This is a genomic window from Shewanella sp. 10N.261.52.F9, from assembly GCF_041471165.1.
Taxonomy (GTDB): Bacteria; Pseudomonadota; Gammaproteobacteria; order Enterobacterales; family Shewanellaceae; genus Shewanella; species Shewanella marinintestina.
On sequence record NZ_JBFRNX010000023.1, the window covers coordinates 165657 to 223327 of the forward strand.

The 57671-nt window shown below is 41.2% G+C and carries 47 protein-coding genes (2 of these 47 cut by a window edge); 23 read left to right on the plus strand and 24 right to left on the minus strand.

The genetic code is table 11. From position 1 onward, the window contains the following. The 3 genes from AB4298_RS15155 to AB4298_RS15165 all read left to right on the plus strand — a co-directional run. A protein-coding gene (locus tag AB4298_RS15155) for a GNAT family N-acetyltransferase (protein WP_371987369.1) crosses the window boundary here: on the plus strand, nucleotides 1-152 show its 3' portion. It extends 274 nt beyond the left edge of the window; 152 of the gene's 426 nt are visible here — the last part of the coding sequence; its start codon lies beyond the left edge, outside the window; it ends in the stop codon at nucleotides 150-152. Nucleotides 153-461: 309 nt separating this feature from the next. Next, nucleotides 462-1841 (plus strand): DEAD/DEAH box helicase, encoded by a 1380-nt coding sequence (locus AB4298_RS15160; RefSeq protein ID WP_371987370.1) that lies wholly within the window; start codon nucleotides 462-464, stop codon nucleotides 1839-1841. Nucleotides 1842-2182: 341 nt separating this feature from the next. Next, a complete protein-coding gene (locus AB4298_RS15165; RefSeq protein WP_371987372.1) occupies nucleotides 2183-3346 on the plus strand; it encodes a tetratricopeptide repeat protein in 1164 nt (387 codons plus the stop codon). A 94-nt stretch (nucleotides 3347-3440) separates the two neighbouring features. Here AB4298_RS15165 and AB4298_RS15170 read toward each other — a convergent pair whose 3' ends face one another. Next, a complete protein-coding gene (locus AB4298_RS15170) occupies nucleotides 3441-4763 on the minus strand; it encodes a M20 metallopeptidase family protein (RefSeq protein ID WP_371987374.1) in 1323 nt (440 codons plus the stop codon). A gap of 376 nt (nucleotides 4764-5139) precedes the next feature. Between AB4298_RS15170 and AB4298_RS15175 the strand changes: the two genes are divergently transcribed. Together AB4298_RS15175 and AB4298_RS15180 are read left to right on the plus strand one after the other, a co-directional pair. Further along, nucleotides 5140-7425 (plus strand): TonB-dependent hemoglobin/transferrin/lactoferrin family receptor, encoded by a 2286-nt coding sequence (locus tag AB4298_RS15175; RefSeq protein ID WP_371987375.1) that lies wholly within the window; start codon nucleotides 5140-5142, stop codon nucleotides 7423-7425. A gap of 257 nt (nucleotides 7426-7682) precedes the next feature. Further along, a complete protein-coding gene (locus AB4298_RS15180) occupies nucleotides 7683-8522 on the plus strand; it encodes a sulfotransferase domain-containing protein (protein ID WP_248998555.1) in 840 nt (279 codons plus the stop codon). Between the two features lie 95 nt (nucleotides 8523-8617). Here the strand turns inward: AB4298_RS15180 and AB4298_RS15185 are convergent, their stop codons facing one another. The 4 genes from AB4298_RS15185 to AB4298_RS15200 form a co-directional block, all read right to left on the minus strand. Continuing rightward, nucleotides 8618-11053 carry a TonB-dependent receptor gene (locus AB4298_RS15185; protein ID WP_371987376.1) on the minus strand — a complete coding sequence of 812 codons (2436 nt, stop codon included), beginning with the start codon at nucleotides 11051-11053 and terminating at the stop codon, nucleotides 8618-8620. A 213-nt stretch (nucleotides 11054-11266) separates the two neighbouring features. Beyond that, complete coding sequence (locus tag AB4298_RS15190) at nucleotides 11267-11734, minus strand: hypothetical protein (protein WP_028768025.1); 468 nt, start codon at nucleotides 11732-11734, stop codon at nucleotides 11267-11269. Nucleotides 11735-11812: 78 nt separating this feature from the next. Further along, the gene (locus AB4298_RS15195) at nucleotides 11813-12655 is read right to left on the minus strand and encodes a choice-of-anchor H family protein (RefSeq protein ID WP_371987377.1); all 843 of its coding nucleotides are present in this window, start codon (nucleotides 12653-12655) and stop codon (nucleotides 11813-11815) included. A gap of 550 nt (nucleotides 12656-13205) precedes the next feature. Next, entirely contained in the window at nucleotides 13206-14684 is a 1479-nt protein-coding gene (locus AB4298_RS15200) for a hypothetical protein (RefSeq protein ID WP_371987378.1), read from the minus strand. A 515-nt stretch (nucleotides 14685-15199) separates the two neighbouring features. Here AB4298_RS15200 and AB4298_RS15205 point away from each other — a divergent pair. The 4 genes from AB4298_RS15205 (at nucleotide 15200) to AB4298_RS15220 (ending at nucleotide 19194) form a co-directional block, all read left to right on the plus strand. Then, on the plus strand, nucleotides 15200-15520 hold the full coding sequence (locus AB4298_RS15205) for a PepSY domain-containing protein (RefSeq protein ID WP_371987380.1): 321 nt from the start codon (nucleotides 15200-15202) through the stop codon (nucleotides 15518-15520). Between the two features lie 57 nt (nucleotides 15521-15577). Further along, nucleotides 15578-16264, plus strand: coding sequence for a response regulator transcription factor (locus AB4298_RS15210; protein ID WP_371987382.1), 687 nt, complete (start codon nucleotides 15578-15580; stop codon nucleotides 16262-16264). A 3-nt stretch (nucleotides 16265-16267) separates the two neighbouring features. Continuing rightward, nucleotides 16268-17797: an ATP-binding protein gene (locus tag AB4298_RS15215; RefSeq protein ID WP_371987384.1), complete on the plus strand. Its 1530-nt coding sequence runs from the start codon at nucleotides 16268-16270 to the stop codon at nucleotides 17795-17797. 107 nt (nucleotides 17798-17904) lie between these two features. Continuing rightward, nucleotides 17905-19194 (plus strand): DUF3300 domain-containing protein, encoded by a 1290-nt coding sequence (locus AB4298_RS15220; RefSeq protein ID WP_371987385.1) that lies wholly within the window; start codon nucleotides 17905-17907, stop codon nucleotides 19192-19194. 151 nt (nucleotides 19195-19345) lie between these two features. On the opposite strand, the gene AB4298_RS15225 is transcribed toward AB4298_RS15220, so the two are convergent. After that, nucleotides 19346-20713, minus strand: a complete 1368-nt coding sequence (locus tag AB4298_RS15225) for a leucine-rich repeat-containing protein kinase family protein (RefSeq protein WP_371987386.1) — start codon at nucleotides 20711-20713, stop codon at nucleotides 19346-19348. Between the two features lie 195 nt (nucleotides 20714-20908). Between AB4298_RS15225 and AB4298_RS15230 the strand changes: the two genes are divergently transcribed. Then, nucleotides 20909-22228 (plus strand): ABC1 kinase family protein, encoded by a 1320-nt coding sequence (locus AB4298_RS15230; protein ID WP_248998566.1) that lies wholly within the window; start codon nucleotides 20909-20911, stop codon nucleotides 22226-22228. 139 nt (nucleotides 22229-22367) lie between these two features. Here AB4298_RS15230 and AB4298_RS15235 read toward each other — a convergent pair whose 3' ends face one another. Both AB4298_RS15235 and rsmS read right to left on the minus strand, forming a co-directional pair. Then, nucleotides 22368-23111: a DUF599 domain-containing protein gene (locus tag AB4298_RS15235; RefSeq protein ID WP_248998567.1), complete on the minus strand. Its 744-nt coding sequence runs from the start codon at nucleotides 23109-23111 to the stop codon at nucleotides 22368-22370. A 115-nt stretch (nucleotides 23112-23226) separates the two neighbouring features. Beyond that, nucleotides 23227-23385 (minus strand): pleiotropic regulatory protein RsmS, encoded by a 159-nt coding sequence (rsmS, locus tag AB4298_RS15240; RefSeq protein WP_248998568.1) that lies wholly within the window; start codon nucleotides 23383-23385, stop codon nucleotides 23227-23229. 238 nt (nucleotides 23386-23623) lie between these two features. Between rsmS and AB4298_RS15245 the strand changes: the two genes are divergently transcribed. Further along, nucleotides 23624-23851 (plus strand): hypothetical protein, encoded by a 228-nt coding sequence (locus tag AB4298_RS15245; protein ID WP_248998569.1) that lies wholly within the window; start codon nucleotides 23624-23626, stop codon nucleotides 23849-23851. A 91-nt stretch (nucleotides 23852-23942) separates the two neighbouring features. Here AB4298_RS15245 and AB4298_RS15250 read toward each other — a convergent pair whose 3' ends face one another. Continuing rightward, nucleotides 23943-24680, minus strand: a complete 738-nt coding sequence (locus AB4298_RS15250; RefSeq protein ID WP_371987388.1) for a hypothetical protein — start codon at nucleotides 24678-24680, stop codon at nucleotides 23943-23945. A gap of 155 nt (nucleotides 24681-24835) precedes the next feature. Further along, complete coding sequence (locus AB4298_RS15255) at nucleotides 24836-25621, minus strand: ABC transporter permease (protein ID WP_248998571.1); 786 nt, start codon at nucleotides 25619-25621, stop codon at nucleotides 24836-24838. 303 nt (nucleotides 25622-25924) lie between these two features. Between AB4298_RS15255 and pepT the strand changes: the two genes are divergently transcribed. From pepT to AB4298_RS15275, 4 genes are all read left to right on the plus strand, one after another. Further along, the gene (gene pepT, locus AB4298_RS15260; RefSeq protein ID WP_371987389.1) at nucleotides 25925-27148 is read left to right on the plus strand and encodes a peptidase T; all 1224 of its coding nucleotides are present in this window, start codon (nucleotides 25925-25927) and stop codon (nucleotides 27146-27148) included. A gap of 164 nt (nucleotides 27149-27312) precedes the next feature. Next, nucleotides 27313-28005 (plus strand): Rossmann-fold NAD(P)-binding domain-containing protein, encoded by a 693-nt coding sequence (locus AB4298_RS15265; protein WP_371987390.1) that lies wholly within the window; start codon nucleotides 27313-27315, stop codon nucleotides 28003-28005. Nucleotides 28006-28146: 141 nt separating this feature from the next. Beyond that, nucleotides 28147-28920 (plus strand): tRNA (adenine(22)-N(1))-methyltransferase, encoded by a 774-nt coding sequence (locus tag AB4298_RS15270; RefSeq protein WP_371987391.1) that lies wholly within the window; start codon nucleotides 28147-28149, stop codon nucleotides 28918-28920. Between the two features lie 98 nt (nucleotides 28921-29018). Then, nucleotides 29019-29549: an NUDIX hydrolase gene (locus AB4298_RS15275; protein ID WP_371987392.1), complete on the plus strand. Its 531-nt coding sequence runs from the start codon at nucleotides 29019-29021 to the stop codon at nucleotides 29547-29549. 94 nt (nucleotides 29550-29643) lie between these two features. Here the strand turns inward: AB4298_RS15275 and AB4298_RS15280 are convergent, their stop codons facing one another. The 3 genes from AB4298_RS15280 to gltS all read right to left on the minus strand — a co-directional run bounded on the left by AB4298_RS15280 (nucleotide 29644) and on the right by gltS (nucleotide 31924). Further along, the gene (locus tag AB4298_RS15280; RefSeq protein ID WP_371987393.1) at nucleotides 29644-30006 is read right to left on the minus strand and encodes a DUF6768 family protein; all 363 of its coding nucleotides are present in this window, start codon (nucleotides 30004-30006) and stop codon (nucleotides 29644-29646) included. Between the two features lie 8 nt (nucleotides 30007-30014). Further along, nucleotides 30015-30500: an RNA polymerase sigma factor gene (locus tag AB4298_RS15285; protein ID WP_371987394.1), complete on the minus strand. Its 486-nt coding sequence runs from the start codon at nucleotides 30498-30500 to the stop codon at nucleotides 30015-30017. Between the two features lie 194 nt (nucleotides 30501-30694). Beyond that, on the minus strand, nucleotides 30695-31924 hold the full coding sequence (gltS, locus tag AB4298_RS15290; protein WP_248998578.1) for a sodium/glutamate symporter: 1230 nt from the start codon (nucleotides 31922-31924) through the stop codon (nucleotides 30695-30697). Between the two features lie 680 nt (nucleotides 31925-32604). On the opposite strand from gltS, the gene AB4298_RS15295 reads away from it, so the two are divergent. Next, complete coding sequence (locus tag AB4298_RS15295) at nucleotides 32605-34560, plus strand: beta strand repeat-containing protein (RefSeq protein WP_371987395.1); 1956 nt, start codon at nucleotides 32605-32607, stop codon at nucleotides 34558-34560. A gap of 75 nt (nucleotides 34561-34635) precedes the next feature. Here the strand turns inward: AB4298_RS15295 and AB4298_RS15300 are convergent, their stop codons facing one another. The 4 genes from AB4298_RS15300 to gad form a co-directional block, all read right to left on the minus strand. After that, a complete protein-coding gene (locus AB4298_RS15300) occupies nucleotides 34636-35550 on the minus strand; it encodes a pseudouridine-5'-phosphate glycosidase (protein WP_012156171.1) in 915 nt (304 codons plus the stop codon). Then, nucleotides 35544-36635 (minus strand): PfkB family carbohydrate kinase, encoded by a 1092-nt coding sequence (locus AB4298_RS15305; RefSeq protein WP_371987396.1) that lies wholly within the window; start codon nucleotides 36633-36635, stop codon nucleotides 35544-35546. Before AB4298_RS15305 ends, AB4298_RS15300 begins: the two co-directional genes overlap by 7 nt. A gap of 345 nt (nucleotides 36636-36980) precedes the next feature. Beyond that, the gene (locus AB4298_RS15310; RefSeq protein WP_371987397.1) at nucleotides 36981-38726 is read right to left on the minus strand and encodes an aspartate:alanine exchanger family transporter; all 1746 of its coding nucleotides are present in this window, start codon (nucleotides 38724-38726) and stop codon (nucleotides 36981-36983) included. A 54-nt stretch (nucleotides 38727-38780) separates the two neighbouring features. Beyond that, on the minus strand, nucleotides 38781-40175 hold the full coding sequence (gad, locus tag AB4298_RS15315; protein WP_371987398.1) for a glutamate decarboxylase: 1395 nt from the start codon (nucleotides 40173-40175) through the stop codon (nucleotides 38781-38783). 382 nt (nucleotides 40176-40557) lie between these two features. Between gad and AB4298_RS15320 the strand changes: the two genes are divergently transcribed. Then, a complete protein-coding gene (locus AB4298_RS15320) occupies nucleotides 40558-40866 on the plus strand; it encodes a putative quinol monooxygenase (RefSeq protein WP_371987399.1) in 309 nt (102 codons plus the stop codon). A 111-nt stretch (nucleotides 40867-40977) separates the two neighbouring features. Here the strand turns inward: AB4298_RS15320 and AB4298_RS15325 are convergent, their stop codons facing one another. Further along, a complete protein-coding gene (locus AB4298_RS15325) occupies nucleotides 40978-41184 on the minus strand; it encodes an AbrB/MazE/SpoVT family DNA-binding domain-containing protein (RefSeq protein ID WP_248998583.1) in 207 nt (68 codons plus the stop codon). 470 nt (nucleotides 41185-41654) lie between these two features. Between AB4298_RS15325 and AB4298_RS15330 the strand changes: the two genes are divergently transcribed. Continuing rightward, nucleotides 41655-43739 carry a putative Ig domain-containing protein gene (locus AB4298_RS15330; protein ID WP_371987400.1) on the plus strand — a complete coding sequence of 695 codons (2085 nt, stop codon included), beginning with the start codon at nucleotides 41655-41657 and terminating at the stop codon, nucleotides 43737-43739. Between the two features lie 85 nt (nucleotides 43740-43824). Here the strand turns inward: AB4298_RS15330 and AB4298_RS15335 are convergent, their stop codons facing one another. Continuing rightward, nucleotides 43825-44277: a YaiI/YqxD family protein gene (locus AB4298_RS15335; protein WP_248998585.1), complete on the minus strand. Its 453-nt coding sequence runs from the start codon at nucleotides 44275-44277 to the stop codon at nucleotides 43825-43827. Between the two features lie 171 nt (nucleotides 44278-44448). Here AB4298_RS15335 and AB4298_RS15340 point away from each other — a divergent pair, with 171 nt between their 5' ends. From AB4298_RS15340 to AB4298_RS15350, 3 genes are all read left to right on the plus strand, one after another. Then, nucleotides 44449-45126, plus strand: a complete 678-nt coding sequence (locus tag AB4298_RS15340) for a DUF2461 domain-containing protein (protein ID WP_371987401.1) — start codon at nucleotides 44449-44451, stop codon at nucleotides 45124-45126. A 278-nt stretch (nucleotides 45127-45404) separates the two neighbouring features. Beyond that, complete coding sequence (locus tag AB4298_RS15345) at nucleotides 45405-46751, plus strand: RsmB/NOP family class I SAM-dependent RNA methyltransferase (RefSeq protein ID WP_371987403.1); 1347 nt, start codon at nucleotides 45405-45407, stop codon at nucleotides 46749-46751. 229 nt (nucleotides 46752-46980) lie between these two features. Next, a complete protein-coding gene (locus AB4298_RS15350; RefSeq protein ID WP_248998588.1) occupies nucleotides 46981-47157 on the plus strand; it encodes a hypothetical protein in 177 nt (58 codons plus the stop codon). A gap of 62 nt (nucleotides 47158-47219) precedes the next feature. Here the strand turns inward: AB4298_RS15350 and AB4298_RS15355 are convergent, their stop codons facing one another. Continuing rightward, nucleotides 47220-48902 (minus strand): 7TM diverse intracellular signaling domain-containing protein, encoded by a 1683-nt coding sequence (locus tag AB4298_RS15355; protein ID WP_371987404.1) that lies wholly within the window; start codon nucleotides 48900-48902, stop codon nucleotides 47220-47222. Nucleotides 48903-49268: 366 nt separating this feature from the next. Then, nucleotides 49269-49808 carry a YfaZ family outer membrane protein gene (locus tag AB4298_RS15360; RefSeq protein WP_248998590.1) on the minus strand — a complete coding sequence of 180 codons (540 nt, stop codon included), beginning with the start codon at nucleotides 49806-49808 and terminating at the stop codon, nucleotides 49269-49271. Nucleotides 49809-50171: 363 nt separating this feature from the next. On the opposite strand from AB4298_RS15360, the gene AB4298_RS15365 reads away from it, so the two are divergent. Further along, nucleotides 50172-50654: a glutathione peroxidase gene (locus tag AB4298_RS15365; RefSeq protein WP_248998591.1), complete on the plus strand. Its 483-nt coding sequence runs from the start codon at nucleotides 50172-50174 to the stop codon at nucleotides 50652-50654. Between the two features lie 2568 nt (nucleotides 50655-53222). Here AB4298_RS15365 and AB4298_RS15370 read toward each other — a convergent pair. Then, nucleotides 53223-55007, minus strand: coding sequence for a M1 family metallopeptidase (locus AB4298_RS15370; protein ID WP_371987405.1), 1785 nt, complete (start codon nucleotides 55005-55007; stop codon nucleotides 53223-53225). Nucleotides 55008-55149: 142 nt separating this feature from the next. Here AB4298_RS15370 and AB4298_RS15375 point away from each other — a divergent pair, with 142 nt between their 5' ends. Further along, nucleotides 55150-56034, plus strand: a complete 885-nt coding sequence (locus tag AB4298_RS15375) for a collagenase (RefSeq protein WP_371987406.1) — start codon at nucleotides 55150-55152, stop codon at nucleotides 56032-56034. Nucleotides 56035-56107: 73 nt separating this feature from the next. Here AB4298_RS15375 and AB4298_RS15380 read toward each other — a convergent pair whose 3' ends face one another. Both AB4298_RS15380 and phoR read right to left on the minus strand, forming a co-directional pair. Further along, a complete protein-coding gene (locus AB4298_RS15380) occupies nucleotides 56108-57079 on the minus strand; it encodes a PstS family phosphate ABC transporter substrate-binding protein (protein ID WP_371987407.1) in 972 nt (323 codons plus the stop codon). Between the two features lie 194 nt (nucleotides 57080-57273). Further along, on the minus strand, nucleotides 57274-57671 hold the 3' end of the coding sequence (phoR, locus tag AB4298_RS15385; RefSeq protein ID WP_248998595.1) for a phosphate regulon sensor histidine kinase PhoR. The gene runs 913 nt beyond the window's last position; 398 of the gene's 1311 nt are visible here — the last part of the coding sequence; its start codon lies beyond the right edge, outside the window; it ends in the stop codon at nucleotides 57274-57276.

A 57671-nucleotide genomic window follows, 5' to 3' on the forward strand; every position in this document is an offset into this window, starting at 1 on the left:
TTGCCAAACAACAAGGCTTTAGTTATATGCGTACAGAAACTCTTAGCTTTCAAGCAAAACCATTTTATGAGAAACGTGGATACACAGTTTTTGGCGAATTGCCAAATTATCCCAAAGGTCATGTAACATACTGTTTAGTAAAAGAGTTATAACAAACTGTGCAAGTAGGACAAAATACCATCGGCATGAGATAAAAATTACATAAATACGATCTTTTTACAGCGCTTTTGTCCCCAAACGATTCAGCATCATAAATTTATAACTGTCAATACAGCCCGTTATCAAGTCGCGAAAAGATGCCAAACTATGTTTGCTGCGATAGCAAGCAACATCATTAAAGCGCGATTGGCGACATGCTGTTATAATGGCAAACAGCAACACAGTTATTAGCGTCTATCTGCGCCAACCTGCGCCAAACCGATAACTGCAATAGATAAATCAGACACCTAATCGAGACTCGCATGCCGTTTTCTAAGCTTGGACTAAGCACTCCTATTGTTAACGCCGTAACAGAGCAAGGCTACACTAGCCCGACTCCTATTCAGGCAAAAACAATCCCTGTTATTTTAAGTCAGCGTAACCTGATTGCCGCTGCGCAAACAGGTACAGGTAAGACAGCAAGCTTTGTGCTGCCAATCTTAGAGATGCTGAGTCAGAGTGAAACCCAACGTAAAAAGCGTATTCGCGCGTTAATTTTAACGCCGACTCGCGAGCTTGCCGTGCAAGTTGAAGATAACATTAGCCACTATGGTAAGCATTTAAGCCTGACCTCAATGGCTATGTATGGCGGGGTGGACTCAAAGCCACAGCGCGAGCGTTTGATTGAAGGTGTGGATATTCTGGTTGCCACACCTGGTCGTTTACTCGATATGTATACTCAGCGTGCGATTCATTTCGATGAGCTAGAAATTCTAGTGCTTGATGAAGCCGATAGAATGCTGGATATGGGCTTTATTGAAGACATCAATAAAATCATTGAAAAACTGCCTGTTGATAGACAAAGCTTATTGTTCTCCGCAACGCTTTCACGCCAAGTAAAAGAGCTAGCAAGAGCCACTATCACTCGCCCAATCGAAATCTCAGTGACCCATAACACTGACAATAAACCTAAGATTGAGCAATGGTTAGTCACCGTTGATAAAGATAAGAAATCAACACTACTGAGCCATTTAATTCAAGAGAATAACTGGCAACAGGCGCTTATTTTCATCGAAACCAAACAAGGTGCGGCCAAGCTGGTTAGTCAGCTTGAAAAACGCGGCATTACCGCAGAATGTATTCATGGCGGTCGCAGCCAAGAAATTCGTGAACAAATTCTTGCGGACTTTAAGTCAGGCAAAATCGGCCTACTTATCGCCACAGGCATTGCGGCGCGCGGCTTAGATATTGATGAATTACCATTGGTAATTAACTACGATTTACCCTACCCAGCCGATGAATATATTCACCGTATCGGCCGTACTGGTCGTGCTGGCGCTAACGGTGAAGCAGTTGCACTTGTTTCAAAAGATGACTTTAAAAACCTATGTATGATTGAGAGCCGTTTAGGCCATTTAATTGAGCGTAGAGAAATTGAAGGCTTTGCACCACGTAAAGAAGTGCCTATTTCAATTTTAAACTATAAGCCTAAAAACAAACCTGCTCCAAGTGGTGATAAAAAGCCACGCACTGACCGAGCAAAACCTGCACGCGATAGTAAGCCTAAGCAGCGCAGTAATGACTTCAGCAATAATAAAGCGGTGATAAAACCTGACAATAAAACCGAGTCTCGTTCTGATGCCAGCAATCCGTCATTACCGCAAGATCCGTGGGCTTTTTCAAAGTCGAAGTTAAACAAATAGAACGATATACTGTCCGTTTGGAATAGCAATTAAGCCAAACGGACAATTTAGTCAGTCTAGCTCCTGCCTTGTTAATTCGTAATATACTCTGCGTCTAAATTTGCTTAACCGCCAAAGCGACTAAACCGCAGCTCTTTTATTAGTTAAATCTAGCTGACTTAACACTCCCTTTTATTGCTCTTCAATATTCAACCGTCTAACTAAAACTTTTGCGAGTCAGCCGCTTATGTTGCTGCAACAAAAAACTCACAAACTAGAGCAAACTGTATGGTTTCAGATAATTAAGCCCTACCTTATTTATTTGAGTTAGTTATACTGGGCTTAATTAAATAAGGATATTTATGCTGACATTCATCGAGAAACTAGCCAAGAAACCACAACAACTCATCTTGATTATTATTTTGATTGCTGCTGGAGTGGCCGTAGTGCTGTTTAATCAATCTTCATCTAAACAAACCAAACTCTCTGATGGAGCTATTATTGTACTGCCGATTCAGCAGACAATTGAAAGCAAACAGCTAAATTGGCAAGCTTATACTCGTATGGAACAAGTCATCAATCAGCTAGGCACCTCAGCCAACTATCCGGTACTACTTGCAGAAGATGTCATAACGGAGCTTTCTCAATCCTCTAGCTTTATTGATGATAAACAAACAATCGATCTGAATCGTTTATTTGTTATATCTGGCGCATCACTCCTTGTAGAAGCGTCTATTTCAACGACCCCTAGCTTACAGTTAAACTATCGATTAATTACTCACAAAAAAACAAATGAAGGTGTATTAAAGGGTGATTCTATCGAAGTACTACAAAGCCAGCTTGTAAGCCAAATTAAACAATTTTCCGGTGGTCACTTCAGAAAAACAACCAATAGAAATTGGTTTACAGCTACGCTTGTTCAAGCGCTAAAAGAGATTCAAAATAACCAGAAAGCTAAAGCTGTGGCTAGCTTACAACAAGTATTGAATGATGATACTGGCAACTTAATAGCAAGCCGTTTAATGGCAAAAATAGAATTTGAAAACAAACAGCTTAAACAAGCAGCAAATAGAATTGAGCAAACTATAACGCAAGCCGATACCGATAATGTTCGTCAGATAGCCAGACTAAAATTTATTGATGCTCAAATAAAACTCGATGACAAAGAACTCGAACTCTCGCTAAGCTTATTGTCCCAAGCGAGAACATTAGCGGCTAAAAGCCAAGATTGGCTGTACTTAGGTTATATCTCAAACTGGGCTGGCTATATTTATCAACGTCTTAATCATTATGATAAGGCTCGCAACCAATATCAACTCGCTTTTGATTACCTAAAAAAATCGGGATCACCAGCAGGCCAAGTCGTAGCTTTAAATAATCTGGCGGAGCTAGAATTATTGGAATACAACTATCGATTAGCTTATGACGCAGTTAATCAGTCTGTTGCTATCGTAAATCAAAGAGAACTGACTCAGCTTCAACAAGAAACCTTTGCCCTGTTGTCCAAAATTGAAAATAAACGTTAATAGCGATCCGCTGCTAGCTAGGTTTGTTAGCGAATGCTCAGCAAAATCTGCTTTCATTGCAGAGCATTAGCGTTAATAGTAAAAGCAAAGTCCATTATTGATTAAATAGATCCAATGCCGCTTTACTCATTGCACGTACTCCAGTATTTAGCGTTTTAGGATAATCAGGCGCAAATTGGCTTGAATGCAGTGACGGTAACGACTTACCTGTTGTTATGCTTTTCTCATAAGCCTCTGGCTCAACAGCACCGAGCCAAAATAACGTAATTGGCCTTTTATCTGAGGTTAAACCATAGAGCCCAAAATCTTCTCCGGCCATTACCGGTTCAGCTGCAACTACATTATCTATACCTAACTCAGTCTCTATACTGGCTCTTACCTTAGCGGCTAACTCAGGATTATTATATGTTGAGGGAATACGCTCATCTTCATGAACATAAACCTCTGGATACAACGACTCGTCAAGCCCAGCACTCATGGCAATACCAGCAGTTAAACGCTTCAGCGCTTCGATTTGCTGTAAACGAACCTCTGGATTGTAAGACCGCAACGTTAGCTGCAATTTGACTTCATTAGAGATAATATTGTGCTTGGAACCGCCATGGATTGAGCCAACCGTAATAACATTCGGCTCTAGCGGTGAAAGCTCTCGACTTGCAATAGTCTGCAACGCAAGCACGATTCTCGATGCGAGTACCACTGGGTCTTTAGTTAAATGTGGATAAGCACCATGTCCACCTAAACCTTTGACCGTAATATCAACTGAGTCGACATTGGCTAATGCATAGCCTGAAGTCACGCCGACTTTACCTGCTGGAAGCGAAGCACTCACATGTAAACCCAATATATAATCAGGTGTGGCAAAGTCTTTAAAAAGTCCCTGTTTAAGCATAGCTTTAGCTCCACCGCCCACCTCTTCAGCTGGCTGCGCCACCATCATTAACGTACCTTGCCATTTGTGTATATTGGCAACCAGTTGTTCAGCACTACCCACAAGACTAGTCATATGAATATCATGACCACAACCATGCATTACCCCAACCTCTTGGTTACTCGTATTTAAGGTTTTAACCTTTGATGCATAAGACTTACCGGTTGCTTCAGTAATAGGTAGTGCATCCATATCTGCACGGATCATTACCGTCGGCCCTTCACCATTTTTTAGTACGCCAACAACTCCATAACCGCCAATATTAGATGTCACCTCAAAGCCAAGCGCTTTTAACTCGTTAGCAATTCGCTCACTACTCGCCTTTTCTTGATATGACAACTCAGGGTTTTGATGCAAATGTAAATATAAGGCTTCTAGTTTGGCCATCGCCTTAGCACTTGGCTGCGCTAACTCTGTCGCTAAAACGCTGCCACTTAATGAGCAGCTCAATAATAATGCCAGTGAAGGAATAACAGCAGTTCTCATATTTATGCCTCTTTTGTAATATTTTTGTTCAACTAAAAATCGGTAAGATATTGATCCCCAAGCTAACACAGTTACTTAACATGTAAACCAGCCATAGCTAATAAACCTAACATCTACATGCAAGTTCACGCCTGTACAGCCAATGTAACCTTTGAATACATTTGTCAAAAAACACAAACCTTCAAGTTACTAAAAAGATAACAAAAACTCTCTTTCTAAATGGAAATGTGATCTGCTTTCAATATTTGTTTTTTTCTATTGTAAAGCCCATAAATAGGCTGTGTCTCAGCGAGACCCTACCTCAATAAGGGTATAAGATAGCGCGCGTTTAAAAGAAGAGAATAATTCTCATTTTGTTAAAAAGTTAAGGTGCGTAATGAACAAGCTTAAAGTTAGTGTGATCGCTATAGCGGTCAGCACAGTACTCAATGCCCAGGCTCAAGAGGCCTCAATCGACTCTCAATCCCCACCAGCACCCATTGCTAAAATGCAGGAAGTGATTGTTATTTCAGGTTCACGTATGGAACAAGAAATTGAACAAGTCGCGGGCTCGATCATGGTGATTGATGAAGATGCTATTGAAAAAAGCATGAGTAATGACTTTGGCAGCTTATTCAGAAACGAGTCTGCAATTGCCGTTAAAGGTGGCGCAGGTAAACCGACATCGGTCACGATTCGTGGTATCGGTGGTAACCGCGTCATGATGGTTAAAGATGGCGTTCGCGTTAACAACCAATATGCATCTCCACTTGGCCCAGGCGCTGAAGGCACAGGCCGGGGCTTAACTGAAGTACAAAGCTTAAAGCAGGTTGAAGTAGTTAAAGCGGCTGCATCAACCATGTATGGCTCAGATGCATTAGGTGGCGTTGTGGTTATGCGTACTAAAGACGCTAGCGACTACTTAAATGGTGATGACTATTATGTATCACTTAATACCGGCTACAGCGGCATTAACAACGAATATAGTGCAGGCTTTACCAGCGCTGCAGCCTATGGTGGTTTTGAAAACCTCCTGACTTATCAGCACCGTACAGGCGAAGAACTACCTAACTATTATGATACTCAGCCTGACAGCGATTTAGTCCAAGACAGTGTACTATTTAAGAGCAAATACCACTTCAATGACTACACATCTATACAGCTAACTTTGGACTATCTAGAGCAAACGCTGAAGCGCTGGGAGTACGAATTTGATAAAGACGATGCACTTGAAGAAAATATCGATACGGATCGAGATACTCAGGTCATTAACGGTGCACTGCAGCTAGTATCAAGTAAGCCTACTCAGATGCATGATACTTTGACGGTTACCGCTTATTTTGGTCAAACTGAGCAGCTTGAGCATAGAGATTACTTTGAGTGGAATGATGCTAAACCTGAGAATGTTTATGGATTAAGTGAAGTCCGCGATTACAGTTTTGAAGATCAGCGCATCGGAATTAACAGCACTTTTAGTAAGTATATTGGTGGTGACAGTTACGGGCACCAGATCACTTATGGCTTAGACTATGAGTTTTCAACCATGTCACGTCACCGTGTAGTAAATGACCCTATTACAGGCGAAACCGAAACGCCATTTACTTTTGCCACTACCGACAGCCAACGCTTAGGTATTTTTGTGCAAGATGACGTCACTCTTCTCGACGGCGATTTGAATCTAATTGCTGGTCTACGTTATGACTACTTCCGCAATACTCCTGATCAGCAACAAGCGATTGATGCGGGTAAAGACGCTGAAGACTTCCAGACTATGAGTGACAATTTCTGGTCACCAAAAATTGGTCTAGTTTACCAACTATCAGACTCTGTTAGCGTCTACGGTCAATATGCTTACGGCTATAAGATGCCAACCCCAGATCAAAAATGGGGCGAGTTGGAAGTTGATGCAGGTTCAATGACAGATGTTCTTATTCAGGCAAACTATGACTTAGAATCTGAGCAATCTCATACTTGGGAAATCGGTGTTCGCGGTAATCACAGCGACACCAATTATGAATTAACCGCTTTCTACACTCAGGCTAAAGACTTTATTGACTGGCAGTATGTGAGCTATAAGCCGCCTTCAATCACTCCAGGTTGGCCTCCAGTAATGGAACCAATGGAGTTCAAATACCAGTACTACAATCGTGATGAAGTGATCTTGTACGGCGCGGAAGCTCAGATTAATCATTGGCTAACCGATAGCGTTGAGCTTTGGGGGAATATCTCTTACACCTACGGTGAAGATGAAAACGGTGATTACCTTAACAGTGTTAGCCCACTAAAAGGCAACGCAGGTGTTAATTGGTATACAGATATTGCCGATATGGAAGCAGATTTTGGCGCAGTGGTTCGCTGGGCGGATGATATGAGTCGCACTAATGATATCGAGCTAGCCGAAGATGATATTTGTGCCATGGGGATCTGTATTCCTAAAGAGAAGTTTAATGAAGTTTACGGTACCAGCGGTTACGCAGTGATGGACTTAACCTTTGGTTTACGCATTGACGATAACTGGAAGTTGAGAGCTGGCGTATATAACCTATTTGACAAAGAGTATATCGACTACGCCGATGTAGCGGGCCAATCAGTATTTCTACTTGGCGCGAGTATGGATCTAGAAAAAGAGGACTTTACTCAACCAGGTCGTTACTTCAATGTTAGCGTGAACTACCAGTTCTAATATTCGTTAACCTAAACACATTAATAAAAAATGCAGCCTTTGGCTGCATTTTTTATATTCAAGATAAAGGTGCTAACTCGTTAACTTAATTTACTTATATAGCATATCCCTCGCAGAGCCTCTCAATAAACCACGCGTTACAATAAAGTTAACAAACAGCCACTTCCGCTTGCCATTTAAGCGAATTATCGGTAATTTTAGCCTGCAAACAATGGCAAGAAAGCCTAATAATAATCATAAGCAGTAAAGGATTAGTCATGGGGAATATACTTTGGGTCGCTTCTTACCCTAAATCTGGCAACACTTGGGTTCGCGCTTTTATTGAAAACTACATTCAAAACCTTGACCACTCTATCGATATCAACACTATGCATACGATATCAACAGCCGAATCTGCGGCCCATAGGTTTCAACCGCATATTGCTCAAGACCAATCAACAACCGAGCTTTCGTTAGAAGAGATTTGCGCTCTCAGGCCACTAGTGCAAGCCGATATTGCGCGACAAGCAAATGGTACGACTTTTGTAAAAACCCATAATTATTTAGGTGAGTTTAACGGCCATCCACTGCATCGTTCTTCTGTCACTTCTGGAGCGATTTATATTGTTAGAAACCCTCTGGATGTTACCGTTTCAATGGCTAAATACTTTGATTACACCATAGATGAAACCATCGCCTATATGGCAGAAGAGATGACGGGAACACCTAACGAAAAAGAAAACGTACCACAAGTTATCACCTCATGGTCAATGCATGTTTCTAGCTGGACTCAGCAGCCTGAAGCATCACGCTTAATTTTACGTTACGAAGATATTTTAGATAACCCAAAGAAAGTATTCAGAAAAATTGAGTCCTTTTTAGGTTTAAAGAAAGACCCTAATCGGTTGAAAAATGCGATTAAACATTCCTCTTTTGCTCAACTAAAAGCTCAAGAGGTAAAAAAAGGATTCGTAGAAAAGCATGAGAATGCAAATTCATTTTTCCGCAAAGGAAGTAAGAATCAATGGCGTGAAGTCTTGTCTGATGAACAAGTTGCAAAGATTATTGAGATTCATAAAGAGCAGATGGAGCGCTTTAAATACCTTCCAGGGAAATAGTTCTCACTTCCCAGCTTGCGAACACAAAAAAATGCAGCCAATGGCTGCATTTTTTGTCTCTTTTTTAAAAAGCTAAAATAAACCTAAACCAACACCTATAAACGATAAGTTAAGGTCAGCTTGGCATTACGCTCTTCTCCTGGCATGCCGCCTAAGAACATCGCTTTGCTGTAATACTCTTCATTAAATAAGTTATTGACGTTTAACTGTAATTTCCAGTCATCAACATCATAGCTAATAGCAGTATCTAGCACTGTGTAGCTTGGTACATAACCGTCTGGAATACCGAAAGAGCTTGAGTTAGTACTTCTGTCATCAACATACTTGGCACCTAAGCTAATATTAAGTGGGCTTGCAAGCGAGAACCAATCTGCGCCATAAGTCACCCAGGCACTTGCTGTTACATACGGCACACCTTTTTGGCGTGTATCGTAAACCTTCTTATTAGTCGGGTTTTGTTTATTACGCGCATCTTGATAGACCGCATTTATATTAACCATCCATTGATCGTTAATATGCGCATTTAAATCTAACTCAACACCGCTTGTTTCCTCTTTTCCATCATATAAAACAGGTGGCACCCCCGGAATCGGGTCATTATCATCATATGCTGGGTTGGTATAACCAATATTGGTTCGAGCACTCTTAAACAGCACTAAAGTAGCTAACATTTGATCGTCAAATGCCTTAAATCTCATACCAAGATCATCACTGATAGACTCTGAGTCTTCTCGGTCTTTTCCTGTACCTTCAATCCCACCAAGAATGCTGTAAGCCGTACGTCCTTTTGAATGATTCACAAAGAAAGATAAATCATCTGTCGGCATATAGGTTAAACCTAAGTTATAAGTCACACCGTTATCGGTAGTGTCAGCTTCAGGTCTTGGTTTGGCATTTCTTTTAGAATATCTAGGATCAACACCTAAATGCTCATAGGTTTGTTCTATTTCATTAAATGCGACACCCACACGAGTCGTGAAACCGTAACCTAGGTAACCTACATGCTGCACACCAACGCCCCATGCACTGACTTTTTTGTCATAGTTACTCGTTAGAAGCGGGTCATAATCTTCAAAACTTCCCTCGCCCCAATTGGGGTTACGAATATCGTAAATATACGGCAGGCTACCTTGGTAAATAGTATTACCATCGTTATCTTTTATTACTTTATCTGCATCGTAAATCGAGTATTGTTTGAAGGCGATATCTCTATCTTCGTAGTTGGCATTAATCAATAATTCGTTATCAATATCGCCTATTTGGAAGTCATAACGAAGATCAGCAAAATACTGCCAAGATGACTCATCAGCATCCACTTTACGATATTCTTGGCGACGAGCCGCAAACGGATAAAGTACGTCATCTTCAACCAGGGGAGCACGTGGGTCAGCATTAATCACACCTTTGCGCTCCCAATACACGTAGTTATAAGCCCCTGTTTGACGGGCAAATCCTGAAGTGTAATCACGATATTGTAACTGTTGGTTTAAAAAAAGATTATCGGTGAAATAGATATTGTGGGTTAATTTAAAGCGCAGCTCTTCGCCTTCATTATCTTTAGCCATTGGCGAGATAATACCGGCATTACCGAACGCATATGGAGTTAGACCATCACTTGAAGCCAATGAATCAGCCAGCTGTTTACGCTGCGCGTCTGTTAGCTGAATGCCGTTATTGTTAGGATCATTAATTAAATCTTCCCAAGTCACGTCACCTGCCGTTTTGCCCCCTACAGATTCTGCGTTAAAAATACGAATAGGATGACCAATCGAGTCAACAGCAATGGCATCTTTAATGTAACTGGCCGACAGCATGACATCTTGGTTATCCGCCATAACATACTTAAGCGAAGTATAGATTTCATCACGGTCAGTGCCTATTTCTCGGTAACCATCACTACGTGCGGTTTTAGCCACTACGCGGTAAGCAAGGTTATCGGTAATGGCCGCAGTGCTGTCGGCTTCAAGTGAGTATGTATCCCATTGACCCACTTCAGCGGTAAACGCATGATTTGATTCAAACTGCGGTTTCTTTTCAATAAGGTTAATTACACCACCAGCGCTGCCCATACCATAAAGCCCTGTTGCTGGACCTTTTAGCACTTCAACTGATTCAACGTTTGTTAGTGAACGAGTCGGGTTAAATGTGTTGCCAAGCCCCGCACCACCATACATGCCATCGTAAGTATAGTTTGCGCCTAAGCCACGAATAACTAAGTTATCGCCTATACCATAGTTATTACCCGCTTGGGTGACACCACTGATATTACGCACAAGATCTTGCAGGTTAGTGACTGCCTGCGCTTGAATAAGCTCTTGATCGACCACCACAACTGCTGCTGGCGTCTCCATTAGCGACATATCTGATTTAGTCGCCAAACCTGAATTCATCACCACCTGATTCTGGCGACCATAAACCGTAATACGCTCTACATTATCTAGTCCCTGCTCTGCTTCTTCTGCGTAAACCATCGCTGGTAAAAATGTCGATGCGCATGCAATTGCTAACATTGAATAGCGAAAATGTTTCATCAATTAACCCCACTTTAGTATTATGCGGCAGGATGATAACGATTCTCATTAACAAAGCAACACCTGTTTCAAAGCTGATACATTTGCATTTCGTTTGTGATTGTTTTTGTTTAATTTTATTTAAATTGTTTACAATGTAAATTCACAACTAGTTGTTACAAACCAACAAGATACGTGACTTAGATCACATTCAATAATAACAAGCACTCATACTTAAGACTTCACATTCAAGTAGGGAATAATTTGCGGATAAGCGCGGCAGTAATCAACTAAATGCCCCGCTAAGCGGTCATAAAGATCATCTTTAATATAGGGTTGTTCTTCACTAAAAATACGACTGTCTAACTCTGTTGGCAGTACAAAATTGGCTAAGCGATTAATGTCAGCTTCTATAGAAAGTCTGGTTTCAATACTAAAGTGTTGTGCTAACGGAAACTCAGCCGAAAGAAACGCTTTTCTTAAGAAAATCAGCATCTCATCAAAACTGTCATCCCAGTTTAAATTACTATTAGCTTGCGCCTCCCAAGCTAGCAACTCTAGCACTCTAATGATCTCGCCTTGTAAGCTAGTGGGAGCAGCTGAAAAAGGCACTAAATGTTCCCACATCCACAAGACTGTATCGGCATTCGTTGGCTTAATTGTAACCTGAGTGATTGGCGATATTGGGTTAGCTAATTCCATGTGTGCTACCTTGGTTCTTATACTAATTGATTTATGCTCAAATCAGATGCATAATTTTTGCGTGTCACTCAAGCAAGGTCAACGGCTAATTTTTCTAGCTCGGTTTAACTTAAACCCGAGCAACAGCAATAACATCGTCATCAAAGAGAGCGACAAGCTGCCAGCGTGATAGTCATCATCAATATAGATATCGTCTCTATCACTGCTTTCTAACGGCAGCGCATACAGGCTATCGAAATCATTCGAGCTTACCGTCGCGACAATATCGCCATAACCCACTTCGTATAAATCAATCAGCACATCATAATGATCAGTGCGGTAACCAAAATCTAAGGTGGTTAAAACTTCAAAGTCATCATCGGTTGCATTACCAAAAATAGTGAATACATCGGTAGTGTAATAATGCTCCCAAGGCCCGCCATTACGACTCAAATAAAGCTCTGCAAATACCTCTGCTCGTTCATTAATGTAATAGCCTTCAACATCGGCATCAAAAGTCACGCTAAAGGTCTGATAAAAACCGTCGTAATCGTTATCGACGAATAAACGGCTATAAGCATCGTAAATATAAAAATCTCGGTAGACGCCATTAGCAAACTGCACATTGGCATTATTTTTATCAGCAATTTGTTTAGTCTTTAACGCCTTATCAATATGGACTTGCATGACCTGCTCACGAGTGAGTTTTGCAGGCTGCGCCTCATTGCCGTCAAGCCCCTTAGCTTTTAAAAGCCTTTGCTGCTCAAGCTTACTAATTTGTTGCTCAGATAAAGTATTGCCATATTGAGCCGGTTGAGCACTTTGCTCACCGCTGATAACTGTTTGCGCAACTGAGATGCTTTGCGGCTGCAAAAGCAAACTCATATCCGAATTAGCACTCGCTGGCAGAACGGCTCCCATTGAGAATGTTAATAAACCCACACTCAGCGCTCTCATTAACCTGCTATTTTGATTATTCGTGTGGGACTTATGATTGTGTTTTGTGTTCATCTTCACCTCGAAATACTTGCTTAATGAGGCCATTAGAGTCCACTGAGTGTGAACAGAAGCTGAACGTCAAAAATTGTCCAGCCTTTGAATGAAGGTTGATTACATTTATTTTTGTATCGTTGCTACATGATTGCTAATTCTAAAATGTCACTTTTGAGTTATTAATCGCCTGCAGCGGGCGTATGTGCAGATACTGCCGTGACACGCTATGAATACATCCCTGTAAGCTCGGCCATGACGTCCATGTCATGGACGGTCACAGCCGTATCTACACTTGATAATTGGAGTAATCATTAGGTTGTAGAGTTTGGTTTTTAACTAGGAAATGCCCCAAAACCATTCAGTGAAAGTACTCAGAAGCAGAGTGTGACAGTTGGTTTTACTTAACTTTTCCATCCCTGCCACGCTTTAGTGTGAAGATAAATCTCTTTATTATAATTCAAGCTACAGATGTGATATTTCTGAAGTAGTTATTTTATAATTAAGGTTTTGGATCACTTAACTGTCCAAACCCATCTATATACTGAGGTAAGGTTTTATCAAAACCAACCTCGTCAATTCCTTTACTTTTAAATGTAGAAAACAACTGGATGGCAAGTATAACTGTAGTGGCAGTGAACAGAACAGCGTCAAAACTAAGCCCCTTTTTTAAAGGACTTCCATGAGCAATTGAACTTCTTGCATTGTATAATTCTATTGCTTTGGATTCGACATTATCCTGATAGGTATTTATGGCTATTGTTCTTCTAATGAATGTGTCTTTGAATCTGTCACTGTCGATATCACTTCTTTTTGAGTCAGATTTGAAATTAATTAGAGATTCTATAGCTACGGCTAGTTTGACTATTCTAGTTTCATTATTATCTTCATTGATTGCATCTGCTAGCCACCTTAAAGAACGCTCAATTAAACCGCCTAGAGATTTATCAAAATCAGCATTGTTTAATATTTTATCAGGCACGCTAAAAAGCAAATTATGTAGTTTTGCTTCCGATGATAGACTGTTTTCGAAAAGGTCCCAGAATTTTTCAGAGGATTTTTTATTGTAGTTAAAATGATATGACGAATTATCAGTTAACTCTCTTCCTCTTATTCCTGCCAGAAAAAATGTCATATAGTGTGGCTGCCTATCACTGTCCTTGACGAAAGGACCTTCGCTTGCTGTATTTCCAAATGTAGAGCCATGTAAAGCTTGCAATATGTTTATAGCTGCCTCTTTAGCACGCATTGCTCTATCTGTAGAGTATTTATATGACGCCTTAACATTAGAGAGTATATTTATATTATAGTTAGGCTTGAATGTTCTAGTATGCATATATTGTTCAACAGATTCATCATCAAGCGAAAGATCGCTTTCATTTATTAATGAAATACTCTGATATAGCTCAATATTTTTATCCAATCCCATAACAAAAACAGGAAACTTAAACTCATACTTCTCAAACTCAGCCTTGAAGTTGATTATTTTATTGCAAATTATTTTTTGTAAGAGTTTTCTCTGTTCAGCTTCATCTGGAAAATGAGTTATGGATAACAACTCGTTAATATATTGAAATGCAATACAATCAACCAAATTATGCCCCTCTTCGCTTAGGCAGCGTAACTGATTACTTCTAATTAGTTTTTCTGAGACTGTTCTTGTTATGCATACGGTTTTCTTGCTTTTATGAAATTGTTGAACCGTTGGTATTTCCAGTTCTTTTCGTCTTTCTATTTCCTCGAATTCATCTTTGGATGATGGCCCCAAAGTTCCACCGATGATGAAACTAGAATTGTTAATATATTTTATGGGGTCTTCATTGAAGATCGCGTCTTCTTTTCCATACTCGCTATACAAATCTTCAAACAATTTATAAACATCGTTTGGTATTTGCACGTTCATTATTTGTTCCTCATGTTTGGTAAATTGCTCTACATCTAATCTTGAATGAAGTTCAACAGGTAATCCAGCAAACCGCATACTTAACTGCGAAGTTACTTGGGGACTTTAGCATAGAAAAAGTTATCTGAAAGCTCGACACTAATAGAAATTTGTAACTCGGAAATGTCCAAAAATGAGTTGAAACATCTGACTCAATAGATAATGAGTCCGATGTCGATACGGCTGTGGGCTTCGGTTTCATGGATGAAACCGCAGAGCGCCCAAGGATGGCTTTATAGCGTCCCACAGAAGTAGTGACAGGTGAGCTTCTATTAAGGTTCAACTGTAAGCCGTTGCCTTTTCTTTGCGATCTCAATGCTCACTCCATAAACAACCTACAACCGAACTAACCACATTCAGCCAGTGTTCATATAACCTTATGTATATCTATGCCCTAACTTGGCATCGACAGGATAGTTCTCGCCTTATGCTTATCTAGCCCTTGGCATATCTAAGCCATATCTATGCCTTGGCTTCGCCAAGCATTGGCAAGGTAATGACTAATCAAATAGGATCTTTTAAACTGGCTGTATCTCAACTCTTTGGTAGCGTTAATGAAAACTGCTTTATTTACTATATTTGTCGCACTTTCACTTTGCACAATCTCCCCTGTCATGGCAGCGAGTATGCATGGTTATACTGCGCTGTCAGCAGTTGCGATGAATGCAAACAAACATCAGCAGCAAAAATTAAAGGTCAGTAGTAAAGAGCAGGCTGTACAGTTAGCCAAGCGCCAGTATCGCGGCAAAGTGCTAAAAGTGCAGTCTAGTCGGGTTAATGGCAATCCTGGTTATAGCGTAAAGCTACTGTCCAATGACGGTGTGGTGTTTTATGTCAAAGTCGATGCCAGAACAGGCCGTGTTTCTCGCAACTAGCTCTAGGCTATTGCTTGCAACGCTTTATTATCGCGCCGTACAACAAGGACCCAGAGCATGAGATTGTTATTAATTGAAGATGATTTAGAGCTGCAATCTAATCTAAAGCAACACCTTGTCGATGCCAATTATACAGTTGACACCGCCGATGATGGCGAAATAGGCCTGTTTCAAGGCCGTGAGTATAATTACGATGCCGCCATCATTGATGTTGGCCTGCCTAAGCTTGATGGCATCGCGCTTATCACTCAGTTAAGAGCTTTAGAAATAGGTTTTCCGATTCTTATTTTAACCGCTCGTGATAGCTGGCAAGACAAGGTTGAAGGCTTAGATGCCGGTGCTGACGACTACCTCACTAAGCCATTTCACCCAGAAGAATTAGTTGCACGCTTAAAAGCACTCATTCGCCGCTCCGCCGGCAAAGCCAGCCCGATAATCACCAATGGCCCATTTAGCTTAAACACCAGTAGCTTGGAGATCACTAAGTCAGGCGAGGCCATCACTTTAAGTGGCTCTGAGTACAAATTGTTTGAATATTTAATGCTGCATATCGGCGAGGTGAAATCAAAAACTGTGCTAACAGAGCATATTTATGATCAAGATTTTGATTTAGATTCAAACGTAATTGAGGTGTTTATTCGCCGTTTACGTAAAAAACTCGACCCTGATAATCAGCTAGGCCTGATTGAAACCCTTCGCGGTCAAGGCTATCGCCTTGTCTCTCTTAGCAATCACAGCAGTTAACCAATGCATCGACTTAAGCGTTTGCCTCAACTTATGCATTCATTAAAAGCGCGCCTTATAATCAGTGCAATGCTGCTGGTGTTAGTGTTATTGCCCATTGTTGGTGTCACCCTAAATGATGCCTTTAAACTGCAAGTCAAAAGCGCTTCAGTCAAAGAGCTCAAAGCCTATGTTTATTCCATTTTGGCGGTGACCGAAGTCGACAACCAACAGCTATTAATGCCTGAAGTGCTATTAGAAAATCAGTTCAATGTGATTCAATCTGGTTTATACGCTTTGATTACGGTTCCAGTAAATCCAAGCGCCGAAAACCTTACAGATGCCACGGATGACTTTACGGCAAAGTTTATCGAAAATAAGCCTTTAGAAAATCAATCCACAACAAAAAACCAGCAAGCCAACCCGAATAATAAAGATGCTCGCAAAGTCGCATGGCGCTCAAACTCTCTACTTGGAATTGATCTGTCTGCAGCGATCACAACTGCAGTGCATACCGCAGCGATATTTCCGCAGCCGGAAAAAGGCCAAGGCCAGTTTAGTGAGATTATGCTTAACGGCGAACCGCATTTGGTTTATGGCTTTAGTGCCAGCTTTGAAACTGAGCAGCTCAACAAACTGGGCGAACCGCAACTGACACGCTTTCCCTTTACGGTTTATATCATCAAAGACCAACACGATTATCAGCTGCAGGTACAGGCATTTAATCAACAGCTTTGGCGCTGGTTATTGATTTTAATGGCTGCACTACTCACGATTCAAATATTGTGGCTATGGTGGACGTTAAAACCGCTGACTCGGTTGCAACGCGAATTAGCCGCTATCGAAAACGGCCAAGCCAATAAATTAGATGAGCACTACCCGACTGAACTTAACGCGGTGGCGAAACAGCTTAATACCTTGCTCAATACCGAACAAAATCAACGTAAACGTTATCGAAACGCCTTAGCTGATCTCGCCCACAGTTTGAAAACACCTTTGGCAGTGATTCAAAGTCAAAAAGACTTAAGCCCCCAGTCGTTTGACCAAGTTAGCCATATTAATCGTATTATCGGCCATCAGCTTAAACGCGCTCAGTCCGCGGCAGGTTCAGGATGGCACTTAGGGGTTGCTCTGGCTGAAGTGTCAGACAAACTGGTGCGTAACTTGCCCAAAATTTACTGTCAGCCAGCAATAACTATTACTGAAGATGTCGATAGAAATGCGATTTTCAAAGGTGATGCAAGCGACTTAACCGAGATCCTTGGTAACCTGTTAGATAACGCCTGTAAAGCGGCAAACGCCCAAGTGCTGTTTCAGGTAAAAACCGAGCATGCTCAGCTTGTCATTACCATTGAAGACGACGGTGTGGGGATAGACGAAGCGCTACATGCTCAAATATTTGAACGTGGCATTCGCGCAGATACTTATCAACAAGGCCACGGCATTGGCTTAGCCATTGTGCGCGACTTAGTCGATAGCTATCAAGGTCAATTAGCGGTTAGCCGTTCAACAACTCTCGGCGGCGCTAAGTTTCAGCTTAGCTTTAAACACTAACTAGCTTATTAGTTTTAGATTACCTACAGTGTGTTTTTCACTTTCAGCTTATGTTCATCTTGGCTTTTTTATACTGCTGCTAACGTATAAAAAGGTCAGGAGTTCACATGAACAGACTCAAAAAATGGTGTTGCCTGTCACTTGTTATCGCAATGCCTTTGATAATGCCAGTGACTGCAGTTAACGCCGAACAAAACCAGTTTGAGCAAAATCAATATAGTGAGGGACAACTTGCACAAATGCTGGCGCCTATCGCCCTTTATCCCGATAGTTTACTGACCCATATCCTGATTGCAGCGACCTACCCGCTTGAAGTGGTTCAGGCTCATCGCTGGCAGCAGTCGAAACAGCACTTATCGACCCAAAAACAAATCGATAAAGCCCAAAATAAAGATTGGGACCCAAGTGTGGTTGCGCTGATAGCCTTCCCGAATGTACTACAAAAGCTCAGTGAAGATCTTGATTGGACTCAATCATTAGGTGATGCCTTTTTACAAGATGAAGCTCAAGTGCTCGCCAGTATTCAAACCCTGAGACAAGAGGCTGACAATGCCAATAGTCTTGAGCAGATGGAAAACATGCAAGTCACTCGCGTGAGTAATCAGATCATTATTGAGCCGGTACGCAAAGAAATTGTTTATGTGCCCTACTATGACCCAAGAACCGTTTACGGCTATTGGCGCTGGTATCGCTACCCGCCGGTGTATTGGGCGGTTTACCCAGGTTACGTTAGACCCAGTTATGGCCATTTTTATTGGCGCGCCGGCGTACACATTAGCTTTAACTATTACTTTAGTGCATTTCATTGGCATAAGCGCCATGTGGTTGTAGTGCATCACCATAACTCGCATAAATATCGTCACCGCGGCCGTATTGTCACCAGTCACGGTGCCAAACGCTGGGCACATAAACCACAACATAGACGCGGCGTGGCATACAGCAGCGGTGCACTTAGGCATAAATATAATCGCCACCAGCCAAATAGAGCGAGTGACAACAAACATGCGCGAACGCCTTATTCGCCAAAGCACTCGTATAAAGCCAATCTGCACCGCCGAGATCTAAATCGCGCAGACGATGTAGTTCGTAAGATGAACCGTATAAACAGCCGTGAGCGAGTTAACAGCCATGAGCGCATAAGCAGCCATGAGCGTATGAACAACCCTAAGCCAGTAACAAACCATGCGCGCTCGAAAGCTCATTCACAGCTAAAAAGCTACCAATCTAAAAGAGAGCATCAACAAGCAGACAAACGCCACCATCAAAGCCATAAAGCTACGGTAAGCAAACAGCGGCAATCAAACCCGCAATCACGAGCAAATAGGTATCAACCTACTAACAAAGGCTACAACAGCCATAACAAAAGTCAGAGCCAGCATCGTCACAGAAAAGATTAAATTATTGATTGTTGAGTTTGGGCTAAATAAAAAAACGCCATCAATTAACTATTGATGGCGTTTTCATTAATCAAATATAAGGCTCATTCACTCATATCCGACTCAATTACATGACTGATAAAGCACTGCTATAAATGACAACCGCAAATCTTTAAGCAACTGTCTTCTCAGCTTCTACTCGCTCGATATACTGCTGTAGTAATACTTCAATTTCATCAAAGCGCGGTCGTAAAGTGAGATCTGGCTGCATACACGCAGCTCGCAACGCTGTCAGCTCGGTTAACACAGCTTGCGAAGCTGATTCTGCTTGTAAGCAATGCGCTAACAAATCGTCAATTAAGCAGCCTAATGCGCGTACTTCAATACTTTGCATGGCTTCTCTTTGCAACAAAGGTAACTTTTGCAAATTAGTCGCTGCGCCAAAATCGCCAAAAAGCACATCAGCGCCTTGGTACATTGTATTGTGAGCATAAATATCACCATGGCTTACCTGATGACGGTGCAAATGATTTAAGCCTGATGCCATCTGTTTTAACATCATTAAAATGCTATTTAATGTAAAACTCGAATCATCAGTAAAAGTATCACGCGTGCAAGTTTGCAGTGACGGCGGTAAGCCTAAGTTAGCGTATTGGCTCGGAATAAGCTCCATCACTAAACCTAGCGTATCGGTTTGATTTATCTGCGCAACAACCTTGATTAGATTATCGTGTTGCCCCGCTTGTAAGCAGTTAAGCAGCTCATCTTTAGGATAACCGTCGCTGGTAACTTCGCCTTTAAAAATCTTTACCGCGATATAAGCATCTGTGCCCTCGAGCTCTTTGGGTTGCTTAATCCATTTAGCGCGATAAATCACCCCTGAAGCACCTTGACCAATCACTTCTTTGAACTCTATATCCTCAAGGTTGATCAAAGGCATGTTGACTTCATCACTCGGTAAAGCTTGATAACTCGCAGCTTGATTTAGCGGGTTGCCATCAAGGGCTAACCAGCTTAGTTTTGGCATTTGGAACAACCAGTTAGGTAGCGAAGTCAGCGCATTGGCAGACAATCTAGCCAGCTCTAACGCGCGACAATTCGCCATTGACTCTGGTAATTTAGATAACCGATTGCCCGCTAGCGCAAGCTTTTGTAAGCGATGTAATCGCCCCATATCTTCAGGCAATGATGTGAGCTGATTATCAGTTAAAATTAACCAACGCGTATTATCAGGTAATACTTGCTCACCAATCTGCTGAAGCTTATTCGATTTAAAACTAATCATCTCAAGCTTAGGGCACATGGCTAAGACTGCTGGGATAGTCTCAAAGCAATTATTAGTTAGAAACAAAATTCTTAATTGGGCTAATTTAGCAAAACTGTCAGGCAAATCGATAAGCTGGTTGTCAGACAAATCAAGCACTTCTAAGCTATCTGCTAGCTCAATAATCTCTAACGGAAACTCGCTTAATCCTTGCTTCAAATACAGTTGGCTCACACCGGCCAACTCTCCTGACTGTAACTGCTCAATAGTATGCAAAACCTAAACCCTAGCTCAGATGAAAAATAGCCGGCAATACTATAGGATTCTCTTGTGCATATAAAGTTGTATCCTTATCGTCTCGGCAGCTAAATCTGATTCAGCACTGATCCATATCAGTTTTTTAGCGTATTGAAAAAGCAGATGATTTTAGACATTAATAATATCAAGCTGTTTTATTGAGAAGGCCTAAAAATGAATAAATCTCAAACCGCTAAGGTACCAACAAGCCGCTTATCACGCTTTTCATCTCTAGGCGGATTGGCCTCCCGCTTAGCGGGAAACATCATGCTTGAAGGTGCGAAGAAACTAAGTCAGGGACAGTCTCCTAAATTACAAGATTTAGTACTCACTCCAAAAAATATTTCTCATGTAGCAGACAAATTAGCGCAAATGCGCGGCGCGGCGATGAAAGTAGGCCAAATGCTGTCTATGGACTCTGGCGAATTAATGCCAAAAGAGCTGAGTGAGCTACTGGCTAGACTACGTGCTGACGCTAAAACCATGCCCCACAAACAGCTCATTGAGATCCTCAAGCGTAATTGGGGTGAAGATTGGTTATCACCCTTTGCTCACTTTGAGCTGCGTCCTTTTGCGGCAGCCTCAATTGGTCAGGTTCATAAAGCCACTTTAGCCAATGGTACGGAGCTGGCAGTGAAAGTGCAGTACCCGGGGATCCGTAATAGCATCGACAGTGATATTGATAATGTCGCGACCTTGTTGCGTGTTTCGCAATTAATTCCCAAGAATGTGCAATTCGATCGATTACTCTCTGAAGCCAAAAAACAGTTACACACTGAAGCAGATTATCGAATTGAGCTCAACATGCTTAAGCGATATCAAACGTTACTAAGTGATGATGAATCCTTCATTCTGCCAAGCCCTATTGAGCATCTATGTACCGAAGACCTTCTCGTTATGGAATATGTTGAAGGTGAAAATATTGAGTCCGCAGAATACTTAAGCCAAGGCAGCCGTAACGCAATTGCCAGTAAAATGCTGCTGCTTTTCTTTAGGGAATTATTTGAATTCAATCTGATCCAGTCCGATCCTAATTTTGCCAATTTTCAGTACCAAACTAATTCTCGAAAAATCGTTTTGCTCGACTTTGGCGCAACTCGTGAGATCCCAAAACCATTATCCCAACAATATAAACAATTGATGCAGGCCGCTATTGATAATGACCGTGAAAAGATGGCGGCAGCTGCGCAGGAGATTGGATTTTTTAGAGACGCAATAGATGCGCAACAAAAAGCACTTATCGTGGATATTTTTTATCAGGCCTGTGAACCACTAAGAGGTGAAACTGAGTATGACTTTGGCAGCAGTAATTTAGCCCAACGGATCAAAGCTGCAGGAATGGCAATGAGCTCAGAAGCCGATAAATGGCATACTCCGCCAGTCGATGCCATTTTTATTCACCGAAAACTGGCTGGCATGTATTTATTAGCCTCAAAGCTTAATGCACAAGTTGATGTAAAATCGATATTTAAGCAATTTATGACTAGTGGCTAAGTAGCTAAAAATAAAAGTAACTACAAAAATGTTGCTCCGATGCTATCACGACGGTGCTGTGTATAAGCGTGCTCTCGCTGAGCGAGAGCTATAACTATTCAGACTACTGTTTCATTTGGCTAATTATTAACTTAGCCCCCTATTCATCTGCAGGTTTAAACTTATTCTCTCTCTCAGCTCTTAGTAGCTCTTGCCCTTTAGTAATAGCAATAACGGCTTTGGACTTAAACTCGCGACGATACAGTGTCACAACCACAAAAATGCTCGCTGCGATAAAGGCTATTGGGTGGAAGAACCAGCATAGAGCCGCCATAGAGAAGTAATATGAACGCAAACCATAGTTATAAGAATGAGTCGCTTGATCTTGCACTGTAGCCATTTGCTTAGCATAACGGCGCAGATTCTCATTCTTACCTTCTTTATCTACTGGCGCAGCGCCAACCATGACGTTCAAAAATCCATATTGACGCATCGACCAGGTAAACTGGAAAAACGCCATGATAAAAATAAAGGTCAACATACCTAATTTGACTTGAACTAGCGCATGGTTCGGCTCAGCAGCAAAGGGAATCGTTGCTATCACAGCCTCTAAACGTTCCACTTGAGCAAAGAGTGTTAGTACACCAGCTAATACCAGTAAAGTTGTTGACGCAAAAAAGGCAATATTACGCTCAAGGTTAGCTAACAATGCCGCCTCACCAACTCTCACCTCACGCCCAATGAGCTCATGCATCCAGTGGATCCGATGTTGATGCAAACAGCGGGCAATGCAGTTAGTTGTTTTGGCTTTACGTTTGGCAAAATAGGTATAACCGACCCAACTCACGATAAAGCAAAATGGCGCAACAAGGTCGAGTAGCGAGATGGTCGTGCTTGATTCCATAATAAAAAACCAACTATAAAGTTCAATAACGTTGCTGCAAGTTGAGACAGGATTAACACTAAGTCTCACCGCAGACACAAAATAAAATGGCTAAGCGTTCACTTTTCGCGCTAAGTTAACGCTTGGCTTGTAAGTCTTGTTTAACAATTTCTAACGCTGCTAGTGCCACATCAACATCAATCTTATTACTCTCTAGCAAAAAAATAAGATCAACCGCAAGCTTAACCTCTTCCGGGGCGCTATCTAGCGGGCTAGCAGGATTTTTTTCGCTCATATTATTTCACTCTTGCACTTGGGCAATATCGGCAGAAAGTCTGGATGCGCTAGTATACTCAGAGAGTTAGCTTGCCTCAATTGTAAAACCTCAGCCCAAAGCACTGATTTACTCAAATCAAATTATCGCAGCAAACCCGATACTAAGGCTTTATTACCATCGAAAGCCTAGATATACTCACGCTATTAAGGTGCAACCTCCGTTGTGCAGAGCAAATACAAAGGCAATAAAAAACACTATGGCAAAGATGGATTTCTCGGTGATTAATGACACCACAGCAAAATCTTTTATCGAGCAAAAAAACTTAATCAAAAGAGTTTTTAAAGGTAATACCGTTCTCTGCCCTGTATGTAACCAAGCACTTTCAATGAAGCTGCCAACTAAAGGCCAAGAAGATAGTGTATCGGGTATTTGCTGCAAAAAAGGCTGTACAGACATCGAACTTGATATGGAGTTAGTGGTTTAAACACCTGCTTTTTACCAAGTCTATTAAATGGCTGCTAACTTAGGTTTGCAGCCATTTTTATTTATCGATTACCCCCTGAACAGTGCGTATATTAAAACTGATAGGTTACTCCCACACCAAAACCACTTGATGCCATATCAAACAAAAAGTCATCTTCATCGTAATCAATATCTAAATACCTAAAGCTATACTTTAGATCCCAGTTTTCAGACAAACTCTGATTCAAGGTAAAGTTTAACGCCCAAGAAAGCTGGCTTCCGACGCCAAAGCCTGCTAACTCAGCACGACTATTAAGATAAAATGTCTCATTGATAGCCCACTGGTTTTTCAAACCAAACATTGGGTCTATCCAGTCATCACCAAAGCTAGGCGTTCTTTGTTGATCAATAATACGAACATCAAGTTTATTGTTGACGTCAACAAACCTAACGCCAACAAAGCTGTACCATTGCATATTGCCCTGTTCGGAAAAACGATAGGCACTAACTAAATCCAGTAACTTTTGTTTGGCAGTTAACTTAGCAGATGCATTATCAACTTCGGCGTCATACTCAAGTCTCATATATACCAGATCTAACCACAGCTCCCAGTTACCTTTACGTGCTTGTAAATTAACTAATGCTGCACCATCTAAATTGTCAAAAATCTCACTAAACGACATATCGATATCAACAATGACTGACTGATTATTTCTGTCTACATAGCCAGTCTGCCCTTGCTGACTCACCGCCCAAAGATATGGAGAGATCTCAAACTGCCACTCTTCAGCAACCGTGTAACTCGACCCCAAAATAAACAAAACTAACGCAATAATAAATGACTTAAACATAGGCTATCCATTTCCCCTATTGAGTATTAGGCGCTGTGGAATAAATACCTGGCACGATACTTAACCAAGTCGGTATAAAAGAATCACAAGCGCTACAACTATCAAGATTAGTTGATTTTTTTTAACTTGTTAGCACAAATTAGGAGTCAAATGATTTAATCGGAGTTTTGTTCATAAGCGATTTTGACTCGCCCTGTAGAAGTGATAGCCCGGCGAACACACAAGACCAATGTCGCTGCGACAGAGACCACTAACGTCACAAAGATAGCAACCGAAATAACCAACTGGTATTTAATGGCGATAAGCGGATCGACTCCCCCCAGGATTTGTCCAGTCATCATGCCAGGTAAAGTCACTAGACCCATTGTTGCCATCGACGCCAGTATTGGTGCAAAAGCTTGCTGCATTGCGGTTTGTAAAAAAGGCAGGCTCGCTTGGTTTGCTGTTGCGCCTAATGCTAATGCACCATGGTACTCGGCTTTCCTATCGTTAAAAGCCCCAAAAAGTCGCTGCAAAGCGACAATGTTGCCACTCAAACAATTGCCAAGTAACATGCCTGCCGTCGGAATTAGGTATTGTGCAGTGTATAAAGGCTCTGGTGACAACAGGTAAACAATCATAAGCCAAAGTACAGGGACTAAACCTAAAATTAAGCCACTAAACACAGGGAAATAGAGCACCTTTCTAGGTAATTTGGCTTTAGTAATAATCGCGCTACTGCCCACTAGTACCATCAACAATAACCAAGCAAAATTGATCCAAATATTATCTAACTCAAACAAATATTGTAGATATAAGCCCACTAGCACTAACTGCAGGGTCATACGAACAACAGCCCAAGTCATGTCACGAGTCAGTTGCAGCTGAAAATATCGGCCTATTGCCATTGGCACCAATAGTACCAACATGAATAACCCCAACTGTAACCAACCTATATCCATTTTTATCTCTCGGATCTGCTAAAAATAATGATTGCACAATAAAACCAAACTTATATTGCCAGAGTAACCTTAAACCTGAATGGCTAACAGTAAATAAGAAACTCAACGCATTGTTTAAATGTAAAAACAAATCGATTTATCGTTAGCTAAGCGCAAAATACTTAGGTTTAGTTTCGAAAGTTTCCCCTAGAGGCACCTAGAAGAAATCTGTGGCCATTTAGAAAAACTTGATCAATATCTAATGAATTGAGGTTTTGACTTGTTAGACTCTGGTCACTTTTTGCTATTTTAGAAAATACGATTATGAAGCAACAGATACTTGAACGGTTCTTAAGCTACGTCAGTTTCAACACCCAATCTGACAGCCAAAGCCAAAGCGTACCTAGCACTGACAACCAATTTAAATTTGCTCAACATCTTCGCCAAGAGCTAATAAGCTTAGGATTTGAAGAAGTACAATTGTCAGATAAAGGTTACTTAACCGCAACTGTTGCAGCAAATGTTGCCGATGCACCTTGCATTGGTTTTATTGCGCATTTAGATACGGCGCCAGATTACAGTGGCGAAAATGTACACCCACAAATTATTGAAAACTATAACGGCAAAGATATTCAGTTAGGCCTTGAAGAGGTGCTTTCTCCAACACAGTTTACCAGCCTAAATGCTTATATTGGCAAAACTTTAATCACCACCGACGGCAAAAGTTTACTTGGCGGTGATGACAAAGCTGGGATTGCTGAAATTGTAACAGCGCTTTACTACTTGATGCAGCACCCAGAGATCCCCCACGGTAAAATTCGTTTATGCTTCACCCCAGATGAAGAAATTGGTCGCGGCGCGGACCACTTTGACGTTGAAGGGTTTAGCGCACAATGGGCTTATACCGTCGATGGTGGTCAAGTTGGTGAGCTTGAATATGAAAACTTTAACGCCGCTACAGCAGTGATCACCGCGACTGGCAATAACTGCCATCCAGGTACAGCCTATGGCGTTATGGTTAACGCTCAAACCATTGCGGCCCGATTCCACGCTAAAATGCCACTAAAAGACACCCCTGAATGCAGTCAAGATTACGACGGATTTTTTCACTTAATGAGCATGGAAGGCGTGACGGAAAAGGCGACACTTAGCTATATCATTCGCGATTTTGATTTAGAACTATTCCAGCAAAGAAAGCGCTGGCTAACGGATCTTGTTGAAAAATATAATGCGGAATTGACTATTGGCCAGTTAAGCATTGATATTCAAGACTCATATTTAAATATGAAGCAACAAGTATTGCCACACCCACATATTATCGACATTGCTAAGCAAGCGATGCAAAACTTAAATATCGAACCAATTGTAAAGCCAATTCGTGGTGGTACAGACGGTTCGCGTTTATCTTACATGGGGCTGCCATGCCCAAATCTATTTACTGGTGGCCATAACTTCCACGGTAAGCATGAATATGCTTGTTTAGAGTCAATGGAGCAAGCTACGCAAACACTAATTGAAATTGCTAAGCTAACCGCTAGTCACAAATAGATTATTAGATTATATGCAAAAAAGGCCTGTCATTCAGGCCTTTTTGTTAGTGAGCTTTGACTAAAATCGACAACTTATAGTCACAATAACAATATAAAAGTATTTGCTTCCCACTTTTAGCTCTCTACACTTAAGCTACTAAAAGGCATTAATTAGAGAACACTATGAACGCGGCACTTATCGGCGCTACAGGACTCATTGGCCAGCTATTACTGCAAAAACTTATCGACAGTGGCTGCTACGAACACATTTTACTCGTTGGTAGAAAACTGCCGCAGTATCAGGAAACTGCAGCAACAAAAGTCACTTTTATACAATGCCAGTTAAGTCAACTACCAACGCTAGCGCTGCCATTTAACATAGATCATGCTTTTTGTTGCCTCGGCACAACCATCAAACAAGCTGGTAGCCAGCAAGCCTTTATTGCTGTAGATAAAACAGCCTGCATTGAATTTATAACAAGATGCCAAGCAAACGCTAATTTTGTGATCACCGCATTAGGCGCCAATAGTCAGTCAAAAGCCTTTTATAATCGTGTTAAAGGCGAAGCTCAGAATGAACTAATCGACTTGTTAGCCAAGAGTCAGCAAGCATCATCACCCAAGCGACTATGGCTGTTTCAACCCAGTTTATTGCTAGGTAAGCGCGGGGAAAATCGCATATTAGAAGATGCGGGGAAAGGGTTGTTTAGTCTTATCTCGCCACTTTTTATTGGGCCATTACATAAATATCGCCCAATTGAAGCTGAGCAAGTTGCAGCCTCAATACTAGCTTATGCCATTAGTGCTCAAGATCCTGACAATGCCTCAATCCAACGCGTCATTGTAGTATCAAATGCTGAGATGCTAACGTCTTAACTATAACTTTTCAGTAATTGTCATTATTAACCCTTAACGACTCATTCAATACAGGCTAACTATTGCATGAATCGCTATTGACTCGGCACCTATAGCATCACGTAAAATAGCCGCCTACTTTACCCATGATTGAGTACAACCTTGAAGATTAGCCAGCGCCTAAAGTACATTAACAACATGATTCACGACCAATATGAGCATATTTGGGATTGTTGTTGTGATCATGGGCTATTGGGCGCAGCCTTGCTTAAACGTAATGCTGCCAAGGCTATCCACTTTGTTGATGTTGTGCCAGAACTCATGCACGAAATAGAGCAAAAACTAACTCGTTTTTATCCAGTTACAGGCTCAACAGTACAAATAAGCTCAAATCAAAATGTTAATCAACACAATAGCGTGTGGCAGATACACTGCGCTGATGTTGGTAAGATTCAACTGGCACCGATTTCTGAGTCACAACTGATAATTATCGCTGGAGTGGGTGGCGATCTGACGATTAGCTTAGTCGCAGAGATCATTGCCCGTCATCCTAATCATACTCTTGAGTTTATTATTTGCCCCGTGCACCACACCTATAAAGTACGCCAAGCAATGCAGGACTTAGGTATGGGACTTCTCAGCGAACATTTGCTTCAGGAAAATAAACGCTTTTACGAAATTATCCATCTAATTAAATCTCCGCAGCTGCCTGAAAATACTGATGTGCCAAATGAGCCAGTGAGCCTTGTTGGCAGCGCAATGTGGGACTTTAGCCGTGATATAGATAAAGCCTATCTACAAAGTTTGCTTAATCACTATCAACGGATCGAGCAAGGTTTAGTCAACTCAAACATTAGCCAATCCCTCTCAAACAAAGGGGAAATCACCATACTTAAGCGGATTATTAAAGACTATCAAGCATTACTCAATAATTAGTTCTATCAAGCCAACGATTAATGCCTTGGACTAAAATTGACTACCAATAAGCGCTATACTCGCCCTCTTTCGAATAAATCAGCCAAAAAGAGTTATTAATGCGTCTGTTAAAATCTACCGTTCATAGCGATATTAATCACCTAAATGACGAGCAATTACGTAGCACTAGCTTTCATCGCCAAGCTGCTCGCGGGATTATCTTAAAAGGTGAAGAGATCTTAATGCTCTACACTGAACGCTACCATGATTACAGTATTCCTGGCGGTGGGATTGATACAGGCGAAAATATTCGCAGCGGGCTTATTCGTGAACTAGAAGAAGAAACCGGCGCACAGAACATTGAAGTTATTAGTGAATTTGGCCGCTATGAAGAGTTTCGCCCGTGGTACAAAGACAATATCAATGTGATGCATATGGAGTCATTCTGCTTTGTCTGCGACATTCATGCAGAACTGGGTGAAACTCGGCTAGAAGCCCATGAAATCCAAAATGGTATGACACCTGTGTGGATCAATATCCATCAAGCTATCGCTCATAATGAGCACACTATAGCTAACAGTCCTAAAAAAGGGCTATCTATTGAACGCGAAACATTCTTACTAAAGCAAATTGTTGCAGAGCTTTTGTAAAATCAATTACTGTGTGGCAGCTTATAAACACTTAAGCTGCCGTAAATTCGAATAGCTTATGCATTGAATCTATCCAGCAACTCAAGATCTATCACTATTGAAGCTTGGCAATCACTAACTCTAATCGCTTTATTTCCCGCGCAGTCGAATTTCGGTTCATCTCGTTATAGATCCACATCTTGATCGCAATTTGCATCATACTGGCCAGCAGTAATGTCACCCCCCACTTAATGAGTACTGCAGGATTTTCAGCCACAAAAAAGAACTGGTAGCCAGACCACAGCATCAAAAGGCTCAAAAATATGGCAATAATACTCATTAATACTAACCAAGTTCCTAACCGCCCCTTATAGGCATCGCCTAACATTGCGAATAGGCTAGGATCATGTTTGATTTTTTGATTAATCGTATCTGACTCTTTAGTTAATTGCTGACGAATTTTGTTATCAATATCCATAGCGGCTCCTAATCTAATGGTTGTAACGCTTGTTTTAGGCGCTCTCTTGCGCGAAATAGTCTCGACTTTACTGTACCCGTTGGGATTTCCAGCACTGCAGCAACCTCATTGAGATCCAACTGCGCCAAGTAAAATAAACAAATAACTTGACCCTCGATATCTGGCAACGCGGCAATAGCAATGGCTAAATCATGATCTTGATACTTATCTTCACTATAAAGTGGCTCAGTACCCTCCATCGAGCGATAGCGATTTTGTTGCTTAAGCATATCTAGCACTTGCCAGCGCACTAGTTTAAATACCCAAGCATTTATTGCGGCAGGATCTCGCAGCTTGCTTATCGTCTTTGATAACTTCAGCAAAGCACTTTGTACCGCATCTTCTGCAAGATGAATGTCGCCACAGAGTTTGATCGAAAAACTAATAGCACTAGGGTAAAAGTGTTGGCACAGTTCAGAAAATGCTTTGCTATCGCCAGATTGCGCCTCCAACACCCATAGCTCAACTTGTGCTTGTTGTATGCTAATAAGGCTCTCCCAAGGTTGTTTTTAATAAAGACGATACTACAGCTGAAAAGGTTCACACTATTTTATTTAATTCTTTTCACCTAAATAAAAAGGGAGCCTATGCTCCCTTCTACTCACCACTATTGCCTATTAAGCTTAAAAGTTAGTACTAAAAAGAGAAGTTAAAAATAGACAAATAAGTTAATGATCATCGCATTGATAATATCGATAAAGAAGCCACAGACTAGCGGCACAATAATAAAGGCTCTATGGGCTGCACCATACTGCTGAGTCACCGCCGTCATATTAACAATCGCAGTTGCAGTAGATCCCAGTGTGACCCCACCGAAACCCGAGCAAATAACTGCAGCTTCATAATCTTTGCCCATCATCCTAAACACCACAAAGATGGTAAACAGCACTGAAAGCGTCACTTGCACCAACATAATGACCGAAATATAAAGCAAGCTTCCCTCAAGCTCCCATATCTTCAAGCTCATTAATGCCATAGTTAAGAACATACCTAAGCAAATATCTTGAATAAGCGACAAGCCTTGACCAGCATCATCCAAGTAAGCTCTATCTTTAACTTTACGGCGATTAAGAACAGCTCGCCCAGTATTACCAACGATAATACCTGCGAGTAAACAAGCCACAAAAAGTGGCAACTTTAAACCGGCACCTTGCAGAGCAATATCAATAAAGTAACCGATAATAAGCGTGACGTTTAACCATAACCAAGCCCGTAATACTCCAAAGTAATCGACTTTAATGTGCGATGAACTGGCCTGATGGCTAGTACCAATATCCAATTCTTCGTCTTGGTTAGCCTTAACTTGATGACGCTTCATCAAATAAGCAGCAATGGGGCCACCAATTACACAAGCAGAAATTAAACCTAATGTATTGGATGCTATCCCCAGTTCATTGGCATTAGCAATTCCAAGTTCCTCAACAAACGTCGGCGTCCACGCCATCGCGGTGCCAACACCACCTATTAGTGAAATAGAGCCAGACATTAGCCCCGCTTTAGGGTCGAGTCCAAATAACGACGCGATGGTAACACCGGTAAAGTTCTGTAGAAAAATAAACACACTGGCTAACAAAATAAGAATAAGTAGTGGTTTGCCGCCTTTAATCAAAGTGGCAAAGTCAGCCTTTAAACCAATACCGGCAAAAAAATACAGTAACAAGGTATCGCGAACGGCCAAGTTGAATTCGATTTGAATATCGAACGCATAATAAAGAATACCGACAATCGCTGCACAAGCAAATCCGCCAACAACTGGTTCAGGGATACTGTATTTTCTAAGTAATTCATAACGAGATATGATGTTTTTACCAATAAATAGCGCAATAATAGCTAAGGTAAACGAGACAAAATCTTCTATTTCTATTAACTGAACTTCCATGATTATTGATCATCCCTCAATTAAAATAATGACAGTATGACGGCAAATTATTATCAAGTTTAACCGGTATCAAATGATGATTTATCACAATACTTAACCCATAAAAATAATGACTTAATTAACAATAAAGCAACACTATCATAGAGGTAATCTCAGCAATAATCATCCCTATTATTGTCTTTTATTTTGAATTTTCACGCCTATACATGAGCGTCGCCTAATCATTCCTAGTTTATTTTTTACGCCTCACAGACGTAAAACAATAGTTGCAGCGACAAACTATCGCCGATTAACAATATTTAAGCACAGAAAAACTCGTAAACCATTAATAAACAAGAATAAATGGCAAGCTGTGTCAGCTAAAAAATAGCCAAACCTACTAGGTAAAAAGATACTAGTAGTAGCTAAGAGTCTTAGCTTTAATACCAATGCTGGACGCTATAAAAAACCTCTCCCTCCATAATTTCTCGCGTTCAATTAACCATAAAGTGGACAAATGACAATCCTGCAATAGCAAGGGTGTCTTGGCTTTAAACCACACCGCTAGGTTAATAAATAAGATTTCAATGCTTGGTTACTCACACTAACCAGCTGTATGTATGACTAAGCATTCGTATGAATGCATCGAAGATCGACCAATAACCCTGCACGTTAAATTTAATGTAAAAAGGATATTACGAATGAGAAAGTTACTTCCGATTGCTGCCGCTGTTGCGATTGCTTTAAACCCAGCGTTAGCACTAGCTAACGATGCAACTATTGACCAAAATGGCAACTCTAATGTCGCTGCGACGACTCAGTCTGGTGATAACCAGCTAGCAAATACAACTCAAACTGGCGACAGCAACAATGGAACTGTGCTGCAATCAGGTGCAGACCAAATAGCAACAGTTGCTCAAAACGGTACCTCAAACATTGCCAGCACAGATCAGTCTGGTACAGGCCATAATGCAGATGTAGAGCAGCAGGGGCTTGGTAATGACGCAACGGTTACACAATCGGATACAGGTCAACTAGCTACAATATATCAAAATGGTGATGGCAATAAAGCTGCTGCGACACAATCTGGTGCAAGCCAAGCAGCGACGGTTACTCAGCAAGGTTACAGAAACACCACCACAGCTATACAATCAGGTTCAAACCAAACTGCAACAATCAACCAGGTTGGTAATAGTGAAGACTCAACAGTTACAGTTACGCAATCAGGTTTAGGCCCGAACACAGCCTCTGTAACACAAGACCACAACTTCAGAAGTGAAGCTACCGTAACTCAAGATGGAACCAATAACGGCGCAACAGTTAACCAACTGCACGTTAATGACAGTAATGCAGAAGTGAGCCAAACTGGTGATACTAACGCCGCTGATATTCGCCAATATGGTTTTGGTATTCACAACCCTGCAGGTGCAACCATTACTCAAAATGGTGCAAATAACACTGCTTCAACTAACCAAGATGTTTCTACTGATGCGCTAGCAACAGTAATGCAAAGTGGTAATCGTAACGTTGCAGATGTTGACCAGACTGATAACTCATTTGATTCAAGCATTAGCGTCACTCAATCTACAAATAGAGCTTCAGTCATTGCATCGCAAACCAATTCAGATAATTCAACAATTACGACTGTGCAAAACAACCGTTCGAATTCTTCAATTATTGCAAGCCAGACAAACGGCACCAACAACTCTATTACCGCCACTCAAACAGGTAATGCAGACCGTTCAAATGCAGACGTAAGCCAAAATGGCAGCAATAACTCAATGACGGTTTTTCAAGACCATGCATTTGACTCAACCATAACGGTTAGCCAAAATGGTTCTGGTAACACGGGTTCGGTAAACCAAGAGCATGTAGATGACAGCACTGCGTTTATCTCTGCTACTGGTGACAGCAATACGACTGTTATCCGTCAATACGGATTTGGTGCTCATGAACCAGCATCTGCATCAATTACCTCTGTAGGCAACTTAAACAACGTTAATATCAATCAAGATACGTCTTATATGGCTACAGCGACGGTCACCCAAGATGGAAACAACAATATTGTTGATATCGACCAAGAGAGTGAATCAGATAACTCTTCAGTGACTGTTAACCAGGTCAATGCAAGTGAAGCGGGTAACGTAACGGCATATCAAAACGAAGCTGCTGATTCAGTTATTACAGTTAACCAATCAGGCGTAAATGCGTCATCTGTTATCGTAAATCAATCTGGCTCAGTGCTAACTGCGCTAGTAAACCAAACAGATACTATCGGTGGATCAGCAACCGTTAACCAAACAGGCGTTGAGTTAGATGCAACAGTGACTCAATCAGGTTTAGAAAACACTGCTGATGTGATGCAAAGCAACACATTAAACGTAGCTAATGTGCAGCAATTTGGTGAGTTTGGTGCAGCAGATATCGACCAAACTGGCGCTGATAACGATGCTTTCGTTTATCAACTTGGTGGTGCATATAACGAAGCAACTGTACTACAAGTTGGTGATGGTAATACTGCAACAATTAACCAAGATGGTGTTGGTACTGCAGTAGCGCTTAACTCAGCATCTATCACTCAGAATGGTCTAGCCGATACAGCTACCATTACCCAAACGGGTGGTTACGGCAATATGGCAACCATCGTACAAAACTAATTTAGTTTTACTGCAAGTAAAATAAAAAGGGGAGCTATTTAGCTCCCCTTTTTTACTTTATATTAAAGCAATAACTTACTTTGCGTATTCAACCGCAATGTTAGCAGCAAGCTTTGCGTTATTGAACACAAGTTCAATGTTTGCCGCTAAGCTCACGCCTTTAGTGGTTTCAGCAACTTTTGCCAATAGGAATGGCGTAGAGGCCTTACCAAAAATGCCTTTGCTGTCCATTTCTGCAACTGCGTCAGCAATCACTTGATCGATCATCGCACGATCTAACTGGTGCGCTTCAGGGATTGGGTTAGCAACGACGATGCCGCCTTTTAGATCCATATCCCACTTAGCTTTCATTGCTGCAGCAATTTGCGCTGGCGTATCAAGTTGATAATCAACACCAAACTCGCTCTCACGGGTATAGAATGCTGGTAGTGTGCTAGTTTGGTAACCGATAACTGGTACACCTTGAGTTTCTAGGTACTCTAGCGTTAAGCCGATATCTAGAATTGATTTAGCGCCCGCACAAACGACTGTTACATCAGTATTAGCTAATTCTTGCAAGTCAGCTGAAATATCAAAAGTTTGCTGTGCACCGCGGTGAACCCCACCAATACCGCCCGTTGCAAACACTTTAATACCTGCCATTTGTGCTAAAATCATGGTTGATGCAACAGTCGTTGCGCCATCAACACCTTTAGCAACAATAAATGGAATATCACGGCGGCTAGTCTTAATAACGTCAAGACCTGCTTTACCTAAATATTCAATCTCTTCGTGAGTCATACCCACTTTTAAGCGACCTTTTAAGATTGCGATTGTTGCTGGTACTGCACCGTTGTCACGAATAATTTGTTCTACTTTAAGCGCCGTTTCTACGTTTTGCGGATAAGGCATACCGTGAGAAATAATGGTCGATTCCAATGCAACGACTGGCTTACCTGCTGCTAATGCTGCTGCAACTTCAGGATTAATATCTAGGTACTGCTCTAACATAACGACTCCTTGATAACACGCTTAACGGTGATTTCTGACATATTAGGGTTGATTGTGGCTAAGTGAGACAAGGCAACAACCGCGGCTCCCATAGCAAATTTATTTGATTCTTCGGTATTCCATTCTTGGATCCAGCCATGAGCTAAGCCCGCAAGATAAGCATCGCCTGCGCCATTTGCATTTACCATCGCAACTGGAATAGCGGGTACTAATGCCTGAGATCCATCATCACTGTAAAACACACCATCACTTCCCAAGCTCAAGAAAATGCGCTTAACACCTTGCTTATGGAACCAGTTAGCAAGCTCAGGCAGTTCGTCATAATGACTGATACTGATCCCTGATAATTGCTCAGCTTCTTTTAAGTTTGGCTTTAGAGTGTGAATTGAACTTAGGAATGGTGCGATTTTTTTCGCTTTAGCACATGACACTGTGTCGACAAAAATAGGTCTGTCTGAGAAGTTACTTAAAATATATTCTAGTGATTCAGCTGAAAGGTTAGCATCGACGACTATCAGATCTGCTCGTCTTAATACTTCTTCATGGCTTCTAAGTACTGCAACGCTGAGTCTATCTAGAATGGCCATATCATTAATAGCAACATGCATATCGCTATCGCCATCAAGCACAGACAAGTAGGTAGAGGTTGCAAACTCATCAAGGTGGATACAGGCTTTCATATCAATGCCAGCTTGTTGGCACTGGCTCATGATCATTTGTCCATAGGTGTCTTTACCTAGAGCACTGATAAGATGAGTGTCTGAACCAAGTCTGGCGAGATTTTCTGCAATATTTCGACCAACACCACCTGGAGAACAGCTAACACTACCAGGGTTTGAGTCACCAACCTGTAGGGTATTAAGGGGACGGCCAAGAATATCCATATTGGCACCACCGATCACGATGGCATAGCGAGATTCGGCTAGGATATAACCTTTACCTTTAATCACGCCTTTATGGGTCAAATTCATTATATGTCCAGCCACAGCTGAACGACTAATGCCTAGCTGATCTGCAATACTTTGCTGAGGGATCAGTGGGTCTTGTTTAAGTAGTGATAGTATCTCGAGTTCGCGTTCTGTCATTATTATTATCCAGTCGACACGGCCAAACAAACATTTGTTTGGATACCAAACTTTAGTTTAAACTTGACGCAAGAGTATGCTTATTAGATTAAATATTCAAGAGAAACTGATTAAAAAGAGAGAATTTGTGAGCAAGACTAGAATTTAATTGCGCTCATCATTCAAATAAAAAGCACTGATAAAGCAGAAAATCACCACGACTGAATAGTAGTGAACGAAAGAGATTGTCAGTAAAATATTCTAGCGGTAATACAGGGGAAAGCGGATACCCATACCATATTGGCCATGGGTATCCATCAATCATGACTATTGAGAACTACTCGATATTAGTCATGATTGCTTAAGTTAAATCACCATAGTTAAGTAACCCAGTACCAGCACGATCATCGACGTCAGTGCATAAGGGACAGGATAGCCGACCGCTGGCATGTCACTTTGACAAACATCTTGCGCACCTTTCATTGCTGGGGTGCTATTACGCCCGCCAGCACATGCACCCGCCAATATAGCCGGATTCATCTTGCGGAAATACAAGCCATATATCCAAGCTAACAAAGGAGGAACAAGCGCAGCCGTTAACCCTAGCGCCGCTATTTTTATCACTACAATGCCTTGGAATGAAGCTAAGATTTTAGGCCCCACAGTGGCAGCAAGTACTGCAACAAAGAGACTTAAACCAATGTCTTGTAGAAAGCTTCTTGCCCCCTCACTCATGGGGCCACCAAAGGTTGGGTTACGCGTTCTTAAGAAAGAGAAAATAATACCGGTTAGCATACAGCCTGCCGACGTACCTAATGCAAAAGGAATACCGCCTAAAGTGACACTAAAGTGGCCGCATATATAACCAATCAATAGTGACAGTGCCAGATAGAATGTTTCGGTTAATGTGCTTTCCACAATCGGTGTGCTATTTAACTTTTTAGCCACTTGTTGCACGCACCAGTCAGATCCTGCAACGCGCAGCACATCGCCTACTTCGACTACGGCTTGCCCGGTCACAGGTAACTGATGCCCTTGACGAAATAAGGCTTTAATGTAAACACCAAAACCCACTTTTTCACTGATTTCATTAATACTTTTACCGCTGAAATCCGATTTACCAAGATGGATATCAGCCACTTCAATATCGACATTTCGCGCCCTAGGCTCATCCACTTCTTCGCCAACAAAAGCCGCATCGTCAATCAAAACATGATAATCGCCCCGCGTACCAATCACATCCCCCAACTGCAACTTAGGGTTGTCAGCCGCATCAAAAACATCATCACCGCGCACGACTTTTAAGATAGCGGTATGAGGAAAACGCTGAAATAGTGATTCAATGCTCTGCCCTACTAGCTCTTGATGCTCGACTTTGTAAGCCCTAATGTCTAAAGGCAATACACCAATATTTGAAAAACCATTAGTACTTGGCAGTGCTTCAATGTCATCACCCACGCCAAACTCTGCCTCAGCGTCTTTACCCGCTTTAACCGGGTCAATGCCAAACATTGCAGGTAAATACTTAATTAATAAAATAATAAATACACTAGATAAGATGTAACTAATGGCATAGCCCGCGGCAATATTTGCGCTAACTTGATCTAGGGTCATGCCTGCAGGTGCTTTAAATGCGCCTGAGGATATTGCCGATTGTGCAACGCCCATTACCGCTGTTACCGTGTAGCTTCCCGATATAATTCCAGCAGCATAGCCCGGTGCTAAGTCGAGTAATTTCGCGCCAAAATACACGATAAGAAAATTACTAAATACAACAATTAAACCAATAACGACAAAATCCAACCCGCCTCTTGCCAGCCCAGAGAAAAACTGCGGACCGACTTTCATGCCAATTGCATACATAAACATCATCAGGAAAATATCAGATACCAATCCAGGCTCTTCAATCTTAAGACCATAAACAGAGAAAGCGGTTAACGCGATAGCCACACCAGCCACTAGCGTTCCAGCGGTGGAGCCTAAAGATATTCCTTTGATTGATACCTTTCCAAGCGGGTAACCAATCGCAATGGCTAAAAACAAAAATACAAAGGGGTTATGAGCAATGTAACCAAATACAAAACCAAAAAATTCAGAAATATTCATCATCATGTCTCAAACTAAGTTGATAAAAAAAGGCCACCTATAAAGATGGCCTTTTACCCATTAACCGTGATTAAAACCTGAAGACTCTTTTGAATCACTACCATGTGAAATCGGATGTTCAGCGAAAAAGTCGACACAGTGCTTTAAGTCGGCAACCAATAAATCAGCTTGGTCACGACTAAAGCCGTGGCGTACCAAAATACGCATTATCACTAAGTCCTCCCTTTTAGGTGGCATTGCATAAGCTGCAATTTGCCATCCTCGTGAGCGGATGCGATCAGAGAGGTCAAATAAGTTAAACCCAGGATCAACGCCCTCTTTCAATGACCAGCTCATAGCGGGGATCCCACCATGTCCATCATAAATAATGTCGAACATGCCCAGCTTTTCTATCTCACTTGAAAGGTACTGCGCAGTGTCATAGCAGGCTTGATGGATCTTTCTGTAGCCCTCTTTACCTAAGCGTAAAAAGTTGTAGTACTGTGCAACAATTTGGCCACCTGGACGAGAAAAGTTCAGTGCAAATGTTGGCATATTGCCGCCTAAATAATTCACATTGAAAATCAAATCTTCATCTAACGCAGCAGCATCTCGCCAAATAACCCAACCCACACCCAGAGGGCTTAAACCAAATTTATGCCCAGATGCGTTAATGGATTTCACTCGCGGCAATGAAAAGTCCCATTCCAGTTCTGGTTGGCAAAATGGCGCTAAAAAACCACCACTAGCGGCATCAACATGGATAGGGATATCCAGACCAGTGTCTTGCTCAAGTTTATCAAGTGCTTCATGTACCGCTTTTACAGGCTCGTATTGACAGGTAAATGTCACCCCTAAAGTGGGTACCACACCAATGGTGTTTTCATCACAGCGCTTAATGACTTCTTCAGCATTCATTATTAAGCGATCCCCTTCCATCGGGATCTCACGTAACTCAATATCCCAGTATCGAGCAAATTTATGCCAACATACCTGTACTGGACCACAGACCATGTTAGGTTTATCCGTCGGTTTTCCCAGTGCTTTCATCTTCTTGCGCCAAGCCCATTTCAGCGCCATACCGCCAAGCATAGCCGCCTCGCTTGAGCCTGTGGTAGAGCAACCTAAGGTATTTTCAGCATCAGGAGAGTTCCATAGATCTGCAAGCATATGCACACAACGGGCTTCAAGCTCTGCAGTCTGGGGATACTCATCCTTATCAATCATGTTCTTGTCGATACATTCGTCCATTAATTTATGGACTTCTTCTTCAACCCAAGTTTGACAAAAAGTAGCAAGGTTTTGGCGTGAATTGCCGTCCATCATGAGCTCGTCATGGACAATTTGGTAAGCATGGCGCGGATTATTTTCTTGCTCAGGCATTTTATATTTGGGCATAGATAGCGCTAAATCTGTCGATGAGTAAATATCATCTAGCAGGTCGTCTCGCACAGAATCTTTCGCATGAAGAGGCATTATATTTTACTCCAATGAAATAAATAGAATTTCCTACTCGCTGGTGATACACAGCTGACACATTCAACATATAACTTTGTTTTAGGTCCGACAAGACAAAAAGCAAAATAAAAAGAATAAAAAACCAATAGGTAAACATTGTAAAGATGTAAATATTAACAACAAGATACTCAGCAGTTATTAAAACTAGCATAAAAGCAGGAGAGCTAGCATATAACGCGCCACAATCGTTATAAGCTGCCAGTGAGCACCAAGCACTTTCAAATTCCCTTGCCCTCTCGATTAACAGTTTTATTTTGATAATCAATCAAGCAAAAGCCAGTTTATTATGAATAAGGCACAACTTAATATAGCTGCATCAACTCAATCTAGGAGAGCAAACATGGCTAAACTAACAATTGTCGCTAACATCATTGCTAATGAAGACAGTGTGGAACAAATAAAAGCAGAACTAATCAAGCTAATTGACATTACTCGCTCTGAAGCGGGATGTATCCAGTATGATTTGCATCAAGATAATGCAAACCCAGCACATTTTATCTTTTTTGAAAACTGGTCCTCTAGAGAACTCTGGCAAGACCATATGGGCGCGCAGCCAATAAAGGATTACGTTGTGGCGACACAAGGAATGGTAAGATCATTTACAGTCAATGAAATGACCCAAATAGGGGTAGAGTCGTTACCAAAGTGAAATAAGCGACATAGTCCAAGTCATCAATTTAAATCTAGAGCAAGATTAAAATTGATGAACCTGCACGCTGACAATACTTGAAGATATAACTGGCTAATAGTGATTGATAAACTAGGCATCTTCTTCATGCATAAAGTCTTCAATCATTGTCATCTGCTCAGCAAGCTTATCTTCAATAGTCACCAAGCGAAAGCAACCATGAGGCATTTTCTCTAGGCTAACTCTATCACCTGCTTGAACATGCAATTGTTCAACTATTTCTCTGGGCAGTTTTAAACCTAGGCCACCACCAATCGCTTCTACTTTAAGTTCAGCCATAATGCTTACCTACTTAATCGATTAACGTCCTCTTCGGATTATAGTTGAATATCTAGCTGCAAGCCGTTGCTCAACACTAACTTTGTTTACCAACAAAACTTAAAAATAGTAGTAACTTTGCAAGCAAAATTAAAAGTTAAAATCAGCTCACTAACAAGTCGCGACAAAAAATTGCTTTCACTATTAAAAATCCGCCCTCTTTAAAATGATAAAGAGTTTTCACTAAAACAAACCTGACTTAAGCAAGATGAAGTACCAACAGGAATATACTCAGCAGATAGTGATAACTGTCACCAAATTAATGTAAAAACATCAAGGTTCACATAAGTCACTACTTTTATTGAATTTTATGAATTGTAAATGTGAATTTCATCAATTTGTCAATTTGTTGACCCTGCTAATATCTTGTCGCCCTTTATTTACCGAATGGCATATCTAAGAGTCAACGGACTCATTCTTAAGGATTAATAATGAAAAAGTTAAGCATACTTGCCGCCTCTATAGGCATTATTCTCGCAGGTTGTGGTAGTAGTGATGACGACTCAGTAAAAACGTTTGAAGTTAAAGCTATTGATGGTTACTTAGTTAATGCAGATATTTATGCGGGCGAAAAGTGCGACACGAAAGTTGGCCTAACTAATGAGCAAGGTATTGCAAAAGTTGATAACAAATACCAAGAGCAAACCATTTGCGTTAAAGCTGTTGCAGGTACCACACTTGATAGCGATCGCGGTATTGTTGCAAAAGACTTCGAGCTAGCTGCTCCTGCAAATTCTAGCGTTATCAACCCAATGACTAATCTTGTTGTTGAAAAAATGCAAGCTAATAACGTTACCGCTGAAGATGCAAAAGCAGAAGTCGCGGAGCAATTTGCAGCTTTAAATGCCAAGCCTGAACAGTTATTCGGCGACTATATTAAAGATGCAAATGCCGGTGATCAGCTTTCTCAAGGTATTAAAGTTATCGCTGAAACTTTAGTTGATGCCCAAGTTGAAAACACCAACGTTACAGATAGTATCCTAGATGATTTAGTCTCTGATGTTGCTGACAAGGTTGAAAACAAAGATGATTTAGAAGATTACGCGCCTGTAATTGATAATGATGGCTTTACACCAAATCACAGACCACAAACCACTTTAACTGAAGAACAGCAAGATAAGCTTGAAGAGATCAGCGTATCTCTAGGACAAGCCATTACTCCTATAGAACTACTTACAGCATTTAGCGATAAAGATAGCGATGAATTGACCATTTCAGTTAAAAGTGAAGATGGAAAAACATTGGCTAAACTAGGTCTAGCGTTCGACCAGGTAACTGGCGTACTGAGCGGCACACCTATTAACGCTGGTGAAATTGAACTTCATGTTTATGCAACTGATAGCAAAGGAGCTCGTTCGTACCCACTAGAAATCGAAATAGAAGTCACTAGCCCTAACACTGCACCGACAATTGATAACGAAGAAAAAGCAGAAATTGAAGCAGAACTGAAAGAGTTAAACATCACTCAAGGTTCAGAAATCAATGCAGTTATTGACCTTGATGACCTATTTACAGACACCGATGAAGACACACTTAAGTTAGTCGCTACAACAGATATGCAAGGTGTGACTCTTAACATTGAACAAGAAGACGACCTACGCTTAACAGGTAAATCTGAGCTAGCAGGCGATTTCACTATTTCAGTGACAGCTAACGACGGTGTAAATGCCGCAGTTAAAGCCGATCTTAAAGTGAGTGTAGCGAACAATGATATTACTCCAGAGCCAGATCTGCACCCTCTAGAAGCTAACACTTGGTATGCCCTAGAATACGGTAGCGATGACGGTACCGATAATGTAAACCAGTTTACCCGCGTTTGGTGTGAAACCTACAAGTTTGAAGATGGCAAAGTGTTTATGAATGCACGTAGCCTAAACAACCTAACAGAGTGCTCTGAAGACGCATCAGAACAAGTCGGAACTTACACTGTAACTGGTGATAAATTAGAAACGACTTTTGATGGCGACGATGGTTTAGAAACGAACCAAGTGACCACGCAACAAGCGTTAGCTGGTATTGGTGAAGGTGCGTTAACCGTTAGCATTCATGACGAACGTTATACTTTCTTCAAGAATGATGACGATGCAGAGCAGCGTTTAGACATCGAATCTGATGACAATGCAGAAGAGCGCAGTTTCCCAATAGAAATGCCAAGCCTTGCAGAAGTAGGTCAATACAATCTAATTGATATTAGCCTACAAATGAACAAGCGAGGCAGTAAAGTTAAAATGTACTTTGATCACAAGGGTAAAGACCTTACTTGTGAAGAAGTCAGTGAATTTTACGCTCCTCAGCTAACAGCTAATGGTCTGGAGCAAAACGGCATATCAGCAGAGTTACTTGACTATGGCAACGAAGAGTTCAACTACTGTGTAGCGCAGTTTATTGTACCTACAGCGCTACCTGTAGAAACTGTTTTCAGCATCACAGGTCATTTAGCCCAAGATGATGACTCAGCGATTGTTGAGCCAATTAAAGCTAACATCGAGTGGACAGGTATAGCTGATACCGAGTAACTCGGTAACTAATTAGCCTAGAAAAATGAGATGGATATTAAAAAAGGAGAACATTTGTTCTCCTTTTATTTTGCCGCAACTTTGCCTAAGGCTTATGGTGCTTAGTAATATATCTGTCTAACTGATTACCAAAGGCTTGCTTCTCACTTGCACCTATTGCTGCAGGCCCACCAGTTTGCACACCACTAGCTCGCATGGTGTCCATAAAGTCACGCATATTTAAAATCGATTTAATATTTTGCTCAGTATATAGCTCACCGCGTGGGTTTAGCGCGACACCACCTTTGTCTATCACTTCTGAAGCTAACGGAATATCAGCCGTAATCACTAAGTCGCCAGCGGTTAATAGCTTGACGATTTCGTCATCAGCCACATCAAAGCCCGAAGACACGGTTTTTAAGTTAATATAAGCTGATGGCGGGATACGCATCCAGTGATTAGCCACCAGTGTGACTTCAATTTTAGCTCTATCTGCGACTCTGAATAAAATCTCTTTGATCACACCAGGACATGCATCAGCATCAACCCAAACTTTCATTACCACTCCTCACATTGGCTCGCTGCCATATAAAATCAACTGAGAATTATAACAGCTATTGAGTATTTACCTTAGCCATAGTACCTAATAATCACTAGATAAAATGTCCTCGCCTAAGATATGATTTAGCTAGATGCCTCTTCTATAAATTACAGCTAGGTCGTTATTCCTATGAGCGTATTTACTCCTGAATGTTTTAATTTCTTAAATCTACTTTCAGTTAATAACGACAGAGAGTGGTTTAAAGCCAATCAACAACAGTATGAAGATAAGGTGCGTACACCAGCATTATTGTTTATCGAGGCTATGCAGCCACATATTCAAGGGATGTCACCTCGCTTAACAGCCGTAGCTAAAAAGGTTGGTGGCAGCATGATGCGCCCTCAACGCGATAGTCGCTTTAGTAAAGATAAAACGCCTTATAAAACCAATATCGGTATTCAATTTAGGCATTTTCAAGGCAAAGATGTACATGCTCCAGGGCTTTACCTACACATTGCGAATGACCGCTGTTTTATCGGCGCAGGGATTTGGCATCCAGAGTCAAAAGCACTCAACGCCATTCGAACCTGTATAGATGAAAACCCCAATGGCTATAAAAAAGCCTTGCGCGAATTAACCGCTAAAGGGTTTGAAATGCAAGGCAGTCAACTTATTCGACCACCTAAAGGTTACGATAAACAGCACCCCATGCTTGATGAATTAAAACGAAAAGACTTTATTGCCATTAAGCCGTTAACTATTGACCAAATATGCCAAGCAGATTTTGCCGAGACTTGTGCCCAAGAGTTTGCCGCATGCCAACAGCTAATGCGGTATTTATGTTTTGCGTTAGATTTAGACTATTAATACATTAGCTAACTGAACAATTGAGTCAAATAAGCCCCAACAAATCGCGGGGCTAAAGCTTAGCGGCTGCAACTCGAAGTTTTGGGGCAGTCGTTAAACATGAAAGATTTAGTGGTTTAACCTAAGGTATTTGAGTTTTCTTCTGCTCAATATTGCCGTGTCAATCTCAGCACAACTAAGGCTTTCGAGTACGCTACACTGCTCTTAGCTTAAATCTCTGTTACAATTGCGCCAGTTATTATTTTCAGCCCTAACGTGGCTGCTTCAGGCACAAAGTAATGGTAGAACCTTCATCACCTCTAGATGCTTTTCAAGCGCAAACTCCAGCGCAAAAGCGAGCATTAAGCTACAGCAACACTATACATCAGCTCTTTACCAGCGTGATGCAAGAAAAGCTGCCAGCAGATCGCATTGTCGGAGAATACTTCAGAACCAATAAAAAACACGGTTCTAAAGATAGACGCGTGATCCGTGAAAGTCTGTTTGCACTTTTTCGTTGGTGGGGCTGGCTTAAACAGGTCCATACTAGCCAGCAACAAGATGCGAGTTGGTTTGCCTGTCTAGCGATGGTAGCGGAACTAGAGTCACATAAATGGACTCAATTTAGTGAGGCTTGGCAAGAATTCGCTAATCAATCAGAGCAATTTAAGCTATCAGCTTCAAAGAGCACCTTAGACTCCGTCACAGACAAATGTGCTTATCTGCAGCAACAATTGCAAATGCCGAGCTTAGTGACCACTCAGTTACTACCAGATTGGTTCTGGCAAGTCACTGACGTTGACAACACTCAGCAACTTGCAATTGTTGAGGCTATGAGTTCTCGCCCTCCTATTTGGGCACGCGCGCAAACCCTTAGCCAGCAGCAACTGATTAACTCGCTTGCAAAAGATGATGTTGAAGCAACTGCTAGCGAATTTTTTGATGATGCATTAAGCCTTGGTTTTAAGAGCATCAATTTAAATGCCATTAGCGCTTATCAGCGCGGCGAACTAGAAATCCAAGATTTAGGTTCACAAGTCATTGGCCAAATTTGTGCGCCAAAAGCTGAGCAGCATTGGTGGGACACTTGCAGTGGTGCTGGCGGAAAAACCCTGCAACTACGCTCATTAATGCTAAGACAAAACTCAAAAGCTGATGGCAGCATCATCTCATCAGATATTCGTCGTAAGCCACTGGAAGAATTGACTAAGCGAGCTAAACGCGCTGGATTTAGTGGGATTAACGTTGCGCCGTGGAAAAGTGAAGCACTACCTGTAGATGCGAACACATTTGACGGAGTTCTAGTCGATGCGCCTTGCAGTTGTACAGGAACATGGCGACGTAACCCCGATATGCGCTGGCTAGATGACGTAAATGTAGTAACTGATAAGCATGATTTACAACTGGATATCTTAACTCGCAGTGCAAAAGCCGTGAAAGCCCAAGGGCAATTGGTATATGCCACCTGCTCACTATCACCAGTTGAGAATGAGCAGGTTGTTAATGCCTTTTTAAATGCAAACCCAGAGTTTGAATTGCGCACATTAACTCATCCTTTTAAAGGGACACAAGTCGAGATGCTAACCATTTGGCCTCAAGATGCCAATAGTGACGGTATGTTCGTTGCCAAGATGATTAAACGTTAGTAATCATCACCTTCATAATACAAAAACGCCATCACCCTAATGGCGTTTTTTGTATTACTCCGCCTTAATTAATCCTAACCACAACTAATACCAATTGGATTTCATTAGCTTGTCACGAGATTGTCACTGAAGCGTCACTTCAATTTTCTACACTCCTGCTTATCGAAAATCATCACCTCGAACTGAGTCTGCCGCAAATAGTCTAGTCACTGTCAATTAGGAAAATAGTATGAGAAACACTTACGATTTTGACCAAGAGAGCCAATGGGAAAACGAGTTGGATTTTGACGATAAAGCAAACGATAAAAATCAACGTCAAAAGTATCGCAAACGCGAGCAGCGAAACAATCATAAACGTATGTATCAGGAAGAGTTGAGCAAAGTGCTCAACTTTCCTGCCAGCTAGATAAAATACAAGGGCCTTTAGCCAAAACATATTAAAGCTCAATTGAATAAAGCCACTTTAGGTTATTCAATTGAGCCTGATTGACGTAATGCTTGAGTATATAACTCGCGGCGTTTATCACTCTTGTTACTATATAACTGGTGCTCAGCTTGTCTCAACCATTGGCGAAGATCGCGAGCATCAGTGTTGACGCTACAGCCTATATGCACACTTACTTCGCTATATTGACCAACCAAATAACTCACCTGAATTTCTTTTATCTGTTGCTGAACCTTACTAAAACGTTCTGCCTCACAAACAATCACAAAATGATTTTCAGCAATACGGTAGTTATGGCAAAACTCACGACTTTCTCCACGCAAAAAGCTTTGTTCACAAAGCAACTCAAGAGAATCCGCAACCCCACAAATGAGATTATCAACCTCGTTATGCCCTAACCTCTTAGTCAATGTCGGTAACCCCTCCAACGCAACTAATGCTAAACACATCTGCGTCGATGCATTAGGTCCCAACGGCAAGCCATTACTCATATTGTCATCAAAAGCAACACGATTAAGTAAGCCCGTTAGTTTGTCTGTACGGGCATTTTTCCTCGCAACTTCAAGTGTTTCAATATGACGCTCTTTCTCATCTGACAATAAACGGATTTTATAAGCCAAAGCAAAAGACAGTAAAAGCGCGTCAGCCGTGCCACCAAGTAGTGTCGCTAGCTCAGCGTTATCGAAAAAGTCCGGAGTCAGTCCCATATTGCCGGGTAAAATCATCACCGCGGGTAACAATAAGCAGGTAAAAGCCAATAAAAAGTATCGCGCAGGATAAAAGCCTTTCAATAAACACACATTACCGCAGACCATTGCTAGAGCAATCCAAAGCATAATCAACACTGACGCTATTACAGCTGTATATGACAGCAAAAAAATACTGCTTGGTAGCGCAATGATGCAAAGCCATAGCAAGCCTAAACTTAAGAGCCACAATTTAGGAGACAACTCAGGAAGTTTTAAAAAGTGTTTATAAAATAATATGTTGAAAATAGGCAGTGAGATAAAAAACAGATGGTGTACTTCTAAGCCATAAACATCAAATAGATGAGCCGGTATATGAAATGTCAGCGCCCACCCAGCTCCATAGCACAATACATATAACGCGTAATAGAGAAATGCTTTATCTTTAATAGACAAATAGATAAGCCCATTGTAAATAGCGATAAAGAGCAAGCCGCCTAAACATAACAACACCAACATCGCATAAATATCGGATTGGAGCCTATATTGCTGATATTCCTCTAATTGTAATTTTGGTTGAGAAGAAAAGTAACGGCTATCGATACGCGTAACTAACCAATAGTTAACTCCAATATTTAACTCGACGCTTCTGCCGTAATTAAACAAAAACTCATAAGGAGCGTAATAACCACTATGGATATGTTGTCTCGAACCATCATCGCCTAAGACCCAGTAGTCGATAGATTCAATAATGGAGTTTTTAACATTTACAATCCAGCGATTTTGCTGGCTATTGACCATAAGCGCTGACACCATCCAGTAATCACCACCCGACAACTTAACACCGTCGAGATCAGTTTTACTTTCAACCCAAGGCATCACGTCATTAAATCGTTGCGGCACTGATTCTTCAGCACTCGCATTATATATAAAAGTTGGCTCTATAATCGCCCTTTGCTCAGCCGTTGTTAGTCCACTGTACGCCAGCATCAATAGCAGTAATATTATTTTTATTGGCATTACTCGAATAACCCGCCTGTTAATTAGAATGTATAACCACTGCAGTTCTAATGGCAATACCAATCAAAGTGTACAGAATCACTATATAAGCAGCAATTTAATTAGTCATAGAGCGTTTTCTTAAGGTATTTAATGGAGAGACTGAATGCCATTGATCTAGAAAATTAATGTTCTTTAGTGAATTATTGTGGAGATTATTGCCAGCGGCGAGCTGTTTTTCTATGGCGAATGTTGGGGTTAATAGCAGGAAAGATAATGAGTGTGGAACAAATGAGCAGCGAATTATTTAGCTCATTGCAAAAAATAGCTAAGTTGATTTTGCATCGACTTAGCTATAGTAGACCGATTAATTACTCCGATAATGCATTAAAAAGATGCTTTTGCGCCTAGATAAAAGCCGGAGTCTAGCGTTGAGTTAGATTGCTCATCATATTGCAGGCGAATATTTCTATAGCCTACAAATAATGCCAATGCCGGATTAAGCGCGTATTGCACTTTTCCATCAAACTGCCAAGATCCATCAATATCACCAAAAGATAAGACTGAAGGAGAATAATAGCCTGAACCTTGTAATGATACATTTGAGCCTAAATGTAATGCATAACGACCGCCAATCCCAACAAAATTACCATTCGGGCTTCTATCAGACCAGACTTGTGAAAATTTAGCGCCTAATTCAAAGTGGTGGATCCCCGCATCATGTGCAACGTGCATAGCACCAGATAACATTTGCCCGCCAGTATCCGCATAAATATATTCTACAGATGCGTTTACATCTTTATTGACATCAAACTGCAATTCAGTCGACAACATGTCGTCATTTAAGCCAAATGTGAAGTCTGTTGCACTTGCATTAATTGAAAAAGCCGAAAGTAAAATTGCGGCTAATAGGGATTTCCTAGTCATTAAATGTCTCTGTATTTTAACTTTGCCAAGAGCATACACAAACTGATCTTAGCTTTTTAGATAAACCTAATTTTTAGAGAAAGATTTATTGAAAAGCCTACATTAACCAAACCTGATCGCAACTAAAAAAACGAAAACCATACACTTGCAACAAGGGGTGACAACACAAGAGAAAATAATCGATCCCATATCAGTTTAAAGGCTGAAGATTGGCTATGATTACAATTATCTAACCAGTTATAGCTAGAAATTCTTAGGGCTAATTAAAAGTTTATTTCTTGTTGAGTGAATTAAATTATATAAAGGTATACTGAGTAACAAAATACAACCTTAAATCAACAATAAACACCTAAGGAGCTAACGATGACAAAGACAGTCTATGACTTTTCGGCTAACAATATTCAAGGACAAACGGTTCCCCTTGCCGACTACAAAGACAAAGTTATTCTTATAGTGAATACAGCCAGTGAATGTGGATTTACTCCCCAATACAAAGATCTCGAAGCTCTCTATCAAAAATATCAAAACCAAGGTCTAGTGATCCTCGGGTTCCCATGTAATCAATTTGGTAATCAAGAGAAGGGCGATAGCCAATCGATTAGCTCATTCTGTGAGTTAAACTTTGGTGTAACCTTTCCGCTGTTTGAAAAGATTGAAGTCAATGGCGACAATTCAGCACCGCTTTACGCCTACTTAAAACGAGAAGCAAAAGGTCTATTAGGCTCTGAAAAAATCAAATGGAATTTTACAAAATTCTTAGTCAACAGACAGGGCCAAGTCGTGCAGAGATTTGCACCAACCACCAAACCTATGGCTCTAGAAAAAGATATTATAGATCTACTTTAACCTGATAAGTCATAGGCTTAAATTTGCACAAAAAAAAATCATTTTTTATCGCTTATTTTTTGAACTTTATCTATTAAACCGTCTCTAACTTTGTGAGCATTGGATATTTTTCATGTTCATCATTCTCCCTGGGGCTTCTAGCGCAGCCCCCTTGATCTCAATGTAGATCAACCTGGCAACCCCTTGGGTTGCCCTTTTTTTGCCTTTATCCCTGCAGTTTTACTGCCTTCATTTAAAAGCATTTTATAAACTAATGATAGAAAACTTGTTGCGATATTGAACTTATCAAGCTCTATGCACTCTGACTACATGAACCGATTCGCGTTATAGGGAACATTTAAGAATTAAATACTTATTTGTTGGCTTAACATTAGCTTTATAGCTAGTTTCATTGTTCATCATCATTCTCCTTGGCATTCTAGTTAGGTTTGCCTGTAACGATAAGTGTTTAGCTAGCGCACAAAGACTTATTCTTACTTAGATATTGTTATGGCAGCCCTTTGGGTTGCCATTTTTTTACTTTGAATTTAGGCTTTGATTACTCAACAGAACCTCTTCGGTTAGTTTTATTTTGCTTCACTCACAAGTTCAAAAGTCTCGTCTCGTCTAATCAAAATAATACTTAAAGAGATAAAAACTCGTTAAGCTTCCTACTTGAGTACGCATAAAGCCGTAACCGATATGAATAACATCAACAACGAGCCACTCTTTAACCACAGCGCATAAAAATTAAAAACAAAATCAAAATTAAAAACAAATAAAAAAACAAATAAAAAAACAAATAAAATCAACAACTTAAAAGCAAACCCCATCTGTCTTAGGTGTAAGGATGAATAAAACTATTCAACCTTGGGAACTATTTTATTTAATCGGACTCTGACTATATGAACCGATTCTCGTTGAGTGAATATTTAAGACTTAACCCTTACATATTGGCTTAACATTAGCTCCTGCAGCTTAGTTTCATTGTTCATCATCATTCCCTTGGCATTCCTACTCGGTTTGCCCTTCGGAGTAAACGTTAAGCTAGCGCACAACGACTAACTCCAAATTAGATATTGTTATGGCAACCCTTTGGGTTGCCATTTTTTTTAGCTATTCGCTAACCTTTCTACCAAACTTTGACTCATTATAACCGTCTCCTTTGTCATGACTATTGCCGACATGCTATCAATATTTTTGACTATAGATGAAAAAGCAAAACCATACCCAATAAAAAACAAAGCAGAATAGGCTTTAAATACAATGACTAAAGCACAGTTGAAAAATAGAATATACTTTTATAGTCACTTCTTGGGAACTAAATAGGAATTAGGGACTCTGAATATATGAACCGATTCTCGTTAAGTGAATATATAAGATTCGAACACTTTTATATTGGCTTAGCCTTAGCTCTCGTAGCTTAGTTTCATTGTTCATCATCATTCCCTTGGCATCCCTACTCGGTTTGCCCTTAGGAATAAACTTTACGCTAGCGCATCAAGGTTTATTTCTAGTTAGATATTATTATGGCAACCCATTGGGTTGCCTTTTTTTTACCCTTTCAAACCAAATTTCTACTGGTGGACTTTTACCATATCCAGGCTCTCTGCAAGCTCATAATCTCAGCCCACAATTACTGCTCATCGCCAACGATAGCTATTTAGCTTATGTCAAATATTGACCAACAACGTAGGCTTTACTGGTCGCAAAAAATAAAAACGCATAGTTTAAACCATATTAAAATACAGATACTTAAGCTTAAAATAGAAAAACAATACATTTTTCACTATTAACTGGGAACTAATTGAAAGTTTACGACTCTTACTATATGAACCGATTCTCGTTAAATGAAAATTGCTGTAAATCAGTAATCTTGGTTTAACTTTAGCTCTTAGAGCTTAGTTTCATTGTTCATCATCATTCCCTTGGCATTCCTACTCGGCTTGCCCTTAGGAATAAATCTTTAGCTAGCGCACAAAGTTTATTCCGATTTAGATATTTTTATGGCAACCCATTGGGTTGCCATTTTTTTACCTTTAAATTTCAAGACTAACCTTACCGCGTAGCGGCCTCAGCTTTACCATAACCTCTACTTTCTAAAACGGCTTAGATGTCACAAGGCAAATGGCAGTGAACAAGGCAACTTATAATACCTTCGCCAGCGTCTAAGCGTTAATGATGAACGGAGTTTCAATTTGGTTCTGGATTAAAAGCAAAATCAAACAGACAACTAAAATGTTGTATTTAAAGCACTTAAATTATTACCTGGAAATAATTTTACTTTTATTGCTAAGTTCTGGGAACTAACAGGCAAATAACCACTCTGACTATATGAACCGATTCTCGTTAAATGAAAATGACTGTTAACTAGTCATCTTGGTTTAACCTTAGCTTTTCAAGCTAGTTTCATTGTTCATCATCATTCCCTTAGCATCCCTACTCGGTTTGCCCTTCGGAATAAGCTTTTAGCTAGCGCACAAAGTTTATCCCGAGTTAGATATTTTTATGGCAACCCATTGGGTTGCCATTTTTTTGCCTTTTTGCTAATAACTCAAGCCCTAAATAGGCTAGCGTTGCTAATTTACACTACTTCAATAACTGCTGATCCAGCATAACCGCTATTGACGGATGGTAACCCTCACGTGCTTTAGCGTAAATTTGCTTGGCATCAACCGCAAAACCCGCACTCACTAATTCGGCATAAAGTGGCTTAACAAATTTACCTCGGCCGATTTTAATAAGATAAGCTTCTACATAAGGCAAAACGCTTTGATAGCGATTGCGGACAGCGACTCTAAACCAGTCAAAAGCAATTTCAGCATTAGTTGATTGGGTAAATTCAAAGGTATAGTCTAAATCACTCAAGGCTTGATGAGAGACTTGCTCTGGTAAGTTGTTCAAGAAGTACTGCCAATGGTGCACACGCCAGCCCTGGGTCATTAGACTGCTTGCTGCAGCCCCGTCATCAAATGCTCGCAGCGCCATAGTGACCTTAACTAAACTGTTTGAAGTTGGCGCAACAAACCAGCTCGGCATGCCTTCACCATAAACCCACTGCAATAGCTCAGTTTCAGTGATTTTATCGCTGTGCTGCTTTAACAAGGTTTGTTTAGCATAATCAATAAAGGTTTCAGTGGTGATGGCTTCAAACGCAAATGCCTGTACATAATCAAATAAGAATTTATCGAAAGCTTCTCGGCCTAAACGCTTTTCTAAGTCATGCACAAACATTGATGCCTTGTCATAGGTAAAACGATTAAAGGCTTCATTAGGATCTTGATCTTGCATGTTGGCTGGCAATGTCTGCTGCGCGATAGGCGTAGCTGAAATGGCTTCTTGTAAACGGCCATTTTCAAGTACCACTTCAAGCTCAGCTAACTCTTTGCCATAGACAGCTTCAACAATGCGATTGGTAAAATACGTAGTAAAACCCTCGTTTAACCATAAATCGCGCCAAGTAGCGTTACTGACTAAATTCCCTGTCCACGAATGAGCAAGCTCGTGGGCAACCGTTGAAACTAAGCTCTTATCACCCGCGATTAATGTTGGTGTCATAAACGCCAAGCGTGGATTTTCCATGCCGCCGAAGGGAAAGCTCGGTGGTAATACCAGCATGTCATATCGGCCCCATTGATATGGGCCAAGTAGAGATTCAGCCACAGCAACCATGCTCTCTGTGTCTTCAAACTCTGCCACAGCCGCCGCGAGCACCTCTGGCTCGGCGTAAACGCCGGTACGCGCCCCTAGTTCACCAAAAGCAATATCCCCTACAGCAACTGCCAACAAATGAGTCGGCATGGGTTTCTCCATGGTAAATGTAAATACCCCTTTAAGCTCTGCGCTAGCATCATTCATTGCACTCATCACTGCACGCATACCTTGAGGCACGTTTATAACCGCATCAAAGGTGATTCTCGCCTTAGGTGTATCTTGCAAAGGGATCCAGCTACGCGCATTAATTGGCTGCGACTGGCTAAACAAAAAAGGCAGTTGTTTACCACTGGTTTGTTCTGGTGTTAACCACTGCAAACCTTGAGCTTGAGGCGAGGTATGATAATGGATCACCACATGTGTCGTCGCTGTTGCCAATTGAATATTGAGCCGTTGACCTAGGGTGTCATTTTGCTTATCGAGACAATATTCAAGCGCTTCGCCAACAGCAGACAAAACTGCCGTAATTGTTAAATCACGGGTATCAAGCCATAACTCAGTGGCCTGAGAGTTTATATACTCAAGTGTTAACTCGACCTGTCCAGTAAGTTGCTTAGTCTCGAAATTTGTCGTCAGTGATAACGAAAGGTGGTTAACTTTAACCTCATCGCTATTGGCAAACGAGTGGTAGTCATGATTATTATCCCATTGCTTTAACACGGCATATCCTTTTTTAAGTCACTGATTAATTTGTTGCATTTTAGCGCTATTTGTTGGGAATAAAAGCCCAGTTTGACATCATTACAGCTAAATGAAACACTTGTGAATATTGTATGCAAAATAACAAATCAGAGAAACCCTCATGAAAAATAAACATACCCTATTGCCTTTAGCGCTTATTACGGCACTGCCCTTTGCTGCACAAGCAGAGCCTAAAGCCAATATTGACGCAGTGCTCAGCCAAAGCCATGCCTGTAGCGATACCATTGTCATTCGCTCACAAGCCCTGACTAAACAGCAAATAAGCGATGCTTGTCAGCTATTACAGACTCAAGAAGCTAATTTCCACCAGCTCTTTGGTACGTTAAACAAACCTGTCGCCAACGATAATAACCACAACATGCGCGCCAATGTTTACCACTCTAGAGAAGATTATGTAGAACATGTCACTCAACACTTTGATGTGCCAAGCGATAACGGTGGAATGTACCTAGAAGGTTTACCTTGGAAAAGTGACAATCAAGCGGAGTTTGTCGCTTATGAAAAAAAGGGCCAAGTATGGAACCTCGCCCACGAATATGTGCACTACCTCGATGGTAGATTTAACCTCTATGGTGATTTTTGTTTGTCGTTACATGACTCACACAGCGGTCCAGAGTATTGCCCTAAACCGGCTCCGCTCTACCCGCATACAGTATGGTGGAGTGAGGGCGTTGCTGAATACATATCAATTGGCTCCCATAACCCTAAAGCATTAGCATTAATCGGCAGTAAACAGACCTATGCGCTCAGTGACATATTCAATACTAGTTATGAAAAGAATGGCGGCACAGACAGAGTGTATCGTTGGGGCTATCTAGCTGTACGCTTTATGATTGAAAATCATAAAGACAAAATCGATACCATGCTTGGCTTTACCCGAGTCGGTGATTACCCGCGTTACCAGGCTTTGCTTACGGACTGGGGTACATCGATGGATGCTGAATTTGATGCGTGGCTTAAACAGCTAAAGTCCACGACCAAATAGCGATGTATTGATTAAAAATAAGACATAAAAAAGGCCTCATTTGAGGCCTTTTTTATCGCTTAGATATTCACTATTAAAGACGAATGCCTGCTTTAGCTAGGTCTTTTGCGATAACGCTGCTTGGAAGTGCAACGTAACCATCTTTTTCAACAATCTTCTGACCTTGCATAGATAACACGTAACGGATGAACTCACGATCCATTGGCGCTAAGTCTTTGTTCGGGTGCTTGTTTACATATACGTATAAGTAACGAGAAAGTGGGTACTTACCTGTTGCCGCATTTTCTGCTGTTGCTGCAACGTAGTTAGTGCCTTTCTTAGAGATAGCCACGGCTTTAACGCCTGCAGTCTTGTAACCAATGCCTGAGTAGCCAATCGCATTAAGAGATTGCGAAACAGACTGAACCACTGATGCTGAACCTGGTTGCTCGTTTACGTTTGCTTTGAAGTCACCTTTACAAAGTGCTTTCTTTTTAAAGTAACCATAAGTGCCTGATACAGAGTTACGACCATAAAGCTGAATATCTTTAGCTGCCCAGTTACCGTCTAAGCCTGTTTCTCCCCAGCGCTGAATGTCGCCACCACCACACTTATCTGTTGAAGAAAAGATACCATCGATCTGCTCGATGCTCATGCCTTCAATTGGGTTATCTTTATGCACAAATACTGCTAGTGCATCGATTGCAACGCGAATAGCTGTTGGCTGATAACCGTAATGCTTTTCAAATGCTTCAATTTCATTAGGCTTCATCTTACGGCTCATTGGACCGAACTGAGATGTACCTTCAGTCAAAGCTGGTGGCGCAGTAGAAGAGCCCGCCGCCTGGATCTGAATATTTACGTTTGGATATAGCTGTTTAAAGTCTTCTGCCCACAACGTCATCATGTTAGCTAATGTATCAGAGCCAACAGAAGATAAGTTACCTGACACGCCGCTAGTCTTTTCGTAAGTTGGTAAAGACTGGTCGATTGCAGCCATTGATGCTGCAGAAAATACAGTCGCTGCAGTAAAGCTTACCGCGCCAACAAGTTGTTTCAGTTTCATTCTTTGCTCCAGTGTTTAGCTATCTTAGTTTCTTAAAACGCTGTCAGTATTGACTTCAATGATGACAAGTCTATTACTCCTAAGTGACACTTCGATGACAAACCAGCTTATTTTTAATTTAAATATAAAAAAACAGGCAAAAGCCTGTTTTTATGTGAAATTTATTTTAAAACTTCTATTCCAACCTCGCTCAACTAAGCACGATCTTGTTGATTAAACTCAATCAAGTTAGGCGGGATCACAAAACTAAATGTACTCCCCTTACCCAATTGACTGGCAATATTAAGCTCACTTTGATGATGGTTCAGAGCATGCTTAGTAATTGCTAAACCTAAGCCGGTACCACCACTTTGGCGCGAACGTGCACTATCAACTCGATAAAAGCGCTCGGTTAAGCGCCCAATGTGCTGCGGCGCAATGCCTTCACCATTATCTTTAACGCTAAATAAGCCACCAGAGGCTATCTTACGCCAGCTTATGTCTATCTTGCCGCCAGGCTCTGTATAACGAATCGCATTCGAAATCAGGTTAGAGCACACACTCCTCAACTGAAGCTCGTTGCCGTAAACATCTAAGCCTGGCTCACAGTAAA

What these genes read in the sequence shown, in the direction of transcription:
- AB4298_RS15380 (WP_371987407.1), bottom strand. Translation starts at nt 57,079, where the DNA reads ATGAAACTGAAACAACTTGTTGGCGCGGTAAGCTTTACTGCAGCGACT.
- AB4298_RS15230 (WP_248998566.1), top strand. Translation starts at nt 20,909, where the DNA reads ATGAATAAATCTCAAACCGCTAAGGTACCAACAAGCCGCTTATCACGC.
- AB4298_RS15185 (WP_371987376.1), bottom strand. Translation starts at nt 11,053, where the DNA reads ATGAAACATTTTCGCTATTCAATGTTAGCAATTGCATGCGCATCGACA.
- AB4298_RS15340 (WP_371987401.1), top strand. Translation starts at nt 44,449, where the DNA reads ATGAGCGTATTTACTCCTGAATGTTTTAATTTCTTAAATCTACTTTCA.
- AB4298_RS15160 (WP_371987370.1), top strand. Translation starts at nt 462, where the DNA reads ATGCCGTTTTCTAAGCTTGGACTAAGCACTCCTATTGTTAACGCCGTA.
- AB4298_RS15275 (WP_371987392.1), top strand. Translation starts at nt 29,019, where the DNA reads ATGCGTCTGTTAAAATCTACCGTTCATAGCGATATTAATCACCTAAAT.
- AB4298_RS15175 (WP_371987375.1), top strand. Translation starts at nt 5,140, where the DNA reads ATGAACAAGCTTAAAGTTAGTGTGATCGCTATAGCGGTCAGCACAGTA.
- AB4298_RS15280 (WP_371987393.1), bottom strand. Translation starts at nt 30,006, where the DNA reads ATGGATATTGATAACAAAATTCGTCAGCAATTAACTAAAGAGTCAGAT.
- AB4298_RS15215 (WP_371987384.1), top strand. Translation starts at nt 16,268, where the DNA reads ATGCATCGACTTAAGCGTTTGCCTCAACTTATGCATTCATTAAAAGCG.
- pepT (WP_371987389.1), top strand. Translation starts at nt 25,925, where the DNA reads ATGAAGCAACAGATACTTGAACGGTTCTTAAGCTACGTCAGTTTCAAC.
- AB4298_RS15190 (WP_028768025.1), bottom strand. Translation starts at nt 11,734, where the DNA reads ATGGAATTAGCTAACCCAATATCGCCAATCACTCAGGTTACAATTAAG.
- AB4298_RS15360 (WP_248998590.1), bottom strand. Translation starts at nt 49,808, where the DNA reads ATGACTAGGAAATCCCTATTAGCCGCAATTTTACTTTCGGCTTTTTCA.
- AB4298_RS15320 (WP_371987399.1), top strand. Translation starts at nt 40,558, where the DNA reads ATGGCTAAACTAACAATTGTCGCTAACATCATTGCTAATGAAGACAGT.
- AB4298_RS15375 (WP_371987406.1), top strand. Translation starts at nt 55,150, where the DNA reads ATGAAAAATAAACATACCCTATTGCCTTTAGCGCTTATTACGGCACTG.
- AB4298_RS15210 (WP_371987382.1), top strand. Translation starts at nt 15,578, where the DNA reads ATGAGATTGTTATTAATTGAAGATGATTTAGAGCTGCAATCTAATCTA.
- AB4298_RS15345 (WP_371987403.1), top strand. Translation starts at nt 45,405, where the DNA reads ATGGTAGAACCTTCATCACCTCTAGATGCTTTTCAAGCGCAAACTCCA.
- AB4298_RS15255 (WP_248998571.1), bottom strand. Translation starts at nt 25,621, where the DNA reads ATGGATATAGGTTGGTTACAGTTGGGGTTATTCATGTTGGTACTATTG.
- AB4298_RS15355 (WP_371987404.1), bottom strand. Translation starts at nt 48,902, where the DNA reads ATGCCAATAAAAATAATATTACTGCTATTGATGCTGGCGTACAGTGGA.
- rsmS (WP_248998568.1), bottom strand. Translation starts at nt 23,385, where the DNA reads ATGAGCGAAAAAAATCCTGCTAGCCCGCTAGATAGCGCCCCGGAAGAG.
- AB4298_RS15325 (WP_248998583.1), bottom strand. Translation starts at nt 41,184, where the DNA reads ATGGCTGAACTTAAAGTAGAAGCGATTGGTGGTGGCCTAGGTTTAAAA.
- AB4298_RS15200 (WP_371987378.1), bottom strand. Translation starts at nt 14,684, where the DNA reads ATGCGGTTTGCTGGATTACCTGTTGAACTTCATTCAAGATTAGATGTA.
- AB4298_RS15180 (WP_248998555.1), top strand. Translation starts at nt 7,683, where the DNA reads ATGGGGAATATACTTTGGGTCGCTTCTTACCCTAAATCTGGCAACACT.
- AB4298_RS15265 (WP_371987390.1), top strand. Translation starts at nt 27,313, where the DNA reads ATGAACGCGGCACTTATCGGCGCTACAGGACTCATTGGCCAGCTATTA.
- AB4298_RS15170 (WP_371987374.1), bottom strand. Translation starts at nt 4,763, where the DNA reads ATGAGAACTGCTGTTATTCCTTCACTGGCATTATTATTGAGCTGCTCA.
- gltS (WP_248998578.1), bottom strand. Translation starts at nt 31,924, where the DNA reads ATGGAAGTTCAGTTAATAGAAATAGAAGATTTTGTCTCGTTTACCTTA.
- AB4298_RS15310 (WP_371987397.1), bottom strand. Translation starts at nt 38,726, where the DNA reads ATGATGATGAATATTTCTGAATTTTTTGGTTTTGTATTTGGTTACATT.
- AB4298_RS15220 (WP_371987385.1), top strand. Translation starts at nt 17,905, where the DNA reads ATGAACAGACTCAAAAAATGGTGTTGCCTGTCACTTGTTATCGCAATG.
- AB4298_RS15235 (WP_248998567.1), bottom strand. Translation starts at nt 23,111, where the DNA reads ATGGAATCAAGCACGACCATCTCGCTACTCGACCTTGTTGCGCCATTT.
- AB4298_RS15365 (WP_248998591.1), top strand. Translation starts at nt 50,172, where the DNA reads ATGACAAAGACAGTCTATGACTTTTCGGCTAACAATATTCAAGGACAA.
- AB4298_RS15335 (WP_248998585.1), bottom strand. Translation starts at nt 44,277, where the DNA reads ATGAAAGTTTGGGTTGATGCTGATGCATGTCCTGGTGTGATCAAAGAG.
- AB4298_RS15305 (WP_371987396.1), bottom strand. Translation starts at nt 36,635, where the DNA reads ATGACAGAACGCGAACTCGAGATACTATCACTACTTAAACAAGACCCA.
- AB4298_RS15165 (WP_371987372.1), top strand. Translation starts at nt 2,183, where the DNA reads ATGCTGACATTCATCGAGAAACTAGCCAAGAAACCACAACAACTCATC.
- AB4298_RS15330 (WP_371987400.1), top strand. Translation starts at nt 41,655, where the DNA reads ATGAAAAAGTTAAGCATACTTGCCGCCTCTATAGGCATTATTCTCGCA.
- gad (WP_371987398.1), bottom strand. Translation starts at nt 40,175, where the DNA reads ATGCCTCTTCATGCGAAAGATTCTGTGCGAGACGACCTGCTAGATGAT.
- AB4298_RS15245 (WP_248998569.1), top strand. Translation starts at nt 23,624, where the DNA reads ATGGCAAAGATGGATTTCTCGGTGATTAATGACACCACAGCAAAATCT.
- AB4298_RS15350 (WP_248998588.1), top strand. Translation starts at nt 46,981, where the DNA reads ATGAGAAACACTTACGATTTTGACCAAGAGAGCCAATGGGAAAACGAG.
- AB4298_RS15205 (WP_371987380.1), top strand. Translation starts at nt 15,200, where the DNA reads ATGAAAACTGCTTTATTTACTATATTTGTCGCACTTTCACTTTGCACA.
- AB4298_RS15300 (WP_012156171.1), bottom strand. Translation starts at nt 35,550, where the DNA reads ATGTTAGAGCAGTACCTAGATATTAATCCTGAAGTTGCAGCAGCATTA.
- AB4298_RS15250 (WP_371987388.1), bottom strand. Translation starts at nt 24,680, where the DNA reads ATGTTTAAGTCATTTATTATTGCGTTAGTTTTGTTTATTTTGGGGTCG.
- AB4298_RS15295 (WP_371987395.1), top strand. Translation starts at nt 32,605, where the DNA reads ATGAGAAAGTTACTTCCGATTGCTGCCGCTGTTGCGATTGCTTTAAAC.